The 57,671-nt window shown below is 66.2% G+C and carries 44 protein-coding genes, 1 tRNA gene and 2 rRNA genes (1 of these 47 running past the window's edge); 34 read left to right on the forward strand and 13 right to left on the reverse strand.

The genetic code is table 11. The features are described 5' to 3' along the window. Positions 1 to 78 (forward strand): 5S ribosomal RNA (gene rrf / locus MF6396_RS29625); the annotation flags it as partial. Positions 79 to 188: 110 nt separating this feature from the next. Continuing rightward, a 5S ribosomal RNA gene (gene rrf / locus MF6396_RS24055) occupies positions 189 to 304 on the forward strand. A gap of 140 nt (positions 305 to 444) precedes the next feature. On the opposite strand, the gene MF6396_RS24060 is transcribed toward rrf (MF6396_RS24055), so the two are convergent. The 5 genes from MF6396_RS24060 to MF6396_RS24080 all read right to left on the reverse strand — a co-directional run bounded on the left by MF6396_RS24060 (position 445) and on the right by MF6396_RS24080 (position 6,547). Next, positions 445 to 1,623 (reverse strand): PepSY-associated TM helix domain-containing protein, encoded by a 1,179-nt coding sequence (locus MF6396_RS24060; RefSeq protein ID WP_043861335.1) that lies wholly within the window; start codon positions 1,621 to 1,623, stop codon positions 445 to 447. 86 nt (positions 1,624 to 1,709) lie between these two features. Continuing rightward, entirely contained in the window at positions 1,710 to 4,214 is a 2,505-nt protein-coding gene (locus MF6396_RS24065; protein ID WP_078481724.1) for a TonB-dependent siderophore receptor, read from the reverse strand. Between the two features lie 92 nt (positions 4,215 to 4,306). Then, the gene (locus MF6396_RS24070) at positions 4,307 to 5,275 is read right to left on the reverse strand and encodes a FecR domain-containing protein (RefSeq protein WP_078481725.1); all 969 of its coding nucleotides are present in this window, start codon (positions 5,273 to 5,275) and stop codon (positions 4,307 to 4,309) included. Then, positions 5,265 to 5,762, reverse strand: a complete 498-nt coding sequence (locus MF6396_RS24075) for a sigma-70 family RNA polymerase sigma factor (protein WP_054915945.1) — start codon at positions 5,760 to 5,762, stop codon at positions 5,265 to 5,267. Before MF6396_RS24075 ends, MF6396_RS24070 begins: the two co-directional genes overlap by 11 nt. A 95-nt stretch (positions 5,763 to 5,857) precedes the next feature. After that, positions 5,858 to 6,547 (reverse strand): GntR family transcriptional regulator, encoded by a 690-nt coding sequence (locus MF6396_RS24080; RefSeq protein WP_043861332.1) that lies wholly within the window; start codon positions 6,545 to 6,547, stop codon positions 5,858 to 5,860. 211 nt (positions 6,548 to 6,758) lie between these two features. On the opposite strand from MF6396_RS24080, the gene lapG reads away from it, so the two are divergent. Together lapG and lapD are read left to right on the forward strand one after the other, a co-directional pair. Then, positions 6,759 to 7,451 (forward strand): cysteine protease LapG, encoded by a 693-nt coding sequence (gene lapG, locus MF6396_RS24085; RefSeq protein WP_043861331.1) that lies wholly within the window; start codon positions 6,759 to 6,761, stop codon positions 7,449 to 7,451. A gap of 9 nt (positions 7,452 to 7,460) precedes the next feature. Further along, positions 7,461 to 9,398 carry a cyclic di-GMP receptor LapD gene (gene lapD, locus MF6396_RS24090; protein ID WP_078481726.1) on the forward strand — a complete coding sequence of 646 codons (1,938 nt, stop codon included), beginning with the start codon at positions 7,461 to 7,463 and terminating at the stop codon, positions 9,396 to 9,398. 76 nt (positions 9,399 to 9,474) lie between these two features. Here the strand turns inward: lapD and MF6396_RS24095 are convergent, their stop codons facing one another. Further along, positions 9,475 to 9,786, reverse strand: a complete 312-nt coding sequence (locus MF6396_RS24095; protein WP_043861329.1) for a hypothetical protein — start codon at positions 9,784 to 9,786, stop codon at positions 9,475 to 9,477. Between the two features lie 168 nt (positions 9,787 to 9,954). On the opposite strand from MF6396_RS24095, the gene MF6396_RS24100 reads away from it, so the two are divergent. The 12 genes from MF6396_RS24100 (at position 9,955) to MF6396_RS24155 (ending at position 20,894) form a co-directional block, all read left to right on the forward strand. Continuing rightward, a complete protein-coding gene (locus MF6396_RS24100) occupies positions 9,955 to 10,854 on the forward strand; it encodes a TauD/TfdA dioxygenase family protein (protein WP_078481727.1) in 900 nt (299 codons plus the stop codon). A 20-nt stretch (positions 10,855 to 10,874) separates the two neighbouring features. Further along, positions 10,875 to 11,894 (forward strand): ABC transporter substrate-binding protein, encoded by a 1,020-nt coding sequence (locus MF6396_RS24105; RefSeq protein WP_078481728.1) that lies wholly within the window; start codon positions 10,875 to 10,877, stop codon positions 11,892 to 11,894. Between the two features lie 4 nt (positions 11,895 to 11,898). Then, positions 11,899 to 12,762, forward strand: a complete 864-nt coding sequence (locus MF6396_RS24110; protein ID WP_043861326.1) for an ABC transporter ATP-binding protein — start codon at positions 11,899 to 11,901, stop codon at positions 12,760 to 12,762. Between the two features lie 15 nt (positions 12,763 to 12,777). Beyond that, complete coding sequence (locus tag MF6396_RS24115; RefSeq protein WP_054915880.1) at positions 12,778 to 13,647, forward strand: ABC transporter permease; 870 nt, start codon at positions 12,778 to 12,780, stop codon at positions 13,645 to 13,647. Between the two features lie 90 nt (positions 13,648 to 13,737). Further along, a complete protein-coding gene (locus tag MF6396_RS24120; protein WP_043861324.1) occupies positions 13,738 to 14,550 on the forward strand; it encodes a tetratricopeptide repeat protein in 813 nt (270 codons plus the stop codon). Positions 14,551 to 14,647: 97 nt separating this feature from the next. Further along, on the forward strand, positions 14,648 to 15,100 hold the full coding sequence (locus MF6396_RS24125) for a MarR family winged helix-turn-helix transcriptional regulator (RefSeq protein WP_043861339.1): 453 nt from the start codon (positions 14,648 to 14,650) through the stop codon (positions 15,098 to 15,100). Continuing rightward, positions 15,097 to 17,187: an FUSC family protein gene (locus MF6396_RS24130; RefSeq protein WP_078481729.1), complete on the forward strand. Its 2,091-nt coding sequence runs from the start codon at positions 15,097 to 15,099 to the stop codon at positions 17,185 to 17,187. Before MF6396_RS24125 ends, MF6396_RS24130 begins: the two co-directional genes overlap by 4 nt. Then, positions 17,184 to 17,396: a DUF1656 domain-containing protein gene (locus MF6396_RS24135; RefSeq protein WP_043861322.1), complete on the forward strand. Its 213-nt coding sequence runs from the start codon at positions 17,184 to 17,186 to the stop codon at positions 17,394 to 17,396. Before MF6396_RS24130 ends, MF6396_RS24135 begins: the two co-directional genes overlap by 4 nt. Continuing rightward, positions 17,393 to 18,268 (forward strand): efflux RND transporter periplasmic adaptor subunit, encoded by an 876-nt coding sequence (locus MF6396_RS24140; RefSeq protein ID WP_054915882.1) that lies wholly within the window; start codon positions 17,393 to 17,395, stop codon positions 18,266 to 18,268. Before MF6396_RS24135 ends, MF6396_RS24140 begins: the two co-directional genes overlap by 4 nt. After that, positions 18,265 to 19,665: an efflux transporter outer membrane subunit gene (locus tag MF6396_RS24145; RefSeq protein WP_043861320.1), complete on the forward strand. Its 1,401-nt coding sequence runs from the start codon at positions 18,265 to 18,267 to the stop codon at positions 19,663 to 19,665. The genes MF6396_RS24140 and MF6396_RS24145 overlap by 4 nt, the downstream gene beginning before the upstream one ends. Before the next feature lie 278 nt (positions 19,666 to 19,943). Then, positions 19,944 to 20,186 carry a DUF2789 domain-containing protein gene (locus MF6396_RS24150; protein ID WP_078481730.1) on the forward strand — a complete coding sequence of 81 codons (243 nt, stop codon included), beginning with the start codon at positions 19,944 to 19,946 and terminating at the stop codon, positions 20,184 to 20,186. Positions 20,187 to 20,255: 69 nt separating this feature from the next. Then, complete coding sequence (locus tag MF6396_RS24155) at positions 20,256 to 20,894, forward strand: hypothetical protein (RefSeq protein ID WP_054915884.1); 639 nt, start codon at positions 20,256 to 20,258, stop codon at positions 20,892 to 20,894. Positions 20,895 to 20,897: 3 nt separating this feature from the next. On the opposite strand, the gene MF6396_RS24160 is transcribed toward MF6396_RS24155, so the two are convergent. Both MF6396_RS24160 and MF6396_RS24165 read right to left on the reverse strand, forming a co-directional pair. Beyond that, positions 20,898 to 21,338, reverse strand: a complete 441-nt coding sequence (locus MF6396_RS24160; protein WP_043861317.1) for a CBS domain-containing protein — start codon at positions 21,336 to 21,338, stop codon at positions 20,898 to 20,900. A gap of 104 nt (positions 21,339 to 21,442) precedes the next feature. After that, positions 21,443 to 22,069 carry a LysE family translocator gene (locus MF6396_RS24165; RefSeq protein WP_043861316.1) on the reverse strand — a complete coding sequence of 209 codons (627 nt, stop codon included), beginning with the start codon at positions 22,067 to 22,069 and terminating at the stop codon, positions 21,443 to 21,445. A gap of 124 nt (positions 22,070 to 22,193) precedes the next feature. Here MF6396_RS24165 and MF6396_RS24170 point away from each other — a divergent pair, with 124 nt between their 5' ends. The 8 genes from MF6396_RS24170 to MF6396_RS24205 all read left to right on the forward strand — a co-directional run bounded on the left by MF6396_RS24170 (position 22,194) and on the right by MF6396_RS24205 (position 39,727). After that, entirely contained in the window at positions 22,194 to 23,612 is a 1,419-nt protein-coding gene (locus tag MF6396_RS24170; RefSeq protein WP_078481731.1) for an aminotransferase-like domain-containing protein, read from the forward strand. 58 nt (positions 23,613 to 23,670) lie between these two features. Continuing rightward, entirely contained in the window at positions 23,671 to 25,668 is a 1,998-nt protein-coding gene (locus MF6396_RS24175; protein WP_078481732.1) for a TonB-dependent receptor family protein, read from the forward strand. A gap of 365 nt (positions 25,669 to 26,033) precedes the next feature. Then, positions 26,034 to 27,806 carry a ShlB/FhaC/HecB family hemolysin secretion/activation protein gene (locus tag MF6396_RS24180; protein ID WP_054915887.1) on the forward strand — a complete coding sequence of 591 codons (1,773 nt, stop codon included), beginning with the start codon at positions 26,034 to 26,036 and terminating at the stop codon, positions 27,804 to 27,806. Positions 27,807 to 27,814: 8 nt separating this feature from the next. After that, positions 27,815 to 28,333, forward strand: a complete 519-nt coding sequence (locus tag MF6396_RS24185; RefSeq protein WP_058541704.1) for a toxin-activating lysine-acyltransferase — start codon at positions 27,815 to 27,817, stop codon at positions 28,331 to 28,333. A gap of 40 nt (positions 28,334 to 28,373) precedes the next feature. Next, complete coding sequence (locus MF6396_RS24190; protein WP_078481733.1) at positions 28,374 to 37,454, forward strand: hemagglutinin repeat-containing protein; 9,081 nt, start codon at positions 28,374 to 28,376, stop codon at positions 37,452 to 37,454. Then, positions 37,454 to 38,068 carry a GAD-like domain-containing protein gene (locus tag MF6396_RS24195; protein WP_043861310.1) on the forward strand — a complete coding sequence of 205 codons (615 nt, stop codon included), beginning with the start codon at positions 37,454 to 37,456 and terminating at the stop codon, positions 38,066 to 38,068. Before MF6396_RS24190 ends, MF6396_RS24195 begins: the two co-directional genes overlap by 1 nt. 4 nt (positions 38,069 to 38,072) lie before the next feature. Next, positions 38,073 to 38,690: a hypothetical protein gene (locus MF6396_RS24200; RefSeq protein ID WP_043861309.1), complete on the forward strand. Its 618-nt coding sequence runs from the start codon at positions 38,073 to 38,075 to the stop codon at positions 38,688 to 38,690. A gap of 131 nt (positions 38,691 to 38,821) precedes the next feature. After that, positions 38,822 to 39,727, forward strand: coding sequence for a hypothetical protein (locus MF6396_RS24205; RefSeq protein ID WP_078481734.1), 906 nt, complete (start codon positions 38,822 to 38,824; stop codon positions 39,725 to 39,727). Positions 39,728 to 39,796: 69 nt separating this feature from the next. Here MF6396_RS24205 and MF6396_RS24210 read toward each other — a convergent pair. Then, a tRNA-Arg gene (locus MF6396_RS24210) sits at positions 39,797 to 39,873 on the reverse strand. Between the two features lie 262 nt (positions 39,874 to 40,135). On the opposite strand from MF6396_RS24210, the gene gabD reads away from it, so the two are divergent. The 3 genes from gabD to MF6396_RS24225 all read left to right on the forward strand — a co-directional run bounded on the left by gabD (position 40,136) and on the right by MF6396_RS24225 (position 44,380). Then, positions 40,136 to 41,578: an NADP-dependent succinate-semialdehyde dehydrogenase gene (gabD, locus tag MF6396_RS24215; RefSeq protein ID WP_043861307.1), complete on the forward strand. Its 1,443-nt coding sequence runs from the start codon at positions 40,136 to 40,138 to the stop codon at positions 41,576 to 41,578. A 182-nt stretch (positions 41,579 to 41,760) separates the two neighbouring features. Beyond that, entirely contained in the window at positions 41,761 to 43,041 is a 1,281-nt protein-coding gene (gene gabT / locus MF6396_RS24220) for a 4-aminobutyrate--2-oxoglutarate transaminase (RefSeq protein WP_043861306.1), read from the forward strand. 136 nt (positions 43,042 to 43,177) lie between these two features. Then, a complete protein-coding gene (locus MF6396_RS24225; RefSeq protein ID WP_043861305.1) occupies positions 43,178 to 44,380 on the forward strand; it encodes a response regulator in 1,203 nt (400 codons plus the stop codon). Positions 44,381 to 44,476: 96 nt separating this feature from the next. On the opposite strand, the gene MF6396_RS24230 is transcribed toward MF6396_RS24225, so the two are convergent. Together MF6396_RS24230 and desA are read right to left on the reverse strand one after the other, a co-directional pair. Beyond that, positions 44,477 to 45,466, reverse strand: a complete 990-nt coding sequence (locus tag MF6396_RS24230; protein ID WP_058541701.1) for a sensor domain-containing diguanylate cyclase — start codon at positions 45,464 to 45,466, stop codon at positions 44,477 to 44,479. A 150-nt stretch (positions 45,467 to 45,616) separates the two neighbouring features. Then, a complete protein-coding gene (gene desA, locus MF6396_RS24235) occupies positions 45,617 to 46,801 on the reverse strand; it encodes a delta-9 fatty acid desaturase DesA (RefSeq protein ID WP_043861303.1) in 1,185 nt (394 codons plus the stop codon). Positions 46,802 to 46,951: 150 nt separating this feature from the next. On the opposite strand from desA, the gene dibA reads away from it, so the two are divergent. From dibA to MF6396_RS24265, 6 genes are all read left to right on the forward strand, one after another. After that, positions 46,952 to 48,847, forward strand: coding sequence for a phosphodiesterase DibA (dibA, locus tag MF6396_RS24240; RefSeq protein ID WP_043861302.1), 1,896 nt, complete (start codon positions 46,952 to 46,954; stop codon positions 48,845 to 48,847). Between the two features lie 236 nt (positions 48,848 to 49,083). Continuing rightward, a complete protein-coding gene (gene oscA, locus MF6396_RS24245; protein WP_007941032.1) occupies positions 49,084 to 49,266 on the forward strand; it encodes a sulfur starvation response protein OscA in 183 nt (60 codons plus the stop codon). 46 nt (positions 49,267 to 49,312) lie between these two features. After that, the gene (locus MF6396_RS24250) at positions 49,313 to 50,320 is read left to right on the forward strand and encodes a sulfate ABC transporter substrate-binding protein (protein ID WP_043861301.1); all 1,008 of its coding nucleotides are present in this window, start codon (positions 49,313 to 49,315) and stop codon (positions 50,318 to 50,320) included. Between the two features lie 87 nt (positions 50,321 to 50,407). Beyond that, entirely contained in the window at positions 50,408 to 51,226 is an 819-nt protein-coding gene (cysT, locus tag MF6396_RS24255; RefSeq protein ID WP_043859898.1) for a sulfate ABC transporter permease subunit CysT, read from the forward strand. Between the two features lie 14 nt (positions 51,227 to 51,240). Then, positions 51,241 to 52,113, forward strand: a complete 873-nt coding sequence (gene cysW / locus MF6396_RS24260; RefSeq protein WP_043859899.1) for a sulfate ABC transporter permease subunit CysW — start codon at positions 51,241 to 51,243, stop codon at positions 52,111 to 52,113. A 3-nt stretch (positions 52,114 to 52,116) separates the two neighbouring features. Next, complete coding sequence (locus MF6396_RS24265) at positions 52,117 to 53,106, forward strand: sulfate/molybdate ABC transporter ATP-binding protein (RefSeq protein ID WP_078481735.1); 990 nt, start codon at positions 52,117 to 52,119, stop codon at positions 53,104 to 53,106. Between the two features lie 67 nt (positions 53,107 to 53,173). Here MF6396_RS24265 and MF6396_RS24270 read toward each other — a convergent pair whose 3' ends face one another. Then, positions 53,174 to 54,772 (reverse strand): alkaline phosphatase family protein, encoded by a 1,599-nt coding sequence (locus MF6396_RS24270; protein ID WP_043859901.1) that lies wholly within the window; start codon positions 54,770 to 54,772, stop codon positions 53,174 to 53,176. Positions 54,773 to 54,872: 100 nt separating this feature from the next. Further along, the gene (locus tag MF6396_RS24275) at positions 54,873 to 55,817 is read right to left on the reverse strand and encodes a LysR family transcriptional regulator (RefSeq protein ID WP_078481736.1); all 945 of its coding nucleotides are present in this window, start codon (positions 55,815 to 55,817) and stop codon (positions 54,873 to 54,875) included. Positions 55,818 to 55,961: 144 nt separating this feature from the next. On the opposite strand from MF6396_RS24275, the gene MF6396_RS24280 reads away from it, so the two are divergent. Continuing rightward, positions 55,962 to 57,671, forward strand: the 5' portion of a protein-coding gene (locus MF6396_RS24280) for a TonB-dependent receptor (protein ID WP_078481737.1). It continues 624 nt past the right edge of the window; the window shows 1,710 of its 2,334 coding nt (coding positions 1-1,710); the start codon lies at positions 55,962 to 55,964; its stop codon lies off the right edge, out of view.

The following is a 57,671-nucleotide window of genomic DNA, read 5'->3' on the forward strand; positions in this document are numbered from 1 at the left end:
CCCGAACTCAGTAGTGAAACGATGCATCGCCGATGGTAGTGTGGGGTTTCCCCATGTGAGAGTAGGTCATCGTCAAGATTAAATTCCGAAACCCCTATCTGCATCTGCAGGTAGGGGTTTTGTCTTTAGAGTAGAAGCATCAAGAATTCGCCGGCACGTCGCAATGTACGGGCCAGCACACAGAATTTCTTGACGACCATAGAGCATTGGAACCACCTGATCCCATCCCGAACTCAGCAGTGAAACGATGCATCGCCGATGGTAGTGTGGGGTTTCCCCATGTGAGAGTAGGTCATCGTCAAGATTCAATTCCAGAACCCCTGTCTGCGTTGCAGACAGGGGTTTTGTCTTTTCAGGGGCTAGGGTAGCGGGTTGTTCCTGCCACCCTCTGCACCGGCCAGGCCGGCCCCTGCACACAATGGGCTGCAGGAGCCGACCTTCAGTCTATGCAGTGCGCCGAGCCCGGCTACTGCGCCGCGCCAGCAACTTGCGCCACCAGATATACACCCCTGTCACCGACAGCACCGCAATCACTACCCCCAGCACCGCGATCATCACCTGGCCTGTAGTGCCGAGGATCCTGCCGCCATGTATGGGTAGTTGCAGCCGGTAGAAGCGTTCCCCCAGGGTGCCCTGGCCAGCGATCTCCTGCCCCAGCAGGCGCCCGTCGGTGCCATGGAAGAACAACCACGACTTGCCCTGGGCATCGGTGTCGTGCTGTCCGAAACCGGCGCCATAGAAGTTGTACTCGAAGCTGTAGTACAACTCGCCGATCGGCGCCGTCAGCCCCAGCCGCTGGCCCTCCTGCTGCGCCAGCTGATGGGCTTGATGCCATGTCAGCTGGGTCTGCCCCAGTTCTTCTCTGGGCAGCCTGCCACGGGCCTCATAGACGCTTGGTTCCACCGGCGAGAACAGCGACACCGCAGGCTTGAACACCTGGCTGGGCAGGTTCATCGCCACACTGCTGACGGCCACCGGCAACAGCAGCAGCCACAGCCACAAGCCCCCAGCCCTGTGGATATCCATGTTCAGTCGATACGCATGCCCGCCCTTGATCTTCCAGGCCGTGCTCCATTTGCGCCAGAACGGACGACCACGGGGCAGGGTCAGCAGCAGGGCGATGAAGCAGTCGAGCACCCACAGGATCGCCACCACGCCCATCAGCCACAGCCCCCAGTTGCCCGGCAGGGTCAGGTTGTAGTGCAGCTCGAGGACGAACGGCATGAAGTTCTCCCGCGAGAAACAGCACTCGCCCCAGTAACGCTGGCCCAGCGTCTGGCCGCTGACCGGGTCGAGGTAGAACACCGTGTTCTTCTCGGCATACGGCTTGTCGGTGGCCGGGTCGTTGCGCGGCACCATCGCCAGCAACGCCGAGTGCCCGGGCTCGTCGGGGTATTCCATGTACCACACCTGCAGGCGCGGGTGTTCGGCCTGCACCTTGTCCACCAGGTTGCCGGGGTCCTGGCGGGGGCCTTGCGCCGGGGCTTCATAGAACGAAGGGTTCAGCCATTCGTCGATCTCGTGGTTGAACGCCAGCACGCTCCCGGTGAGCCCTGCCAGGGCAAGGAACAGCGCGGTGGCCAGGCCGATATAGCGGTGCAGCAATACGTAGAGGTGGCGCATACAAAGGGATTCCAGATCAGGTCGCCAGATGCGACAAAGCCAGCGCCTGGAATCAGGCACTGGCTTTGCGGCTCACGGGGGTGTGGTCAGAACTGATAGCTGACCGTGGCGCTGACATTGCGCTCTTCACCCATGTAGCAGTAGTTCAGGCTCGCGCACGAGGCGATGTAGCTCTCGTTGGTGAGGTTGTTGGCATTGAGCCGCACATCCACGCCCTTGAGCCCGACCTTGCCCAGGTCGTAGCCCACCGACGCATCGAACAGGGTGTACGACGGTACCTTCATGGTGTTTTCCGCATCCACCCAGCTGTAGCCCACGTAACGCACGCCACCGCCTACGCGCACACCGTCCAGCACCCCCTGGCGGAAGTTGTAGTCCGCCCACAGCGAGGCCATGTGCTTTGGCGCCTGGGTTGGCGAGTTGCCCTTGTTGTCGAGTGTGCTGCCAGCCAGGGTGCTCGGCATCGTCTTGCTGTACTCGATGTCGGTGAAGGTGTAGCTGCCCAGCACCTTGAGGTTTTCGCTCAACTGCATGTGCGCTTCCAGCTCCAGGCCTTGGGAGCGTACCTGCCCGACCGGGTAGTAGAAGTCGTCCTGCGGCTGTTTGGTGGCCAGGTTCTCCTGCTCGATGCGGAACACCGAGGCGGTGAACAGGTTGTCGGTGCCCGGCGGCTGGTACTTGATACCGGCCTCCCACTGGGTGCCTTCGGTCGGTGCCAGCGGGTTGCCGGCGGCATCGGCGTAGGAGTTGGGGTTGAACGACTCCGAATAGCTCAGGTAAGGCGCAATACCGTTGTCGAACAGGTACAGCACGCCCGCGCGGCCGGTGAGCTTGGTGCGGTCATCGCTGATCTTGGTGCCCAGTGGGCGGGTAGGCTCGGCGATACGATTCTCATCCGAGGTCTTCACCCAGTCCTGCCGCAGCCCCAGCGAGAAGCGCCACTTGTCCAGCTCGATCAGGTCCTGGGCGTAGATGCCGGTCTGCTGCAGGCGCCGGGTGTAGCTGGTCGGTGCGTAATAGGTGATCTGCGAATTGCCGTACTGCGGGTTGAACGCATCGATCGACGCCAGGCCGCCGCTGTTCCAGTCCACCACGGTCTTGCGTCGCTGGTAGTCCAGGCCCACCAGCGTGGTGTGCTTGGCCGCGCCGGTGAAGTACTCGGCCTGCAGCATGTTGTCGATGATGTAGGAGTGCAGTTTCTCGTCGGCACCGGTGTAGTAGCGGTTCAGCTTGTTGCTGGTGGGCGACTCGTAGCCCCAGGCGTACACCTGGTCCATCTTCACCGTCGAGTCCAGGTAGCGGAAGTTCTGGCGTGCGGTGAACACGTCGTTGAAGCGATGCTCGAACTGGTAGCCGAACGACTGCTGATTGCGCTCGTAGCTGTCGATGCCCGGCTCGCCCTCGAAGAAGTGTTCCGAGATACGCTGGCCGTTGCGTTTGTGCAGCGCGCCATCGGCGGGCACGCCGGCGTGGTAGCCGCCTTCCGGATCGTTCTGCAGGTAGGCCTGCAAGGTCAGCGAGGTGTCCTCGGTGAAGTCGATGCTCAGGGTCGGCGCCAGCGCATAGCGCTTTTCTTCGTTGTGATCGAACTGGGTGTCGGACTGATGCGTCAGGCCGGTCAGGCGGTAGGCGATACGCTTGTCGTCGTCCAGCGGGCCGCTGAAGTCGAAGCCCACCCCACGCTGGCCCTGGGTGCCGACGGTAGCCTGCACCTGGCGGAAGGTCTCGTACAGTGGCTTTTTGGTGGTCAGTGCCACCAGGCCACCTGGCGAACTGCGGCCATACAGCACCGACGACGGACCTTTGAGAATATCCACGCGCTCGAGGAAGTACGGGTCGATCTGCATGGTGCTGAAGGTGCCGCTGTCACCCATCGACTTCAGGCCGTCGATGTAGATGTTGTCCACCGAGCCATCGTTGAAGCCGCGCATGGCCACATAGTCATAGCGGTGGGTCGCGCCATACGGGTTGGTCAGCACGCCCGGGGTGTAGCGCATGGTCTGCGAGACCGTCTGCGCGCCCTGGTCGTCCATCTGCTGGCGGGTTACCACAGACACCGACTGCGAGGTCTCCAGCAGCGCGGTACTGGTCTTGGTCGCGATCTGGCTGTGGGTGGCGTTGTAGCCCTCCATGCTGCCCAGCGCGTTGCCCAGGGCAAAGCCACGCACGTCGGTGGTAGGCAATGCCATTGCGGCGTCCTGCGGGGCCGCATGCAGCACATAACTGGTGCCATCCTGGCTCACCGCCTCCAGCCCCGTGCCATTGAGCAACTGGCGCAGCGCCTGGTCGGTGGCGTAGCTGCCCTGCAGGCCGGGCGATTGCGCGCCCTGGGTCATCTGCGGGGTGCTCGACAGCGTGATGCCGGCCTGGCGTGCGAACTGGTTCAGCACCTCGTCCAGCGAGCCGGCGGGGATGTTGTACTGCTGGCTGGCGCTGCCCGCAGGTTCGGCTATCACTACCATCGGCACGCTGGCCAGGCCCAGCGCGGTACCGAACAGTGCGGCGCGCACCGCCTTGCCCAGGCGTGAATCTAAGAGAGGTTGAAACTCATTACTGTCAGTGAGCCGCGGCTGGGCCAGGGTATCGCGCATGAAGAGCATCCGTAGGGTCGGTAAGGGCAGAAGGGAGTCGCTTACTGTCCTAGCCGGACGTGCCGACAAAACCCGCCAAAAAAATCAGCGCATCACGCCTGGCGTTCCAGGCGTACCCACCAGCGCGTGCGATAGCTGACATGCACCGGCAGGGTCTGCGGCAGCAGGTGCAGCAGCTTGTCGGTGTCTTCCAGGCGGAACACCCCGGACAGGCGCAGGTTGGCGATATCGTCGGAGCAGCTCAGGTAGCCGTGGCGGTAGCGCGCCACCTCGTCGATGAAGTCCCCCAGGCGCATGTTGCGCGTGACGATCAGGCCATCGGCCCAGGCACCGGGGTCCATGTTCTGCTGCGCCACGGGTGTGGCGCCCTGGGCATTCACCAGAAAGGCTTCGCCAGCAGCCACCCATTGCAGCCCGGCGGGGCCGGGGTGATGGATCGCCACCTTGCCCTGGCTGACCGTGACGCGGGTGCAGTCGCGCTCCTGGCGCACCACGAAGCGCCCATCGAAGCCTTCGAGCAGCGCATCGCGGCTCTGCACCAGCAACGGCCGCCCAGCCGGGCCGAGCGGGTGTTCGGCGCAGGTCAGCATCAACTCCCCGTGCTTGAGGCGCACCAGGCGTTGGCGGCTGTCGAAGGCCAGGTCCGCCGCGGTATGGGTATTGAGATTGAGCAGGCTGCCATCGGGCAGGCGGACGCTGCGCCGCTCGCCGGTGGCCGTGGCGAAATCCGAGGTCCACGGGTCGAGCAGGCCAATGTCCTTGCTGACCCAGACCGCTGAGCCAAGCATCACCACGCCGCCCAGCAGCTTCAGGGCCTGGCGCCGGTGCAGCCGCTGCTGGCTGTTCTCCAGGGTCTGCAGGGCGACGACACCGGCGCCCGGCACCGCACGCAGGTTCATTTCCTGCTGCAGGCTGTGCACCCGCTGCCAGGCCAGTTCGTGCTCGTGGCTGGCGCTTCGCCACTGCTCGCACTGGGCCTGCAACTGCGGGCTGGCGCCGTTCTCGCGCACCCGCAGCATCCAGTGAATGGCCTGCTTGACCACGCGCGGGCTAGGGTTCATAGCGCAGCAGGTAGCAGTGATAGAGGGCGTCGGCCACATACCGCTCCACCGAGCGCAGCGAGATACCCATCTGCTCGGCGATCTGCTTGTGGCTCAACCCTTCGCACTGGGCCAGCAGGAACGCGGTGCGCACCTTGGGCCTGAGGCCGTCGAGCAGGCACGCAATGCGTTCCAGCAGCTCCAGCAGCAGCTCGCGGGTTTCCGCTGATGGCACCTCGGCCTCGGGCAGCTGCGCCAGGGCTTCGAGGTAGGCACGCTGCAGCTCTTCGCGGCGCCAGTGATCGATCACCAGGCCCCGTGCGATGGTACGCAGGAATGCGCGTGGTGCATTCAGCTCCAGTTGTTCGCGCCGCTGCAGCAGGCGCACGAAGGTGTCCTGGGCCAGGTCCGCGGCATCGGCCGCATTGCCCAGGCGGCAGCGCAGCCAGGTGTTCAGCCAGCTGTGGTGTTGCTGATAGAGCCTGTGCACAGAGTCGTGGGAGGACATGAAGGCGCGCTGCAACCAAGGTCATAAATGATAATTAGTCTCATTGTTATGGGGCCTTGCGCAATTTGCAACCACTGACCGACCCGGCGGCGCGTTCAGCCCTGCGGCTGGCTGGCCAGGTACTGCCTGATGGCCTGCATGCCCTTGTCCAGGTGCTGGGTCAGAAGCTGTACAGCTTCGTCCACCTGGCCGGCCTGGGCTGCGTCCACCAGCGCGATGTGATCGTCCTGGGTCAGCTTGCCCAGCCCCATCGACGACAGATGAAACCGCAGGAAGCGCGCCTCTTCGCTCAACTCGTTGTCGATCAGGCGCAGCAACTTCTGATTGGGCGCCTTGCGGTACAGGGCCATGTGCAACAGGCGGTTGAGCTGGCCCATCTCGGCGTGCCGGGTCTCGTTCTGCAGTTGCTCGATGTAGCCCCGGGCCAGGGCGATGTCCTCGGCGTCCAGCAGCGGGATCGACTGGCGCAGCGCCTCGCTCTCCAGGATCACCCGTAGCCCGTAGGAGTCCATTGCATCTTCGCTGATCAGCGGGGCCACCACCGCGCCCTTGTGCGCCACCACCTGCAGCAGCGACTGCGCCTCCAGCTGACGCAGGGCCTCGCGCACCGGCATGCGGCTGACCCCGAACAGCGTCGCCAGCTCCTGTTGGCGCAACGCCATGCCGGGTGCCAGGCGCCCGTCGAGGATGGCGCTGCGCAGGCGCTCTTCGATCACGCTGCGCGCCAGGTGAGCAGGCACCTGCTCGTCACCCAGAATGCTCAGGAGTTTGATTTTTTCGGCCACGCTGACTGCCCTGCTAGCAAAGATTGGATCCAATGACCCTAGTGATGACGGTTGCGCCTGTCAAATTCAGGCCGGCGCGGGCCTGCGGGCGTTCGCGGCGGCTATCCTGAATGAAGTCGCAGCGCTTTGGAAGCTTGCCGCCGTGCGCCATTGTCTTTTGCCCGCCCAGCCTGCACCATCGCGATTCCACGATCTGCATGGACCGCCGGCCTTGGCGATACGTTGGGCTTTGCCTCTGACCCCGCGCCGGGCTGGCCTGGCGCTGTTGCTCGGCTGCGTATTGCTGGGCAACCTGCGCGCGGACTGGGACTTTTCCCAGATCAGCCGCAAGGCCCAGGCCCTGTACGGCCCCCTTGGTGCCGGCCAGCAGCGTATCGATGCCTGGCAGCAGTTGCTTGCCACCCAGCGCCAGGGCAGCGAAGCCGAGCGCCTGCAGGTGGTCAACCAGTTCTTCAATCGCCAGTTGCGCTACGTCGAAGACCCCGAACTGTGGCAGCAGGCCGACTACTGGTCCACCCCGATCCAGTCACTGATCAAGGGCGCCGGCGACTGCGAAGACTACGCCATCGCCAAGTATTTCAGCCTGCGCCGCCTGGGTATCCCCAGCGAGAAACTGCGCATTACCTACGTCAAGGCGCTGCGCCAGAATCGCGCGCACATGGTCCTGACCTACTATTCCACTCCAGAGGCGATGCCGCTGGTGCTCGACAGCCTGATCGACACCATCGAGCCGGCCAGCCAGCGCACCGACCTGCTGCCGGTGTATGCCTTCAATGGCGAGGGCCTGTGGCTGACCGGGGCGGGTGGCAATCGCAAGGTCGGCGACAGCAAGCGCCTGTCGCGCTGGCAGGATCTGTTGAAGAAGATGCAGGCCGAGGGGTTTCCCACCGAGCCGGCTTACTGAGGATTGCGGATGTCACTGTTCAAGCAATTGTTGCTCGCCATCTGCCTGTTTCTGGTGGTCGCCTTCAGCGGCAGCTTCATGGTCGGCCTGGAAAGCTCGCGCAGCCAGTACGTCAATCAGCTGCGCGCGCATGCGCAGGACGCCGCCACCGCGCTGGCGCTGTCGCTCACGCCGAACATCGACGACCCGGCAATGGTCGAGCTGATGGTCAGCTCCATCTTCGACAGCGGCTACTACGCCAGCATCCGCGTGATCGACCTGGGCCCCAATGCCCTGCTGGTGGAGCGTCACGCCGAGCCGGACAGCAGCGGTGTGCCGGCCTGGTTCATCCGCCTGATCAACCTGGAGCCGGCCGGCGGCGATGCCATCGTCAGCCGCGGCTGGCAGCAGGCGGCGCGGGTCGAGGTGGTCAGCCACCCGATGTTCGCCCTGGCCAAGCTGTGGCGCAGCGCGCTCGGCAGCCTGGCCTGGCTGCTGGCCTGCGGGGTGGTCAGTGCACTGCTGGGGGCGCTGCTGCTGCGCCGTCAGCTGCGACCGCTGGACTACCGGGTGGCGCAGTCCCAGGCCATTGCGCGTCGCGAGTTCCTCAGTGCGCCGCGCCTGCCGCGCACCCCGGAGCTGCGCCGGGTGGTGCAGGCCATGAACCAGATGGTCGAGAAACTCAAGGCGCTGTTTCTCGAGGAGGCCCAGCGCAGTGAAGCCCTGCGCGCCGAGGCCTGGCAGGACAGCCTGACCGGCCTGGGCAACCGGCGCTTCTTCGAGATGCAGCTGTCTGCCCGGCTCAGCGCCCAGGACGAAAGCCCCGGCTACCTGATGCTGGTGCACGTGCAGGACCTGGCCGGGCTCAACCTGCGCCTGGGCGGCCAGCGCACCGATGCCCTGCTGCAGGCTCTTGCGCAGCAGGTGCAGCGGGTGTGCGCGCACTATCCCAAAACCCTCGACCTGATCGCCCGTAGCCGTGGCGGCGAGTTCGCCGTGCTGGCACCGGGGCTGGTGCATGACGAGGCCGTGCACCTGGCCCAGGAACTGGAGCAGACCCTGCACAGCCTGTACGACACCGGCGCTTCCGACCGTAACCCGGTGGCCTGGATCGGCCTGGCCCCCTACAGCCCGGGCGACGCCCCGCAGGCCCTGCTCGAGCGCTGCGACGAAGCCCTGGCCCAGGCGCAGAGCCAGCAGCTGCCGACGTGGGTCTGCCTGCCCGCGCACGCCCCGGCGCTGCTGGACCACGACTGGCATGCCCTGCTGCAGCACGCCCTCGACCAGCGCCGCTTCGAGCTGTTCTTCCAGCCGGTGGTGGCGACGCACGAGCTGGGCCGCGTATTGCAGTACAAGGTGCTGTCGCGCCTGCCCGACGGGCATGGGCAAACCCTCCCCGCCGGGCGCTTCCTGCCCTGGCTCGAGCGTTTCGGCTGGTCGATCCGGCATGACCTGCTGATGCTCGAACAGGTGCTGGCCCACCTGCAGCGCCATGACCAGGCGCTGGCGCTGAACCTGTCGGCGGCCACTCTGGCCGACCCCCAGGCGTTGCAGGCGGTGTACGGGCTGCTGGGGCGTCATGCGGCGCTGGGCCCGCGCCTGACCCTGGAGATCGGCGAAGAGCAGTTGCCCGACCAGGCCGCGCTCGAGCAGCTGGCACGGCAACTGGGCGCGCTGGGCTTCAAGCTGAGCCTGCAGCACTTTGGCGGGCGCTTCAGCATGATCGGCAACCTGGCGCCCCTGGGCCTGGCGTACCTCAAGGTCGACGGCAGCTTCATCCGCGCCATCGATCAGGAGCCGCCCAAGCGCCTGTTCATCGAGGCGATCCAGCGAGCAGCGCACAGCATCGACCTGCCATTGATTGCCGAGCGGGTGGAAACCGAAGGTGAACTGGAGGTGCTGCGCGAAATGGGGATTTTCGGGGTGCAGGGGCGCTTGATCGGCGAGCCCCGGCCCTGGGCGCCGTAGTGGCTTCTTCGCCGGCCACGCCGGCGCCTGCAGGCGGCGGTGAACCCCGCAGGCGCCGGCCTGGCGGGCGAAGCTGCTAGATCAACGGCCGCTCCTCATCGATCAGCTTGTTCAAACCCCCCATGGTCTGGCGCGCGCTCGAACGGCTGAGCAGCTTGGCCTGTGCGCTCGCCGGCAGGTCGGTGATGCTGATCACGCCCTTGCTGGTCAGTACCTCGATCAAGTCCTCCAGCACCCGGATCATGTCCAGGTCGCTCTGCTGCAGCTTCTTGGCAAACCAGGCCTGGGCCTCCGGCGAATCGTTGGGCAGCGCTTCGTTCTCCTCGGCAAAGGGCGTCGACTCCAACCGCACGATCTGCCCACGGGTGTCGCGTTGCACATAGAACATGGCCTTTCCCCCTGATGACATCTGCTTGATGGCCTCAGCAGCATAGGCCACGCGAGGCGGACAACCCTCTCTATGCTTATTCTCTAAAGGTATTTAAATTATTTTTCTTATGCATTTATATTTATTTCCACGCGCAGTTACCGACCCGACACGTGGGAGTGAAAAGATATGTCAGCGGCCCCTGGCGCCTTGTCGTACACCGACAGCGCCCAACCCCAAGCCTTCGATATTCGTCCGTTTGCCGGTGCCGTGGGCGCCGAGATCATCGGCCTGGACCTGAGCCGTCCGGTCAACGCTGGCGATTTTGCGCGCATCCACCGCGCGCACCTGGACCACCACGTGGTGGTGTTCCGCGACCAGCGCATCACCCCCCAGCAGCAGATCGACTTCAGCCGCCGCTTCGGCGTGTTGCAGATCCACGTGCTCAAGCAGTTCCTGCTCGGCGGCCACCCCGAGATCCTGATCGTCTCCAACATCATCGAGAACGGCCAGAACATCGGCCTGGGCGATGCCGGCAAGTTCTGGCACTCGGACCTCTCCTACAAGGAACTGCCCAGCCTGGGCTCGATGCTGCATGCCCAGGAGCTGCCCAGCGAGGGCGGCGATACCCTGTTCGCCGACATGCACAAGGCATGGGACCAGTTGCCCGCCCACCTGCGTGCCGCCGTCGAAGGCCGCAGCGCCGCGCACTCCTACACCGCGCGCTACAGCGAAACCAAATTCGAAGGCAACTGGCGCCCCACGCTCACCGCCGAACAACTGGCCCAGGTGCAGGAAGTGATCCACCCGGTGGTGCGTACCCACCCGGAAAACGGGCGCAAGGCGCTGTTCGTCAGCGAGGGCTTCACCACCCGCATCGTCGGCCTGCCCGAGGACGAAAGCCGCCATATCCTGGCCGAGCTGTACGCCCACAGCGTGCTCGAACACAACATCTACCGCCACCAGTGGCAACCCCACGACCTGGTGTTCTGGGACAACCGCTCGCTGATCCACCTGGCCGCCGGCTGCCCCGCGCACCTGCGTCGCAAGCTGTACCGCACCACCATCCAGGGCGACGCCCCGTTCTGACCCGTCTTCAGGAGTACCGCATGCGCAACTCAATCAGCCGCCTGGCGGCCAGCATCGGCCTGGGCGTCAGCCTGCTCGCCGGCAGCCTCGTCGCCCCCGCCACGGCCCAGGCCGAAGGTGAAATCCGCATCGCCGAACAGTTCGGCATCGTCTACCTGCTGCTCAACGTGGTGCGCGACCAGCACCTGATCGAGAAGCACGGCAAGGCCCAGGGCATCGACATCAAGGTCGACTGGACCCAGCTCTCGGGCGGCGCCGCGATCAACGACGCGCTGCTGTCCGGCTCGGTGGACATCGCCGGTGCCGGCGTCGGCCCGCTGCTGACCATCTGGGACCGCACCTACGGCCGCCAGAACGTCAAGGCCGTGGCCTCGCTGGGCAACTTCCCGTACTACCTGGTCAGCAGCAACCCCAACGTCAAGACCATCGCCGACTTCACCGAAAAGGACCGCATCGCCCTGCCGGCGGTTGGCGTCTCGGTGCAGTCGCGCTTCCTGCAGTACGCCGCCGCCCAGCAGTGGGGCGACAAGGACTACGCGCGCCTGGACAAGTACACCCTGGCGGTCCCGCACCCCGACGCCACCGCCGCGCTGCTGGCCGGCGGCACCGAGCTCAATGCGCACTTCTCCAACCCGCCGTTCCAGGACCAGGCGCTGGCCAACAAGAATGTGCACGTGGTGCTCGACACCTACGACCTGCTCGGCCCCAACTCGCCCACCGTGCTGTTCGCCACCGAAAAATTCCGCAACGACAACCCCAAAACCTACCAGGCCTTCGTCGACGCCCTGGCCGAGGCGGCCGACTTCGCCCAGCACGACAAGGGCGCGGCGGCCGATACCTACATTCGCGTGACCAAGGCCAAGATCGACCGCGAGGCGCTGCTCAAGATCATCGACAACCCGCAATACGAATTCAGCGTCACGCCGAAGAACACCTACAAGCTGGCCGACTTCATGTACCGCATCGGCGCGATCAAGCACAAACCCGAATCGTGGAAGGACTACTTCTTCCAGGACGCCAAGCCACTGCAGGGGAGCTGAGCGCATGACCGCCCGCTTGCCAGGCCACACGGCCAGCAACCTGAGCCCCGTGAGCGCACCGGCGCTGCTGCAGGTGGACAACCTCAGCCTCGAGTACCGCACCGCCCAGCGCGTGGTGCGGGCCACCCACCAGGTCAGCTTCGAAGTGGACAAGGCCGACCGTTTCGTCCTGCTCGGCCCCTCAGGTTGCGGCAAGTCGACCTTGCTCAAGGCCGTGGCCGGCTTCATCGAGCCCCGTGAGGGCGCGATCCGCCTGCAGGGCCAGCCGGTGCACGGGCCGGGCCCGGACCGCATCGTGGTGTTCCAGGAGTTCGACCAGCTGCCGCCGTGGAAAACCGTCAGGCAGAACGTGATGTTCCCGCTGCTGGCCTCCGGCACGCTCAAGCGCGCCGAGGCCGAACAGCGCGCCCTGCATTACCTGGACAAGGTCGGCCTGGCGGCATTTGCCGATGCGTACCCGCACACCCTCTCCGGCGGCATGAAGGCGCGCGTGGCCATCGCCCGGGCGCTGGCCATGCAGCCCAAGATCCTGCTCATGGACGAACCCTTTGCCGCCCTCGACGCGTTGACCCGGCGCAAGATGCAGGAAGAACTGCTGCTGTTGTGGGAGGAGGTGCGCTTCACTCTGCTGTTCGTCACCCACTCCATCGAGGAGGCGCTGGTGGTGGGCAACCGCATCCTGCTGTTGTCGCCGCACCCGGGGCGCGTGCGCGCCGAGATCCACAGTCACCAGTACGACCTGCACAGCCTGGGCGCTGCCGACTTCCAGGCCAGCGCGCGGCGCATCCATCGTCTGCTGTTCGACGATGATGCCGCCGCCGAGCAGGACGCCGCCCTGGATTTCACCGACATCCGCATCGCCTACTGACCGGGAGCCCCACCGATGACCACCTCTGCACCGGCTCCGCGTCAGGAGTACGAAGTCACCCTTGAACCCCTGCTCAGCGTACCGCTGGAACGCGAGCTGCCCCTGGGCCAGCGCCTGTGGCAACAGGGCTGGCTGCGCAAGAGCCTGATCCTGATCCTGCTGGCGCTGGCCTGGGAAGCCGTGGCGCGCTATCAGGGCAACGACCTGTTGCTGCCCAGCTTCCTGCAAACCGCCGCGGCGCTGTACGACGGCCTGCTCAGCGGCGAACTGCCGGCCAAGGTCGGGGTGTCGCTGGTGGTGCTGCTCAAGGGCTACCTGCTGGGCATCGTGCTGGCCTTCGGGCTCACCAGCCTGGCCGTGTCGACCCAGATCGGCCGCGACCTGCTCAGCAGCCTGACCTCGATGTTCAACCCGCTGCCGGCCATTGCCCTGCTGCCGCTGGCGCTGCTGTGGTTCGGCCTGGGCGACAACAGCCTGATCTTCGTGCTGGTGCACTCGGTGCTGTGGGCGCTGGCGCTCAACACCTATGCCGGCTTCATGGGTGTGTCCGAAACCCTGCGCATGGCCGGGCGCAACTACGGGCTGCGCGGCTTGCGTCTGGTGGTGCACATCCTGATTCCGGCGGCGCTGCCGTCGATCCTGTCGGGGCTCAAGATCGGCTGGGCGTTCGCCTGGCGCACCCTGATCGCCGCCGAACTGGTGTTCGGTGCCACCAGCGGCAAGGGCGGGCTGGGCTGGTACATCTTCCAGAACCGCAACGAGCTGTACACCGACAAGGTGTTCGCCGGCCTGGCCGTGGTGATCCTCATCGGCCTGCTGGTCGAGAGCCTGGTGTTCAATACCCTCGAGCGCGTCACAGTACGGCGCTGGGGCATGCAGCGCTGAGCGCATCGGGGCGACAAAAGTGCGTGTCCTTGTCTAGGCTTGCCTCACAGGGTGGCATGGGCCACCCACCGGTCAGTCAGGGATGAACCGTTGTCTGCTGCCAGCACCATCTACCCACTGCTCGCGCGGCTGTTGCCCAGGGCGATCGCCCCCGATCCGGGCGGGCAGACCCAGCGCCACACGGCCGGCATCGGCATGCCGGCCCAGCGTGCGGTGCTCGGCAGGGGCTTCTGCCTGGTCAACCGCCTGGACGAAGCCGTCGACCTGCAGGCGGTGTATGCCGACCTGCGCCAGCAGGCGCTGGATGGCAGCGTGGTGGCGCTCAACGACCTCGGCTGGGTATGGCTCAACGGCAAGTACTGGCGTGCCGAACCGGCCCTGGCCGGGCGCCTGCTGCGCATGGCGGCGCTGCAGGGCAGTGCGGTGGCCTGGTACAACCTGGGCCAGCAGCACTATTTCGGCAAGGGCGTGACCATCGCCTACGCCAGCGCCGCCGAGTGCTACCGGCAGGCCTTCGAGCGCGGCCTGGACGAAGCCGCCGCGGCGCTGGGCGACCTCTACGAAGAAGAGATCTGCGATACCCACCTGCAAACCTGGCAGGTCGATCCGCAGCGCGCCTACGACTGGTTCATGCAGGGCGCCCAGCGCGGCGATGGGCGCTGCCGGTTCGAGATCGGCTACCGCCTCCTGCATGGCCAGCAGGTGCGGGCCGATGCCAGGCTCGCCGTGTACTGGCTGGAGCTGGCGGCCGCAGCGGGGGTGATGCCGGCGGCCGAGGAACTGGCCATGCATTTCAGTGTGGCCGGCAACCCCATGCGCTATCTGTTCTGGCGTGACCGGGCGATCAGCCTGGGCAGCCCGCGGGCGCTGACCCTGAAACACGAAGACCAGTACCGGCGCTGACCTCGGCCGACGGATGCCGCATTGCCGCTATTGACGCCCGGGGCGTTGATCGAAGAACATTGATAGTTAGCAAACTATGAATCTCGACACCTTGCCCATGAATCTTGATGCACTGCAACTGAACATCAGCAGCGGCATGGTCGCGGCCAGCCGTCACTGGCGGCGCATCTGCCAGGCCACGCTGGTCGGCTACGGCATCTCCGAAGCCTGCGCGGTACCACTGCTGATGATCGTGCGCCTGGGCGATGGCGTGCACCAGGTGGCGGTAGCCCAGGCCGCAGGGCTTGAAAGCCCGTCGCTGGTACGCCTGCTCGACCAGCTGTGCAGCGCCGGTTTCGTATGCCGCAGCGAAGCCCCCGGTGACCGCCGCGCCAAGGCCCTTAGCCTGACCCCGCGCGGGCGCGAGCTGGCCGAGGCGATCGAGGCCGAGCTGGTGCGCCTGCGCCGCCAGGTGCTGCACGACATCCCGCCCGCCGACCTCGAAGCGGCGCTGCGTGTGGTGCGCGCCTTCGAAGACGCCGCGCAGCGCTCGCCGGGCGTGCCTTCATGAAGGACTTCTTCAGCTCCATGCCGCCGGCGCGGGACTGGTTCTACGGCGTGCGCACCTTCGCCGCGTCGATGATCGCCCTGTACATCGCCCTGCTCATGCAACTGCCGCGCCCCTACTGGGCGATGGCCACGGTCTACATCGTCTCCAGCCCGTTCGTCGGGCCCACCAGTTCCAAGGCCCTGTACCGCGCCCTGGGTACACTGCTGGGCGCGGCGGGGGCGGTGTTCCTGGTACCGCTGCTGGTACAGACCCCGGTGCTGCTCACCTGCGCCATCGCCCTGTGGACCGGCACCCTGCTGTTTCTCTCGCTGCACCTGCGCACCGCCAACAGCTACGCGCTGATGCTGGCCGGCTACACCCTGCCGATGATCGCCCTGCCGGTGGTGGACAACCCGCTGGCGGTGTTCGACATCGCCTCCTCGCGGGCCCAGGAAATCTGCCTGGGCATCGTCTGCGCGGCGGTGGTCGGGGCGATCTTCTGGCCGCGCCGGCTCACCCCGGTGGTGGTCGGCGCCACCGGCAACTGGTTCGCCGAGGCGATCCGCTACTGCGACACCTTTCTTGCCCGCCAGGCCACGCCCGAAACCGTGGGCGGGCTGCGCGCCTCGATGGTCACCACCTTCAACTCGCTGGAGATGATGATCGGCCAGCTGTCCCACGAGGGCGCGCGGCCGCAGACGGTCAAGAATGCCCGCGAGCTGCGCGGGCGCATGATCCACCTGTTCCCGGTGATCGACGCCCTCGACGACGCGCTGCTGGCCCTCGAAGGCCGCGCCCCGGCCCAGGCGGCGCAAGTGCAAGGCTTGCTGGAGCAGGCCCGCAGCTGGTTGCAGGCCAGCGCCGAAGACGCCTCGGTGGCGCGCTGGACGGCGCTGCGCGAGCAGCTCGAACGCCTGCAACCGAGTGTCGCCGCCCTCGACGAGCGCCCCGGCCTGCTGCTGTCCAATGCCCTCTACCGGCTGGGCGAATGGATCGACCTGTGGCAGGACTGCTGCAGCCTGCAGCACGCCATCCGCGACGAAGACCTGTCGCCCTGGCGCGCGGTGTACCGGCACTGGCGCCTGGGCCGCCTGACGCCGTTCTTCGACCGTGGGCTGATGCTCTACTCGGTGTTCTCCACCTTCACCGCGATCCTCGCCGCCACCGCGCTGTGGATACTGCTCGGCTGGCCCGACGGCGCCAGCGCCGTGATCCTCGCGGCGGTGGCGTGCAGTTTCTTCGCGGCCATGGACGATCCCGCGCCGCAGATCTACCGGTTCTTCTTCTGGACCACCCTGTCGGTGGTGTTCGCCAGCCTCTACCTGTTCCTGGTGCTGCCCAACCTGCATGACTTCCCGATGCTGGTACTGGCGTTCGCCGTGCCGTTCATCTGCGTCGGCACCCTCACGGTGCAGCCGCGCTTCTACCTGGGCACCTTGCTCACCATCGTCAACACCGCCTCGTTCATCAGCATCCAGGGCGCCTACGACGCGGACTTCCTGACCTTTGCCAACGCCAACCTGGCCGGCCCGGTGGGGCTGCTGTTCGCCTTCGTCTGGACCCTGGTGGTGCGCCCGTTCGGCGTGGAGCTGGCGGCCAAGCGCCTGACCCGCTTCAGCTGGCACGACATCGTCGGCATGACCCGCCCGGCCAGCCTGGCCGAACACCGGCGCCTCGGCGTGCAGATGCTTGACCGCCTGATGCAGCACCTGCCGCGCCTGACCCAGACCGGCCAGGACACCAACAGCGCGCTGCGCGACCTGCGCGTGGGGCTCAACCTGCTCGACCTGCTGGCCTACATGCCACGGGCCACGCCGCCGGCACAGGCGGCGCTGGCGCAGGTGATCGCTGAGGTGGGTGCGCACTTTCAGGCGTGCCTCAAGGCCCGCCGCCGCCTGCATGCGCCGGCCGACCTGCTGCGCAGCATGGAGCGTGCGCGGCATGCCCTGAACCTTGAGGCCATGGCCGACTGCGGGGAAACCCGCGTGCACCTGCTGCATGCCCTGAGCGGCCTGCGCCTGGCGCTGCTGCCGGGGGTGGAGGTGGTGCTGGAACCGTCCGACGATCAACCGCAACTGCCCTACGGCATCGATGGAGCCCCCCTGTGATCGGTGAACTGGATATCAGCGGGGTATTTCTGCCCACGCTGCTGGTGATGATGGTGTTCACCTATGTGCTGTTCCTGGGGGTGCACGCGGTACTCACGCGCCTGCACTTCTACCGCCTGGTCTGGCACCGGGCGCTGTTCAACGTTGCTCTCTACGCCGTGCTGCTGGGCACGGTCGACCACTTTTGCCGAAGCCTGATGCTGCCATGAAAAAACCCTTACTGACCCTGGGCCGCGTGGTCCTGACCCTGCTGGTGGTATCGCTGGCAACCGTGCTGGTGTGGCAGATGGTGCTGTACTACATGTTCGCCCCCTGGACCCGCGACGGCCACATCCGCGCCGACGTGATCCAGATCGCCCCCGATGTGTCCGGGCTGATCCAGCAGGTGTCGGTACGCGACAACCAGGTGGTCAAGCGCGGCGACGTGCTGTTCAGCATCGACCAGGACCGCTTCCACCTGGCCCTGCGCCAGGCCCAGGCGACCCTGGCCGAACGCCGTGAAACCCTGGCCCAGGCGCAGCGCGAGGCGCGCCGCAACCGTGGCCTGGGCAACCTGGTGGCGCAGGAGCAGCTCGAAGAAAGCCAGTCGCGCCAGGCCCGCGCGCAATCGGCCCTGGCCGAGGCGCAGGTGGCGGTGGACGCGGCGCAGCTGAACCTCGACCGTTCGGTGGTACGCAGCCCGGTCGACGGCTACCTCAACGACCGCGCCCCGCGCGCCCACGAGTTCGTCAGCGCCGGGCGCCCGGTGCTGTCGGTGGTCGACAGCAACTCCTACCACGTCGATGGCTATTTCGAAGAGACCAAGCTGGGCGGCATCCATATCGGCCAGGCCGTGGATATCCGCGTGATGGGCGACGACGCGCGCCTGCGCGGTCGCGTGCAGAGCATCGCCGCAGGCATCGAGGACCGTGACCGCAGCAGTGGCGCCAACCTGCTGCCCAACGTCAACCCGGCCTTCAGCTGGGTGCGCCTGGCGCAGCGCATACCGGTGCGCATCGCATTCGACGAGGTGCCGGAAAACTTTCGCATGATCGCCGGGCGTACTGCCACGGTGTCGATCATCGAGGATGCCGCCCGATGAAACGCTTTGCGCTGCTGGGCGCAGGGTTGCTGCTGTCGGCCTGCCAGATGGTCGGGCCCGACTACAGCGTGCCCAAGGAGGCGGCGGTCAATCGCGGCGACCTGCAGGGCGCGCTGCGCAGCGACGCCGACAGCGTGGTCTCGGCGCCGGTGCCCGCCAACTGGTGGCACCTCTACCAGGACCCGCGCCTCGACGCGCTGGTCAACCAGGCGCTGGCCGCCAACACCGAACTGCGCGTGGCCGCGGCGAACATCGCGCGGGCGCGGGCACAGGTCGAGGAGGCCGAGGCCCAGGGCGGGTTCAATGGCGGGGTCAAGCTGGGTGCGCAGCGCCTGCAGGAGTCCGGCGAAGCCTTTCTGCAACCCGACAAGGTGCCGGTGGCCAACATCGGCGAGGCGATCCTCAGCGCCTCGTACCAGTTCGACCTGTGGGGCACGCTCAAGCGCGGCGTCGAGGCCGCTCAGGCCCACGCCGACGCCACCCAGGCTGCCGCCGACACCGCCCGCATCACCCTGGTGGCGGATGTGGTGCGGGCCTACACCCAGGTGTGCGCGGCCAACGAGGAATACCACATCGCACGGGCCTCGCTGGACCTGCAGGAGCAGAGCGTGACCCTCACCCAGCGCCTGCGCGATGCCGGGCGCGGTGACGAAACCCAGGTGACGCGCACCGAGACCCAGTTCAAGTCGCTGCGCGCCGAACTGCCGCGTTACCAGGCCATGCGCGAGGCGGGCCTGTACACCTTGTCGATGCTGCTGGCCAAGCCGGTCGAGCAACTGCCGGCGGGTACCGCGCACTGCGCCGAGCTGCCGCACATCGCGCAACGTGTTCCGGTGGGCGATGGCGCCGCGCTGCTCAAGCGCCGCCCCGACATCCGCCAGGCCGAACGCAGCCTGGCGGCGGCCACTGCCGGCATCGGCGTGGCCACCGGGCAGCTGTACCCGGACATCAGCATCGGCGCGCAGGTGGGCACCATCGGCATCCTCGAGAACCTGGGCAAGCCGGCGACCAACCGCTGGGGCTTTGGTCCGCTGCTGACCTGGACCGTGCCCACCAATGGTTCGCGGGCACGCATTCGCCAGGCCGAGGCCTCGACCCAGGCGGCGCTGGCGCATTTCGACGGGGTGGTGCTCAACGCCATCCGCGAGACCCAGACCAGCCTGGCGCAGTACAGCGCGCTGCTTGACCGGCGCGACGCGCTGGCCGAGGCCGAGCGCTCGGCGCAACTGGCGGCCGACCAGACCCACCGGTTCTTCAAGGCCGGGCGTGAATCGTTCCTGGCCGACCTGCAGGCCACGCGCACCTACACCGACATGCGTGCGCAGCTGGCGGCGGCCAATACCCAGGTCGCGATGGGGCAGATCGGCTTGTTCCTGGCGCTGGGCGGCGGCTGGTAGCAACCGCTATCTTGCAGGGCCATTCTGGCCCGCTCCCACATGGGCAGCGGTGATCCTTGTGGGAGCGGGCTTGACCCGCGATTGGGCCGCAAAGCGGCCCCCACCCACCCTCGAGCGACGCCATCGGCATCGGAACGTCTGCATGTACCGCAACTGCAGCGACTAAACTCCAGCGGTCGGGACCGGCGGTGAAATTAAACGCCAACCCGACTGACCTCGAACGACCTGTGCGCTGTCTACCCCATTCAACCCGGCCTGACGCCCAGAAGGAGTGACCCATGGAAGCACCTACCCACAGCTTTAGCGCCCTGTTCAAGCAGCTTGGCCTGCCCGATGATCCCAAAGGCATCGACCAGTTCATCACCAGCCACTCGCCGCTCAAGGGCGACATCAAGCTGGTGGATGCGCCGTTCTGGACGCCGGCACAGCGCGAATTCCTCAAGGAGGCGATTATGGAGGATGCCGACTGGGCCGTTCAGTTCGACCAGCTCAACGAGGCGCTGCGCAATCCCCGCAAATAAGCGCTGAGCGGCACCTGTACCTGCAGTTGGCGTTGCTATGCTCAGAAAAACAATAAGGGGATGGCGCCAATGAAAGATCCCTACGCACCCGGCTTCTGGGCGGCCGTGACCGCCCTGGGCCTGCTGAGCACCGGCTACTTCTACGGCGTTCGCCAGCTCTACCAGCTGGTGGAGGCCATGCACTTCATGTACGCGGCCGCCGCCGTGATTGCGGCGCTGGCCCTCACGGCCCTGGCCTGGAGCAGCTGGCAGCAGCTCAAGGTGCGCAAGCGCCAGCTCGAGCAGGGCCGCACCCTGGTGGCCATCTGGAACACCAAGGTTGCCCTGCGCCGGGTCGAAACCGTATTCGACCGCTACTTCTGGGGCAGCTACTGGCAGCCGGGGCGCACTTTTCAGGAAGTGATGGGCGAGCTTGAAGGCACCCCGCTCGAACAGAGCCTCGAAGCCCTCAAACGCCAGTGCCAGCAGCTCGACCAGCAGACCCGCGGGCGCCACCGCTACTGGCTGAACAACGCCCGCGAACTTTCCAGCGTGGCCACGGCCATGGCCCGCGAACGCTACCAGCTCGACCTGTGCGACTCGCAGCAGAGTGCCGGGCGCGGCAGCGCCGTGCTCAACCGCGACCTCGAAGTGCTGGTGTACACCTGGTCGGCGCGCCTGCGCAGCTTCGACCACCAGCTCGACGAGCTGGAGGGCGAATACCGCTGAGGTTCATTCGCCGCGGATGTACTGCTCCAGCTGCAGGATCAGGTTGGCCTGTTCGGCAATCGCCGCCTTGACCAGGTCGCCAATCGACAGCAGACCGATCAGCTGGCCGTTCTCCACCACCGGCAGATGGCGCAGGTGGCTGTTGGTCATCAGGTTCATGCACACCTCCACGCTCTGGTGCGGGTCTACCGTGACCACCGGTGCGCTCATGATGTCGCGTACCGGCGTGCCCACCGACGAACGTCCCTTGAGCACCATCTTGCGGGCGTAGTCACGCTCGCTGATGATCCCGACCACCTGGCCGTCATCGACCACCGGCAAGGCGCCGACGTTCTTCTCGCCCATCACCATCAGTGCCTCGAGCACCGTCTGGTGCGACCTGATGGTGTGTACCGCATGGTGTTTTTCTTCTTTGGTATTGAGCAGCTCTTTCACGGTTTTCATGTGCAGCCTCGGCGGTGGATAAGCGGCGATGCCTATCCCCTAAGAATCGTGCACGGATGCCCACTCGGCAAGGTTGAAAACGCCATGGGGCCGATTGAAAAACGTCATGCTCCGTCGAAACCGCGCATCAGCATCAACGCCACGCCTGTCAGCAGCACCGCCGTGGCCCGTTGCAGCAGGCGCCGACGCGCCGGCTGCTGCAGCACATGACGGATGCGCTGGCCGAAATAGCAGTACAGGCAGCCGCTGGCAAACTGCAGCAGCAGGAAGGTCAGGCCGAGCACGGCGATGTCGCGGGTGTGGCTGGCAAACTGCGGGAACACCGCGCTGAACATCAGGATGCTCTTGGGGTTGGACAGCCCGGTCAGCAGGCCCCTTGCGAACAGCGCCCGGAAACCCTCCAGCGCCGGCCCGCCGCTATCGCCCAGCGCCAGCCCGGTACTGGTCCACTGCCGCCAGGCCAGGTACAGCACATACGCGACCCCCAGGGCCTGGATCAGCTGGCGCACCAGCGGGTAGCCCTGGATCAGCGCCGAAAAGCCCAGTGCAAACACCAGAATCGACAGCAGGTAGGCCACGCTGGCGCCCAGTTGCGCCGGCAGCGACTGGCGCAGGCCGGCCTTGAGGCCCAGGCTCAGCAACAGCAGGGTCATCGGCCCTGGGCTGAAGGTCATGCTGGCGCAGAACACCACGAAGTAACCGAAAGAGGAGGGCGTCAGGCCGAGGCTCATGGGGCAGTGCTCACAGTGCAAAGGCCGCAGTCTAGAGCGCGGGCCACGCTGCGGGCAGGCCAAGCAGCGGGCAATCGCGCCCGACTTTACTGGTAGGATTACCGGTAAACCTGTGGAGACCTGCATGCTGCCCGTCATCGAGTTCTGCCCCGGAACACCCAAGGTCCAGCAGATCGCCGAAGCCTGGGCGCGTGCCATCGAGGCCGGCGAGCTGCCGGCGGGCAGTCGCCTGCCGCCGGTGCGCGAACTGACCGCGCAACTGGGCGTGAGCAAGTTCACCGTGATCGAAGCGCTGGACCGCCTGCGTGCCCGCAACCTGATCACCTCCAGCCAGGGCCGCGGGCACTTTGTTGCCAGCCGTCACGCGCCGAGGGTGCCGGGGGGCGACACGGACTGGCTGCCGCAGGACCTGGCCAGCGTGCTGCGCCGCTCGCTGCTGGCCGATGACAACAGCCTGCGCCCCGGCAGCGGGCACCTGCCGCCCGACTGGCTGGAGCCCGGCAACCTGCGCCAGGCATTGCGCACCGTGGCCCGCTCCACGCGCCTGCGCATTGGCGGCTACGGTACGCCGGCCGGTTACCTGGCGCTGCGCCAGACCCTGCAGACGCGCTTGCTCGGCCAGGGCATCGCCGCGCCGCTGGAGCAGATCGTCACCACCAGCAACACCGTGCAGGCGCTGGACATGCTGCTGCGGGTGATGCTGCGCCCGGGCGATTGCGTGGTGCTCGACAGCCCGTGCTATTTCAACTTCCACGCCAACCTGGCCCTGCACGGCGCGCGCATCGTCACCGTGCAGCGCACCGCCGAGGGCCTCGACCTGGCGCGTTTCGAACAGCTGCTGGCGCAGCACCGGCCCAGGCTGTACCTGACCACCAGCGTGCTGCACAACCCCACCGGGCACTCGTTCACTGCGGGCCAGGCGTTCGCGCTGTTGCAGCTGGCGCGCCAGTACGACTGCCATGTCATCGAGGATGACCTCTACGCCGACCTGCACCCGCAGGCGCCGGCCCGCCTGGCGGCGCTGGCGGGCCTGGAGCAGGTGACGTACCTGTCCGGGTTCTCCAAGACCCTCAGCGCCAACGCCCGGGTCAGCTATGTGGTGGCCGCGCCGCAACTGGCCGCCAGCCTCACCCACATGAAGCTGATGAGCGGCGGCATTACCTCCGAACTGCTGGAGCAGGTGGTCGACCAGCTGCTCACCGATGGCAGTTACGACAAGCACCGCAAGCGCCTGCAACTGCGCCTGCAGGAGGCGGCCGGGCGCGTCGAGCAGCGTCTGCGGGCGCTGGGCTGCGAGCCGCTGCAGGGTTATGCCGGCGGTCTGTTTATCTGGGTGCGGCTGCCCCTCGGTTGCGACGCCCAGGCCCTGGCCCGTGCAGGCCTGGCGCGGGATGTGCTGTTGGGGCCGGGCAGCCTGTTCGGCCCCGAGCCCGGCCTGTTGCAGTGCATGCGCTTCAACGTCGCCTGCAGCGACGACCCGCAGCTATGGTCGGAGCTGGCGGTACTATTGGACAGTTTTGCCGACCCGGCATCTGCGTTATAACGAACCCCCAAAAACGTCGGCACAGTGTGTAGCCGGCGGCCACCTTCAAGGAGTCACCATGTTGCCAAGGCGGCCCACCGTCCTCACCTTCCTGTTGCTTGGCGCGGGCTCCGCGAGCGCCGACAGTGTCGACCTGGCGCCGCTGGAAGTCACCTCCACCCGCGTGACCTCCGAATGGTTGCAGACCCCGGCCGCCGTCAGCTCGGTGAGCGTCGCCGACAAGCCCGGCGAACAGATGCTGACCCTCGACAGCCTGCTGATGGCGGTGCCCGGTGCGGTGCCGCAAAGCCGCTACAACATGGCCCAGGGCATGCGCCTGTCGATTCGCGGCTTTGGTGCCCGCTCCAGCTTCGGCATGCGCGGCATCCGCGTACTGGTCGACGGCGTGCCGTTGACCATGCCCGACGGCCAGACCGAGATGGACGGTGTCGACCTGAGCCTGGTGGAAAACATCGAAGTGATCCGCGGCTCGGCTTCCACCCTGTACGGCAACGGTGCCGGCGGCGTACTGGCGATCACCACCCGCGAGCCCTCGCTGGAGCCGCGCACCCTCGTGGACGTGGGTGGCGGTGCCGACGGCTATCGCCGCGTGCGTGCCGAAACCAGTGGCACCTCCGGCAACCTTGGCGGGTTGCTGGCGCTCAACGTCACCAACATGGACGGCTACCGCGATCACGCCGCCTCCGAAGCGCGCAACCTCACCGGCAAGCTGCGCTGGCAGGCCGATGCCGGCGTGCTGGGGGTAACCTTCCAGGCCCTCGACAACCGCTCCGAAGACCCTGGCGCCCTGACCCTCGCGCAGGTGCGCGACAAGCGCAGCCAGGCGCGCCCGCAGAGCCTGCTGTTCGACTCCGACGAACAGATGAACCAGCAACGCCTGGCGGTCAACTGGACCAGCCAGCTGAGCGACACCGACAGCTACCAGCTGCGTACCTGGCTGGGCCGGCGTGACTTCGGCAACCGCCTGCCGCTGCGCGCGGGCGGGCAGACCACCTACGAACGCCTGTTTGCCGGTGTCGGCGGGCAGTACACGCACCTGGCCAACTGGTTCGGCCTGGGTCATCAGCTCACCACCGGCATCGACATCGAGCAGCAGCGCGACGACCGCGAGCGGCACAACAACGAAGTCGGTGGTCACACCGGCAACCTCACCCTGCGCCAACGCGAAAAGGCCGGTGGCTATGGGCTGTACGTGCAGGACAGCATCGACCTCACCGAGCGTCTGCAACTGACCCTGGGCGGACGCTATGACGCCACGCGCCAGTCGGTCGACGACCGCTTCCCGAGCGACGGCGACGCCTCCGATGCGCAGCGTTTCGAAGACTTCAACTACAGTGCCGGCCTGAGCTACCGCCTTACCGAGCACACCATGGCGTATGCGCGGGTGGCCACCTCGTTCGAGACCCCCACCCTCAACGAACTGAGCAACCCGACCGCAGGCGGCTTCAACACCGGGCTGCAACCGGCGCGGGCGCTGACCCGCGAGCTGGGTGTGAAGGGCGAGTGGGACGACCTGCGCCTGGAGGCGGTGGTGTACAGCATCCTGCTCAAGGACGAACTGGTGGCGCAGAGCACCGACCGCGGCAACACCTACAGCAACGCCGGCAAATCGCGGCGTGACGGCTTCGAGTTGAGTGGCGAATACCGGCCTGTGGATAACTGGCGCCTGTCGATGGCCTACAGCTACAACGACTACCACTACACCCGTTTCGAGGGCTATGACGACAACCGTCTGCCGGGCATTCCCCGGCAGACCTTGTTCACCGAGGTGGGCTACGAGTCGGATGCGTTCTATGCACGGGTCAACATGAACGCCTATGGCCCGCAGTATGCGGACAACGCCAATGAGGCGCGGGTGGCGGGCAATGCCTTGTTCAACCTGCGCGTGGGCACGGTACTCAAGCTTCAGGGCCAGGAGCTGGAACCGTACGTGGGTGTGGATAACCTGACTGACCGGCGTTACTACGACAACCTGCGCATCAACGACACAGGCGCCCGTTACTACGAGCCGGGCCCAGGTCGGACCTTGTACGCGGGCATCCGCGCGAGCTTCTGAAGGCCTGACGCCGAGCGAACAAGGCTGGCACCGCCGATCCTGCAGGCCATGGCGCGTTGCAATCGATGCAGGAGCCGGCCTTGCCGGCGAAGCGCCGCGCGGGCGGCGCTCGATCTGGTGATCGCCGCAGAAGCAGCGGCTGGCACCTTGTGAGGTCACATCGTTGCCAGCCCTGCAAAATCTTGAACCCCATCACGTTTCCCACACCCCGTTGCAACTTTCTCGCGATATCCCCGTCAGAGCGGTGCGGAAGAGGTTGTAGGACAAATCACCGTCCCTCCCAGCAGGCTTGAACATTCAGCCGCGCACAACGCTCCGCCCCCCGATAACACTCCCCCAAGAATTCCGGCCCACAAGGATGTGCCATGCTGCCGATCGCCCATTGCCGGGCGTTGACGACACGTGTTGCCCACTGCTTCGTCAGCACCTCGCGCCCCACTCCCGCTGCCGCACTGCTGCTGGCCCTCGCTGCCTGGGCCGCCGGTGCCGGCACCGCCGCACACGCCGCCGACCCGAATGCCGAGCTGCTGCGCCAGCGCGACCGCGAGCGGGTGCAGCGCGAGCAGCTCGAAGCACGCCCCGACGTGCGCCTCGAAGCACCGCTGGCCGATGAAGGCGACGGCCGCCTGCCCGCCAACGAAACCCCGTGCTTCCCTATCCGCCAACTGCGCCTGGTGGGCGATGCGGCCGAGCGCTTCCAGTGGGCGCTGCGCGCCGCCAACCCCAAGGATGACCCGGCCACCGGGCGCTGCCTGGGCAGCGCGGGCATCAACCTGACCATGAAGCGCATCCAGAACGCGATCATCGAAAAAGGCTACGTCACCACCCGCGTGCTGGCCCAGGCCCAGGACCTCAACAGCGGCGAACTGACCCTGACCCTGATTCCCGGGCGTATCCGCGACATCCGCTTCGCCGAAGGCACCAGCTCGCGCGCCAATGCCTGGAACGCGCTGCCGGCGCACTCGGGCGACCTGCTCAACCTGCGCGACATCGAACAGGCCCTGGAGAACTTCAAGCGCGTACCCACCGCCGAAGCCGACATCCAGATCGCCCCGGCCCAGGCCCGCGACGCCGGCCCCGGCGAGAGCGACATCGTGATCGCCTGGCGCCAGGCCTTCCCGGCGCGGCTCAGCCTGTCTGTGGATAACTCCGGTAGCAAGACCACCGGCAAGTACCAGGGCAACCTGGCGTTGTCGCTGGACAACATCCTCTCGCTCAACGACCTGTTCTACGCCAGCGCCACCCACGACCTGGGCGGCGGCGAGTCGGGCAATCGCGGCTCCAAGGGCAACACGCTGCACTACTCGCTGCCGTTCGGCTACTGGCTGCTGGGCTTCACCACCAGCGAGTACGACTACCACCAGCAGGTGGCCGGCGAGAACGAGACCTACCAGTACCGCGGCGAAACTCGCAACAACGAGCTGCGCCTGTCGCGCCTGCTGTACCGCGATGCGGTGCGCAAGACCACGGCCTGGGGCAGCCTGTGGACGCGTACCTCGGAAAACTTCATCGACGACACTGAAATCCAGCTGCAGCGCCGGCGCATGGCCGGCTGGGAAGCGGGCCTGAGCCACCGCGAATTCATCGGCGCCTCCACCCTCGACCTGAGCGCGGGCTACCGCCGCGGCACCGGTGCCCATGGCGCACTGCAGGCGCCAGAAGAACTCACCGGCGAAGGCACCTCGCGCTCCAAGATCATCAGTGCCGATGCCCAGCTGCAGGTGCCCTTCATCGCCTACAACCAGCGTATGCGCTACATCGGTGGCTGGCGCGCGCAGTGGAACCGCTCGGCGCTGGTGCCGCAGGACCGCTTCTCCATCGGCGGGCGCTACACCGTGCGCGGCTTCGACGGCGAGAACATCCTCTCGGCCGAACGCGGCTGGACCCTGCGCAACGAGATCGGCCTGGCCCTGGGCGATACCGGCCAGGAGCTGTACACCGGCGTCGACTACGGCGAAGTCAGCGGCCACTCCAGCGAGTACCTGGTGGGCAAGCGCCTGGCCGGTGCCGTGGTGGGGGTGCGCGGCGGCTACAAGGCGCTGTCGTATGACTGGTCCTGGGGTACGCCGCTGAAGAAGCCCGACGGTTTCGAAACGGCCAACATCACCAGTGCCTTCACTGTCTCTTTGTCGTTCTGAGGCCCGCCATGCGTATCGATCGCTTCGACATCATCGCCCCCGGGCTCTTCGACGAGCCCTGGAACGAGGCCACCGTGCTGGGCTCGGCCACCTGGCTGTGGATGCACTCCACAGCTCACCGCGACGCACCGCTGCACAGCCTGGCCACCCTGTTGCTGCCGGCGCTCAAGCACCGCCAGTTCGTGCTCGGCAGCGAGGCCGGCAAGCCGGTGTTCTACCTGTCCTGGCTCAACCTCGACGACGCCGCCGAGCAGCGCTACATCCAGCGCTCGCCTGTCGAGATGGCCGATGCCGACTGGAACAGCGGCGAACGCCTGTGGATAAACGACTTCGTCGCCCCGTTCGGGCATGCGGCAACGCTGGCGCGCCTGGTGCAGCGCCAGCTGTTCCCCAACCGCTGCATGCGCGCCCTCGACCACCAGGGCGAAGTGCGCGGCCTGCGGGTCAAGACGCACCTGGGGATCGGCGTGATTCCCGAACAGGCCAAGGCCTGGTTTGCCGCTCACCCGCTGGAACTCACAGCGTAACCCTGACTTCTGGCGGTCTGGCACCGCAAATGGAATTGCAATGAACAAGCATCTCTACCGTATCGTTTTCAACAAGGCTCGCGGGCTGCTGATGGTGGTTGCCGAGAACGTCGCCAGCCAGGGCAAGGCGCCGGGCACCACCACCGGGCCCGTGGCCGGCTCGGCCGGCACACTGGCCGAACTGGGCCGCCTGCGTTTCGCAATGATGCTCGCCCTCGGCCTGGTGGCGCTGGACGCTGCACCTTCCTGGGCTGCCGGGGTGGTCGCCGATGGGCGTGCGCCAGCAGCCCAGCGCCCGAACGTGGGCCAGAGTGCCAACGGCACGCCGCAGGTGAACATCACCGCCCCCAGCGCCGCCGGCGTGTCGCGCAATACCTACAGCCAGTTCGACGTGGACAAGCGCGGGGTCATCCTCAACAACGGCGTCAAGGCCAGCCAGACCCAGCTGGGTGGCTGGATCCAGGGCAACGGCAACCTGAGCAAGGGCAGTGCGCGGGTGATCCTCAACGAGGTCAACGCGAGCAACCCCAGCCAGTTGCGCGGCTATGTGGAAGTGGCCGGGCAACGCGCCCAGGTGGTGATCGCCAACCCGGCCGGCGTCACCTGCGACGGCTGCGGCTTCATCAACGCCAACCGTGCCACCCTGACCACCGGCCAGGCGCAGCTTGAGAACGGCCGCATCACCGGCTACCAGGTCAAGGGCGGTACCCTCAGCATCCAGGGCAAGGGCCTGGACAGCGCCGACGCCGACTACACCGACCTGATCGCGCAGAGCGTGCAGGTCAACGCCGGCATCTGGGCCAAGGACCTGAAAGTCACCGCCGGGCGCAACCAGGTCAACGCCGACAACACCCGCGCAACCCGGCTGGCAGGCAGCGACGAGGAGGCCCCCGCAGTCGCCATCGACGTGGCCAAGCTCGGCGGCATGTACGCCGGCAAGATCATGCTGGTGGGCACCGAGGGCGGTGTGGGCGTGCGCAACGCCGGCACGATCGGTGCCGGCGCCGGCGAAGTGGTGATCAGCGCCGACGGCAAGCTGCTCAATAGCGGCACCCTCAGCAGTGCCGGCGCCACCCGCGTCGCCGCCGAGGGCGGGGTCGACAACAGCGGCACGGTCTATGCCAAGGGCGACCTGCAGCTGAGCAGCGCCGGCGACCTGAACAACAGCGGCACCCTGGCCAGCCAGGCCAATGTCGAACTCAAGGCGACCGGCGCGCAGTCGACCATCACCAGCAGCAAGGGCTCGGCACTGGCTGCCGGGCTGGACGAGAGCGGCAAGCTGGGCAAGGCTGGCAACCTGACCCTCACCGCGCAGCGCGTGCAGGCCCACGGCGAACACCTGGCCGGCGGCGACCTGCAGGTCAGTGCAGGCGACGTCGACCTGAGCGCCAGCCGTAACGTGGCCGGCAACATCACCCTCACCGGCGGCGACATCAACCTCGCCAACGCCAGCGTCGATGCCAGCAAGACCCTCAGTGCCACCGCCCGCCAGACCCTGCGCAGCGACGCCGCCAAGGTGGTGGCGGGCAACCTGCAAGTACGCGCCGGCGAGCTGTCGAACGTGGGCGGCGAGCTGACCCAGAGCGGCAAGGGCAGCACCTCGATCAAGGTCGACGGCACCCTCGACAACCGCAGTGGCCGCATCGCCAGCAACGCGACCCATGCCACGCTCAGCGCCGCCACCGTGGTCAACACCCAGGGCCGCGTCGAGCATGCCGGCGCCGGCACCCTGCAGTTGTCTGCCACGACGCTCGACAGCGCGCAGGGCACGCTGGTCAGCACCGGCACCCTGCAGCTCAAGGCCGGCCAGGTACAGCTCGACGCCGGCGTGGCTCAGGGCAAGGACGTATCGATCGAGGCCGACACCCTGTCCAACCGCGGCGGCAAGGTCCTGGCCACCCAGGGAGGCAGCCTTGCGGTCACCACCCAGGGCCTGCTCGATAACACCGGCGGCACCCTTGCGGCCAGCGGCAACGGCGTGTTCAACGCCGGCACGCTGGACAACCGCAGCGGCACCGTGAGCGCCGGCGGCACACTGCTTGCGGGCGCTGGCGAGCTGTTCAACACCGCCGGCACCTTCGCCGCGATCCGCCAGATGACGCTGACTGCGGCGCACCTGAACAACAGCGGCGGTACGGTCGGCTCGGTACAGGGCGCCCTGCTGCTGACTGCACGCGACAGCCAGCTGGGCAACGTGGGCGGGCGCCTGGAAGCGGCGGGCGACATCGTGGTGAACGCTCAGGGTATCGACAACAGTGGCGGCGTGATCAGCGGCCTGGCACTCAACCTGAACAGCAATGGCCAACTGCTGCAGAACGCCCAGGGCACCCTGGATGCGCGCAGCACCCTGGACGTGCGCAGCGGGCGCCTGGAAAACGCCGGCGGGCTGATCCAGTCCCAGGGCAGGCTGTACATCGATACCGGCGAACAGGCACTGGTCAACCTCGACGATGGCAGCGGCAAGGGCATCATCAGCCAGGGTGCGCTGGAGATTCACAGCGCGCACCTGAGCAACGCCGGCGGTTACATTTCGGCCAAGGGCGCGATGCAACTGCTGGCCGCCGACGTGACCAACGCCGGCGGGCGCATCGTCGGCGCCGACAGTGTGCAGGTGCAGGGCCTGCGGCTGAACAACCAGGCCGGGCAGATCCAGGCGCTGGGCGCCATCGACGTGGCCTCGGCCGAACGGGTGGACAACCAGGGCGGCCTGATCCGCTCCGCCGGTTTGCTGCATGTGTCGACCGGCACCCTCGCCAACAACGCCACCCAGGCCGACAACCAGGGCCTGCAAGGGCACGCCCTGCGCCTTGAGTCCGACGTGCTGGGCAACCAGGCCGGTGTGATTCGCGCCGACACCACGCTGGACATCGGCGTCAGCCAACTGCTGGACAACGCGGGCGGGCTGATCAGCTCCAGCCAGCACCTGAACATTACCGACCGTGACCCCGCTGCGCGCCGCCAGAGCATCAGCAACCTCGACGGGCGCCTGCTGGCCGGCCAGTCGCTGAGCCTGAACGCCGCCTACTACAGTGGCAACGGTCAGGCCGTGAGCCTGGGCGACCTGACCCTGCGCCTGCTCGCAGGCCTTGAACTCAGTGGCCTGCTGCAGGCCAACGGCACCCTCGACGTGCAGACCGGCGGTGCGCTGAACAACAGCGGCAAGCTGCTGGCCGGCCGCTCCATGCTGCTCGACGCCAGTACCCTGGACAACCGCGCCGAGGGTGAAATCAGTGCCGACCAGGTGCGCATCACTGCCCACCAGAGCCTGACCAACCGTGGCCTGATCGACGGCCAGAAGGTACGCCTGCAAACCGGCGTGCTGTACAACCTGGGCACCGGTCGCATCTACGGCGACCAGTTGGGCATCGCTGCCGGCACCCTGGTCAACGCCAACGAGGGCGACCGCTCCGGTGCCATCGCCGCCCGTGCGCGCCTGGACATCGGCGCCACGCAGATCGACAACAGCGAAGCGGCGCTGATCTTCAGTGCCGGCGACATGGCCATCGGCGCCACGCTGGATGACGCCGACCACGCCAGCGGCCGCGCCGCGCTGCTGACCAACGCCAGCGCCACCATCGAGTCGCTGGGGCACATGGCGCTGGACGTGCAGACCCTGCGCAACCTCAACAACCACTTCAGCACCCGCGACGTGGAAATCAGCCGCCAGAGCTTCCAGGAATTCCAGCTGGCCGGCTCGCCCAACCGCTACCAGGCCGACCAGGTCACGTTCCGCCACAACGAAGTGCAGTACCTGATCACCCCCGAGGGCCAGAAGGACAACTGGAACCGCTACGACGTGACCCGCGTGGTGCGCGAAACCCAGATCGCCACCTCGGCGCCGGGGCAGATCCTGGCCGGCGGCAACCTGGTCATCAACGCCGGCGAAGTGCTCAACGACAAGAGCCGGATCATCGCCGGCGGCCTGCTGCAGGGCGCCATCGGCAGCCTGGTGAACACCGAGTTCAAGGGCCAGCAGGTCACCACCGACAGCGGCACGGTGACCAACTTCTACCGTATCCAGCGCAAGGGCCGCGACCGCCAGGGCGCCCGCGTGGCCGGTTATGTGCCCGCGCCGCTGATCCAGGAAATCTCGCTGCAGCCCACCGTATGGCAGGAGCTGGCCGCCGTCACCGGCAGCGGCACCCAGCTCGGCGGCCATGCCAGCCAGCTGAGCGACCAGCAGGCCGCCGGCGCCGGCGCGGTGGACAGCGCCACCGCCAATGCCTACCAGGTGGCGCCGATCATCGAGGTGGCGGCGCAGGCCGGGCTCGATGCCGAAGGCGTCGGCGAGCAGATCCGCACCGGCGGCCCGGTGCTGACCCTGCCGAGCAACAGCCTGTTCGACAGCAACCCGCAGGCGGTGCGCAATTATCTGGTGGAGACCGACCCGCGCTTTGCCGGCTACCGCAACTGGCTGTCGTCCGACTACATGCTGCAACAGTTGCACCTGGACCCGGGGCAGACCCTGCAACGCCTGGGCGACGGCTTCTACGAACAGAAGCTGATTCGCGAACAGGTCGCCCAGCTCACTGGCCGGCGCTTCATCGACGGCTATGCCAACGACGAGGAACAGTACCGCGCGCTGCTCGACAACGCGGTCACCGTGGCCAACACCTGGCAACTGGTGCCGGGTGTGGCGCTGAGCGCCGAGCAGATGGCCCAGCTGACCAGCGACATCGTGTGGCTGGTGGAAAAACAGGTGACCGTGGCCGGCGGCGAAACCCGCAGGGTGCTGGTGCCGCAGGTGTACGTGCGGGTGCAGCAGGGCGACCTCAACGGCGCGGGTGCGTTGATGGCCGGCCAGCAGCTCAAGCTCGACGTGAACGACACCCTGAGCAACAGCGGCAGCCTCGGCGGGCGCAGCATCCTGACGCTCACCGCGCAGAATGTGGAGAACCTCGGCGGGCGTATCCAGGCCGACAAGGTGTCGGTGCAGGCACGCGAGAACCTCGACAACCTCGGCGGCCTGATCGGCGCCGTGGACAGCCTGGCGATCAGCGCCGGCAACGACCTCAACGTCATCTCCAGCACCCATGACAGCAGCAGCGAGCAGGGCACGCGCAGCAACCTGTCGCGGGTGGCCGGGCTGTTCGTCAGCGGCGCCGGCGGCACGCTCACGGCCTCGGCCGGCAACGACATCAACCTGGCCGGCGCCCAGGTGGTCAACGCCGGTGCCAACGGCAGCACGCAACTGGTGGCCGGCAACAACCTGAACCTGACCACCGTCACCGAGTCGCACCAGCAGTCGATCACCTGGAACAGCAGCAACTGGCGCAAGGACGCCAGCCGCACCGAGGTGGGCAGCAATGTGCAGGGCACCGGCGACGTCAGCCTCAAGGCCGGTCAGGACATCAACCTGCGCGCCAGCCAGGCCAGCAGCGAGCAGGGCATGGTGATGGCCGACGCCGGCCGCGACGTGAACCTGATGGCCGGGCAGAACTACCAGTTCGCCGACGAGGCGCACAAGGTCACCGGCGGCAACGGCATGTTCTCCAAGACCACCAGAACCACCCGTGACACGCTCAGCGAAACCACCGCCCAGGGCTCGACCCTCAGCGGCGAGCACACCTACGTGCAGGGCGGGCGCGACATCAACCTGCAGGGCGCCAACGTGGTGTCCAGCCAGCAGACCATCCTGGTGGCGGGCAACGACGTCAACATCGCGGCGGCCAGCGATAGCCGCAGCGAGCGCCACGACAAGACCGAGAAGACCAGCGGCCTGTTCAGCGGTGGTGGCATCGCCGTGACCGTCGGCACCCAGGAGCAGCGGGTCAAGGACATGACCACCAGCACCACCGCGGTGGCCAGCACCGTCGGCTCCACCGAAGGCGACGTGCTGATCGAGGCCGGCAAAAGCTATCGCCAGGTCGGCAGCCAGGTCATGGCGCCCAAGGGCGACGTGGATATCCGTGCCGAGAAGATCGCCATCGTCGAGGCGCGCAACACCAGCGAGCGTGAGCGCCAGACCCTGTTCAAGCAGACCGGCGTGTCGCTGACCCTGACCAACCCGGTGATCAGCGCCATCCAGACCACCCAGCAGATGAAGCAGGCCTCGGACAAGACCGAAGACGGGCGCATGAAGGCGCTGGCCGCGGCCACCGCGGCACTGGCGGCCAACAACGCGGCCACCGCGGTGGCCACCGATCCGGGTTCGGCGGGGGGGATCAACCTGAGCCTGTCGCTGGGCACCAAGAAGAACCAGAGCACCACCGAGCAGCACAGCGATACCGCTGCCGGCTCGACCATCGTCGCTGGCAACGACGTGCGCCTGATCGCCACCGGCGCCGACGAGGACAGCACCCTCACCGTGCGCGGCAGCCAGATCAAGGCCGGCAACAATGCCAGCCTGCTGGCCGACGGCGACATCAACCTGCTGGCCGCCACCAACACCAGCACCCAGCAGACCGACAGCACCGGCAGCAGTGCCAGCGTCGGTATCGGCCTGTCGCTGGGCGGCACACGCAACGGCTTCACCCTCGACCTCGGGGTGTCGGGCAATCGCGGCGAAGCCGATGGCGAGGACCTCACCCACACCAACACCCATATCGATGCCGGCAACCAGCTGGTCATGGTTTCGGGCGGCGACACCAACCTCAAGGGCGCGGTGGTCAGCGGCAAGCAGGTGGTGATGGACGTGGGCGGCAACCTCAACATCGAGAGCCTGCAGGACACCAGCACCTACACCGTGGACGAGAAGAGCCTGGGCGTGGGTATCAGCCTGTGCATTCCGCCGTTCTGCTATGGCATGAGCTCGGTCAGTGGTGCCAGCGGCAGCTTCGGCGCCACCGACATCGACTCCAAGTACGCCAGCGTCACCGAGCAGTCGGGGATCAAGGCCGGCGACGGCGGCTTCGATATCTACGTGGCCGGCAACACCGACCTGGTGGGCGCAGTGATCGCCAGCAGCGACAAGGCCGTGCAGGACGGCAGCAACCGCCTGGTCACCGCCAGCCTGACCAGCCGCGACATCAGGAACGAGGCCGAGTACAAGGGCAGCAGCCTGAGCCTTGGCGGCGGTTACCGCGAGGTCGGCAAGGACCAGCAGGGCAACGCCACCAGCGGCGCCACGCAAACCCCTGGCACCGACCTTGCCAAAAACGAGAACGACATCGGTGTGAGCATGCCGATCGCCATCAGTGCCAGCGATAGCGCCAGCCGCGTGACCCGCAGCGGTATCAGTGGTGGCAGTATCGTCATCACCGATGCGGCCGAGCAGCACAAACGCACCGGCAAGAGCGTGGACGAGGCCATAGCCAGCCTCAACCGCGACGTGTCCAGCGACCGCGATGGCAGCAATGCGCTGAAGCCGATCTTCAACGAGGAGCAGATTCGCGCCGGGTTCGAGATCGTCGGCGCGTTCGCCAACGAGGCGGGCACCCTGCTCAACAACAAGGCCAAGGAAGTCGACGCCAAGCGCAACCAGGCCAAGGAGGCCGAAGCCAAGGCCGCCAACCCGGAACTGGGCGACGGCGAGCGTACTGCCTTGCTGCTGGCGGCCAGCGACCTGCGCCATCAGGCCGACGGCATTGCCGAAAACTGGGGCGCCGGCGGCACCTACCGGCAGATCACCACCGCGCTGGTGGGTGCGGCCAGCGGCAACATCAGCGCCGGCAACACGGCGTTCATGCAGGGCCTGGTGGTCAACTACGTGCAGCAGCAGGGCGCGGGCTATATCGGCGAGCTGGTGGCCAACGGCAGCCTTATCGAAGGCTCGCCGGTACACGCGGCGCTGCACGGCATCCTCGCCTGCGCGGGCGCGGCGGCCAGCAGCCAGAGTTGTGGCAGCGGTGCGGCCGGGGCGGCGGCATCGAGCGTGCTCACCGGGTTGTTCTCCGAAGCCAGCCCCAACGAGTCCGAGGCGCAACGTGAAGCCAAGCGCAACCTGATCACCAGCCTGGTCACCGGGCTGGCCGCCAGCACCGGCCTGGATGCCGCCACCGCCAACACCGCCGCTGGCGCCGCCACCGACAACAACTGGCTGGCCACCCAGCAACTGGTGCAGGCCAAGAAGGAGCTCAAGGAAGCCGAGGGCCTGGCGGACGAGCTCAAGGTCATTGCCAAGTGGGGCTTCATCAGCAAGAAGCAGGACCTGCTGACCCAGGTTGGCGTGGGGCGTGGCCTGGTCGAGGCCGGCATCAACGATATCGAGGGGCTGGCGCAGTTCATCGCGCACCCTATCGATGGCCTCAAGGGCATCAAGGAACTGATTTCCAACCAGGAGGCGCGCGACAAGCTGGGCGCCGATGTGGTGGATGAACTCAACGCCAAGATCGACCGCGTGACCCTGGCGCTGGAGGTAGGCGGTGACGAGCACGCCATGCAACTGGGGCGTGACCTGGGCGAGATCGTGTGGCAGGCCGGCAGCATTGCCACCGGCGTAGGCGGCGCGGCCAAGGCCGGCGTGACGCTGGCCAAGACCGGCATCAAGATGGGCCGGGCGGGTCTGGAAAAAATGGCCGCCAAGGCCGAAGTGCTGGTCAAGGAAGCGCCGGTGGCCAAGGTCGAGCTGCCCCCTGCCGGCAAGCCGGCGGCGGGTGCGGGCACCGTGGCCACCGTCGAGCGCCTGGACGAACTGCCCGTGAAGCAGTTCAACCCCTATGACAACCCGCGCTACAAGGAGATGACGCCCACCGAGCAGCAGGCGTACCTCAAGGAATACAACAAGCAGTTGCAGGCCCAGCAGGACGCCATCAACAACATGACGGCCGACGAGTTCAAGTTCGCCCGCGAGGCGTTCGACAGCACCGGGCGCAACCCCGACGCGGTGGCGCTGCAGCGCAAGTTCGGCCGCGAATTCGAGCGCAGCGTGGCCGAGAACATCCAGAAGGGCCTGGTCAACAACGGCGTCGACCCCAAGGTCGCGGCGCAGATGGCCAAGGCACGGGCCAAGGAAATCAAGTCGAACCTGGCCGCACTGCACGAGCCCGACATGGTAGCTGGCGGGTGGGTAAAACCCGACCCTGTTAGAATGGGCAATTCGAACGTCAACTCGTCGATCGGCGCCAGCTGGTCGAGCCGGTTGCCGCTGCTGGACGAAACCGTGCGCAAGGCGGTGGAGGCGGGCAACGGCAGTGCCAAATTGAACATCAGGTTAGAGCTAGCCAGGGGAGCCAGTCAGTGATGAAGGACGCATTTCTCGAGATGTTTATCGAGGCCATGGGCGAGCCTGCCCATCAGCGGCCCGTGCCGGCCGAAAGCATCGCGCAGTACCGTGGCCGCCTGCCGGACAAACTGCTGGAGTATTGGCAGGAGCAGGGGTGGGGCAGCTATGCCGACGGCCTGTTCTGGCTGGTCAACCCGCACGACTACCAGCACCTGCTGGACATGTGGCTGCAAGGCACCGAGTTCGAAAAGCTGGACACCTACCATGTGATCGGCCGCACGGCCTTTGGCGACCTCTATGCATGGGGCGAAACCTATGGCCGCAAGCTGATCGTGCTGTGTGCGTACAACCGCGTGTACGCCATGAGCAGCGAAAAGAACGTGCCCTGCAGCAACCCGGACCTGGAGCTGCAGTCGTTCCTGTCGATGGTCGAGCGCGAGGACTTCGACATGGAGGACGCCGATGGCGAGTTCCTGTTCGAGCGTGCGCTGCAGGCCCTGGGCCCGCTGGGCGAGCAGGAGCTGTACGGCTTCGAGCCCGCGCTGGTGATGGGCGGCAAGGCGGTGCTGGGCAACCTGCGTAAGCTGCAGCTGGATGTGCACCTGACGATTCTTCGCCAGTTCGGTCGCTGAGCGCATGACCCTGCTCGATGACTGGATAGCGTGCCGCGAAGGTCGCGTCGTGCTCGACAGCTCGCACTTTCTCGGCTTGTTCAAGGAGCATGGCAGCGACGCGGAGCTGGCGCAGATCTTTGCCGGCTTTGCCCAGGCCGATGCCTTGCAGGCGCGGGCGCAGCAGGTGCTGGCGGCAGGTTCGCTGGACAGCAGCCTGTACCTGTTGCCGCAGCGCGGCTGCGATGAAGGCCGGCTCAAGGCCGCGGCGCTGGCCTGGTGGAACGAACAGGCACGGTACTGCCTGTCCACCCAGGGGCCGTGGCCGGAGCAGGCCCACTGGCAGCCTGTGGTCGAGGTGGTAAGCCGCGAGGTGGCGTTGAAGGCGTTGCAGAGCGATGCGCCGAATGCCTGGGTGTTCGAGCATTTCGCCGACACGGTCATCGAGGACGTGCGTGACAGCCAACTGCCGATGTACGCGCTGCTCGAAGCGTTGTACGGGATTGCCGCTGACTATTACCTGGCGTGGTACATCGCGGCGCCGCTGCTGGCGCTGGAGGTGGATTTTGCGCGTTATTTCGAGCTGTGGCGGCTGGGGGGCATGAGCGTGGTGCTGCAGGACCGGCTGTTGGTGGCCGGTTGACAGGTATCAGCAGAGCCGGCATCGACGGCGAACAGGCCCGCACCGCCTGCCAAAACCTCCGGCACTGCCTGTAGACTCTCCAGCGCCCCGCACCTGTGCGGTTGATCGATCAAGCGTTGAGAGGATAGAGAATGAGTCTCTGGGATGACCTGAAAAAGAAAGCCGTCGACGCCAACCCCGAACTTGCCGCCAAGGCGGCCCAGGCGCTGACCAAGGCCAGGGAGCTGGCCGTGGAGGCCGGCCAGAAGGCCGCGCCGGTGCTCAAGGAGGCCAGCGAAAAGGCCGCCGCCTACGCCCAGGAGAAAACCCCGATCCTCAAGGCCCAGGCGCTCAAGGCCATCGACGACGCCAAGGTGCGCCGCGTCGAGCTCAAGGAGCGCGCCAGGCACGACAAGGCCGCGCGCGAGGAAATGGTGCGCACCATGTATGACATCAGCCTGTCGCCCGACGACCCCAACTTCATCGACGAGCCGTTCAACCACTACGATCGCCAGTTGCATTTCTTCGTGGTCACCGGCGAGATTCTCGACACTCAGAAGCGCAACCAGACCCACCTCAGCGCCAGCCACTCGCACCATTCCGGCGGCGGCTACATGATCGACGGCTACGGCTCCATCGGCGGCAGTTCGTCGTCGATGCACGTGAGCAGCCACAACATCCAGGAGCATGAGTTCTGGGTGAAGCTGCGCGATGGCAGGGAAGCGTGTTTCCAGTTCGCCGACAGCGCCGTGCGCATCCGCACCGGGCAGACAGTGAGCATGCTGTTCGCGCGCCCTGCCGACACCCAGACCGGGCAGATGGTGGCGCTGTACAACCACAGCTCGCAGGAAAACCATGTGATCGCCGGGCCGGCCGCGATCAACCAGATATTCAACCTGTATACCGTCGAGCCCGGGCTGTTCAACGGCAATGAGGTGACCACCCGGCGCAACCGCCTGCTGCAGGAGCTGGATCGGCGGCTGGGGCAGTTGGCCAGGTATTCGGCATTGCATGGCAACAGCCAGGGGCAGCTGATAGAGGGCGAGCGCACGGTCTGAGCCCGGCCTGCCCCTTTTGCGCGCCCATGAAAAAAGGCCCGGGTTTTCACCTGGGCCTTTTGTCGTAGATGGCGCACTCGGCGGGATTCGAACCCACGACCCCTGCCTTCGGAGGGCAGTACTCTATCCAGCTGAGCTACGAGTGCAACGCGGGCGCCATGATACCCATCTGCACCCTTGCCGTCCATCGCCAGTAATGTTGTGTTCGATTCCGAACACTCGCTGGCGCAAAAGTGACGTTGATCTGAAATTTCAGGGTCTGCTAGGCTTTTTGTTCTTTTTTTCGAACACCCTATTGTCCTTTGTTCCCGTTGATCCTAGGATTCGTTTGAGATTTCAAACGCTCTCCTTTTTCTACAAATCAATAATTCGCCCTGTGTTCGCACGGTGCAGTTAAGGAAGCCCGACATGCAGCTCAAAGACGCCCAGTTGTTCCGCCAGCAAGCCTTCGTCAACGGAGAGTGGCTGGACGCGGACAACGGTCAGACGATCCAGGTGACCAACCCGGCCACCGGTGAAGTGCTCGGCACCGTGCCTAAAATGGGCGCCGCCGAAACCCGTCGCGCCATCGAGGCCGCCGACAAGGCTCTGCCGGCCTGGCGCGCACTGACCGCCAAGGAGCGTGCTGGCAAGCTGCGCCGCTGGTTCGAACTGATGATCGAGCACCAGGACGACCTGGCCCGCCTGATGACCTCCGAACAGGGCAAGCCACTGGCCGAAGCCAAGGGCGAAATCGCCTATGCCGCCTCGTTCATCGAGTGGTTCGCCGAAGAAGCCAAGCGTGTCTATGGCGACACCATCCCGGGCCACCAGCCCGACAAGCGCCTGATCGTGATCAAGCAGCCGATCGGCGTTACCGCGGCCATCACCCCGTGGAACTTCCCGGCTGCGATGATCACCCGCAAGGCCGGCCCGGCCCTGGCCGCTGGCTGCACCATGGTGCTCAAGCCCGCTTCGCAGACCCCGTACTCGGCCCTGGCCCTGGTCGAGCTGGCCACCCGTGCCGGCATCCCGGCTGGCGTGCTGAGCGTGGTCACCGGCAGCGCCGGCGACATCGGCAGCGAACTGACCGGCAACCCGATCGTACGCAAGCTGTCCTTCACCGGCTCGACCGAAATCGGTCGCCAGCTGATGGCCGAATGCGCCAAGGACATCAAGAAGGTTTCCCTGGAGCTGGGTGGCAACGCTCCGTTCATCGTGTTCGACGACGCCGACCTGGACAAGGCCGTCGAGGGCGCGATCATCTCCAAGTACCGCAATAACGGCCAGACCTGCGTCTGCGCCAACCGTATCTACGTGCAGGACGGCGTCTACGACGTGTTCGCCGAGAAGCTCAAGGCGGCAGTCGCCAAGCTCAAGATCGGCAACGGCCTGGAAGACGGCACCACCACCGGCCCGCTGATCGACGGCAAGGCCGTGGCCAAGGTGCAGGAGCACATCGCTGACGCGGTGAGCAAGGGCGCCAAGGTACTGAGCGGCGGCAAGCTGATCGAAGGCAACTTCTTCGAGCCGACCATCCTCGTCGACGTGCCGAAAAGCGCTGCCGTGGCCAAGGAAGAAACCTTCGGCCCACTGGCTCCGCTGTTCCGTTTCAAGGACGAGGCCGAAGTCATCGCCATGTCCAACGACACCGAATTCGGCCTGGCCTCGTACTTCTATGCCCGCGACATGAGCCGTGTGTTCCGTGTCGCCGAAGCCCTGGAATACGGCATGGTCGGCATCAACACCGGCCTGATCTCCAACGAGGTCGCGCCGTTCGGTGGTATCAAGGCCTCGGGCCTGGGCCGCGAAGGCTCCAAGTACGGCATCGAGGACTACCTCGAAATCAAATACCTGTGCATCAGCGTCTGATCGCAGCGTAAGGCTTTACCTCTGCCAGCGGGGCGCGAGAGCGCCGTCCCGCTGGCCTTTTTTACACCGTGACATCCGGCCGCCTGGGCCCCTGCAGCAGTCGATCAACGCATGCTGCTGCAGTCGAATACCGGCCGCCCCGATCGAATCGCGCCACCTGCGTGTGGCGAAATGAGGACATTATGAGCAAGACCAACGAATCCCTGATGCAACGCCGTGTAGCCGCCGTCCCACGTGGCGTCGGCCAGATCCACCCGATCTTCGCCGAGTCGGCCAGGAACGCCACCGTGACTGACGTCGAAGGCCGCGAGTTCATCGACTTCGCCGGCGGTATCGCGGTACTCAACACCGGTCACGTGCATCCGAAAATCATCGCTGCCGTTGAAGCTCAACTGCACAAGCTGACCCACACCTGCTTCCAGGTACTGGCCTACGAGCCGTATGTCGAAGTGTGCGAAAAGATCAACGCGCTGATCCCGGGTGATTTCGCCAAGAAAACCCTGCTGGTCACCACCGGTTCCGAAGCCGTTGAAAACGCCATCAAGATCGCCCGTGCCGCCACCGGCCGTGCCGGCGTGATCGCCTTCACCGGCGCCTACCACGGTCGCACCATGATGACCCTGGGCCTGACCGGCAAGGTCGTACCGTACTCGGCCGGCATGGGCCTGATGCCAGGCGGCATCTTCCGCGCCATCTACCCGAACGAACTGCACGGTGTGAGCATCGACGACTCGATCGCTTCGATCGAACGCATCTTCAAGAACGACGCCGAAGCCAAGGATATCGCTGCGATCATCCTTGAGCCGGTCCAGGGCGAAGGCGGTTTCTACGTCGCGCCTAAAGAGTTCATGAAGCGTCTGCGCGCCCTGTGCGACCAGCACGGCATCCTGCTGATCGCCGACGAAGTACAGACCGGCGCTGGCCGTACCGGTACCTTCTTCGCCATGGAACAGATGGGCGTCGCGCCTGACCTGACCACCTTCGCCAAATCCATCGCTGGCGGCTTCCCGCTGGCCGGTGTGTGCGGCAAGGCCGAGTACATGGACGCCATCGCTCCAGGCGGCCTGGGCGGCACCTACGCCGGTAGCCCGATCGCCTGCGCCGCGGCCCTGGCCGTGATGGAAGTGTTCGAAGAAGAAAAACTGCTGGACCGCAGCAAGGCAGTCGGCGAGCGTCTGGTTACTGGCCTGCGCAAGATCCAGGACAAGCACCCGATCATCGGTGACGTGCGTGCCCTGGGCTCGATGATCGCGGTCGAGGTGTTCGACAAGGCCGGTTCCCACACCCCTAACCCGACTGCCGTTGCAGCCGTCGTGGCCAAGGCGCGTGACAAGGGCCTTATCCTGCTGTCGTGCGGTACCTACGGCAACGTGCTGCGCATCCTGGTTCCGCTGACCTCGCCTGACGAGCAGCTGGACAAGGGCCTGGCCATCATCGAAGAGTGCTTCGCCGAACTGGCGTAAGTGTGACGCGATAGGAAAAAACCCGCCTCGGCGGGTTTTTTTTCGCCCAAAGCCCGACAAGGGCGCTAAGGTTTGCACAGGAGCTACCTTGGAAGACGCCCTGGATGGCGTGCATCGAGATGTCAGGAGAAGCCCGATGACCGTTTCAAACCCACCCACCGCACCCTGTGTGCTGATTGCCGAAGGCGACCCGTGGGTGCGTGACATGCTCAAGGACATGCTGCTCAGCGTGCGCTGCGATGCCCGCCTGCACGTCTGTGCCAATGGCCACGAGGCGCTGTCCGCGCTGGCCAGCCAACCCGATCTGATCATCGCCGCCCGCGAGCTGCCCGGCATCGACGGCCTGGACCTGCTGCGCAGCGTGCGTGCCAAGCGCCGCAGCTTGCCGTTCATCCTGATCAGCAGCCGCAGCGATGTGGCCAGCGTGCGCGAGGCGCTGCCGCTGGCGCCCACGGCGTACCTGAGCAAGCCGCTCAATGCCGAGCTGCTGCGCCAGCGCCTGGAGGAGCAACTGCTTGGTGCCGGCGAGGCGGTGGCCTGCCCGGTGCCGGCATTGCGCCCGGGCATCACCTTGTCGCGGTTTCTCGAAGACCACCGCAGCACCGCCGATGGCGGGCCGTTGCTGGCTGATGTGAAGCAGGCGATCAAGCACGCGCTCAACCCCGAGGGGCTCAACCTCAAGGCACTGGAAGAAGAGATCCGCAACGACCCACAGATCACCGCGGTGCTGATCGCTGCGGCCAACAGCGCGGCGCTGCATCGTGACGGTGCGGTGCAGACCCTGCTGCAGGCGTTGAACAAGCTGGGCACCACCCAGAGCATGAACCTGATCATGGGCCTGGCACTCAAGCGCAGCGCCAGGCTCAGCGACCCGTTGCTGTCACGCCATGCCGAGCATTTCTGGGGCCTGTCGCTGCACACGGCCGAGTATGCCGCCAGCCTGGCGCGGTCGATGGAGCTGGACCAGGAGCGTTGCTACTGTGCCGGCTTGCTGCATTGCCTGGGCGACCTGGCGTTGCTGCGCTGCCTGCAGGAGTGGAGCCTGGCCGGGGGCGAGCTGGACGAGGATGCGGTGCAGTTGTCGTTGAACGAGTATGGCGCTGCGTACGGCTCGGCGCTGCGTACCCGCTGGCGCTTGCCGCTGGAGCTGCGCGAACTGATTGCCTCGGTGTATCAGTTGGGGGGCGGGGTGTACTCGCGGGAGAACCTGATCTTGAACCTGGCCGGGCAGCTGGCGCGGCTGCCGGCCGAGCAGGGCCTGGAGCAGTTGGCCGAGAGCAAGACGGCGCGCTTGCTGAGGGTGGGATTGGCGCAACTGGAGCTGCTGCGCAAGGCCTGAGACCGCTTCGCCGGCAAGGCCGGCTCCTACAGACGCCACCGCCGCTCGTAGGAGCCGGCCTTGCCGGCGAAGCGGCCCGCCCGGGCAACCAAGCTCTCAGCCCCTGACAATCTGGTTCTTGCCCTGCCGCTTGGCCTGATACATCGCCGCATCCGCCCGTGCGAACAGGCTGTCGAGCACTTCATCCTCCTCATCGATGCCGGTCAGCCCCTGGCTCACCGTCACCCCGAACACCTGTTCGTCCTGGCTGAAGCTAAGGCGCTGGATCTCGCGCTGCAGACGCTGCGCCACCTGCAGCGCCAGCTCCGGCGTGCACCCGGGAAACACCGCCGCGAACTCTTCGCCGCCAATGCGCCCGAACAGGTCGCCACGGCGCAGCACCGCCTTGCCGCTGTCGGCGATGCGTTGCAGCACCTGATCACCCGTCTGGTGCCCGTAGGTGTCGTTGACCTGCTTGAAGTCATCGATGTCCAGCAGCAGGAACGCCATCGGCGCCTGCTCCTGGCGTGCCTTTTCGAAGGTGTGGTGCGCGCATTCGAAAAAGTGCCGGCGGTTGCTGCTCTGGGTCAGCACGTCGGTGGTAGCCAGGCGCTGCAACTCGCCTTCGAGCTGCTTCTTTTCGGTGATGTCCTCGGCCATGCCGACCACGATCACGCCCTGTGCGCTGTCGGCCTGCTGGTTGATGAAGCACTTGTCGCTGAGCCAGCGCACCTGCCCGTCGGCGGCGATGATGCGGTACTCGCGGTCTTCCACCGCGCCCTTGACCAGCACCTCGGCCAGGCTGCGTTCGGCGTACTCCAGGTCGTCGGGGTAGATGCTGTCGCGCCACTCGTTGTGATCGGCCAGCAGCAGACCGGCCGAGCGCCCGAAAATCCGCTCGTAGGCCGGGCTCACGTACAGCACGCGCCGGGTTTCCCAGTCCATGGCCCAGAGCACCGCGTTGACACTGTCCAGCAGCGAGCTGAACAGCTGCTCGCGCTCGCTCAGGCGCGCGACTTCACCCTGGGCATGCAGCAGGGCCAGCAAGGTGTGCGCGGGATGCGACGGTGGGCTGAACGACGGGGACGGCGGGTTCTTGTTGACCATGTGCACGAAGCGTCTCGAAAAGCGGAATCGAAAGGCGAAGGGCGTGCGGCCTGACACGGCCCGCCACGCGGGCGATATGCCAGTCAGAGTGAAAATCGAAGGGAGAGTTCCTCAGGCGCGCCCCAGGACGGGGCGCACCGATCAACGGCGTCAGGCCAGGGCAGGGCGCAGCGAGTAGGTCTTGAGCTGTGCGGCGAAGTCGCGCAGCGACTGGATACCGCTGGCCTCGGCCTCGTGCACCCAGTCCTTCATCGCGGCCAGCATGTCGTGGCCGTTGGCGCTGGTGCGTGCCCAGATCTGCTGCAGGGCCAGGCGCTTCTCGTAGATGGTCTTGAGTGCCTGGCTGTGCGCCAGCATCGACTCGATGCGCTGGTGGTGGCGGTCTTCGAGCAGGCTCGGCTCACGCGAAAGCAGGCGCTTGGCGCGGCGGAACTGGTGGCGCACCGAGTCGTCCACGCGCATCAGCTCCTGCTTGACCAGCGGCGCGATCACCAGCTTGCGGTACTGCGCCATGATCTGGAAGCGGTTGTTGAGGATCGCCATGGCGGTGTCCATGTCGAGCTGGCCCTTGCCCTCGACGCGGTGCGCGATGGGTGCCACGCGCTGCACCTTGGCCAGGCGCAGCCAGGTGAACAGCTTGATCCACGCCCAGCCCATGTCGAACTCCCAGCGCCTGACCGAAAGCTTGGCCGAGTTGGGGTAGGTGTGGTGGTTGTTGTGCAGCTCTTCGCCGCCGATGATGATGCCCCACGGCACCAGGTTGGTGGCGGCATCGCGGCATTCGAAGTTGCGGTAGCCCACCGCGTGGCCCAGGCCGTTGACCACGCCGGCGGCCCAGAACGGAATCCACATCATCTGCACTGCCCAGATGGTGATGCCGATGGTGCCGAACAGCAGCACGTCGATCAGCGCCATCAGCGCGATGCCGCCCAGCTTGTAGCGCGAGTACAGGTTGCGTTCGATCCAGTCCTCGGGGCAGTTCTTGCCGTAGATGCGCAGGGTCTCGGGGTTCTGCGCCTCTTCGCGGTACAGCTCGGCACCCTTGCGCAGCACCGTGGACAGGCCCTTGATGACCGGGCTGTGCGGGTCGTCGACGGTTTCGCACTTGGCGTGGTGCTTGCGGTGGATGGCGGTCCATTCGCGGGTGTTCTGCGCCGTGGTCAGCCACAGCCAGAAGCGGAAGAAGTGCTTGAGCCCGGCATTGAGCTCCAGGGAGCGGTGCGCGGAATAGCGGTGCAGATAAACCGTGACCGCGACGATCGTCACGTGGGTCATCAGCAGGGTGACGGCCAGCAGTTGCCAGGCTGACAGGTCGAGAAAACCGTTGTACCACATAGGCGGGTGGGCCCTCGTAAAGCGAAAGAAACAGCGCAAAGTATTATCCCTACCCTACTAAATAAAACCAGTCGGCGTTTTAGATAGGAGGTCACGGGATATTTCTACCCCTATAATGGCCATCATTTTGCCCTGGGTTCCAGCGACTCTATGTCTGTATCCGTTCGAGACGCCCTGCGTATGTCCGCGCTGTATCTGGTGCTGTCGGTCATGTGGTTGGTGCTGTCTGATCAAATACTGAGCAATCTTTTCGATGATCCCGCCCAGCTGGCACGCTGGGAGCTGATCAACGCCTACGCGTGGATGGGCTGCAGCGCTGCGCTGATCTTTGTGTCGCGCTGGCGCCTGCTCAATTTCATCGGCGTGGGCGCGCGCCTGCGCCGCGAGGACCGCGAGCGCCTGCGCATGGCCGCAGCGGTGTTCGACAGCACCCTCGAAGGGGTGCTGGTGAGCGACCGCGACGGCCTGATCGTGCACGTCAACCGGGCGTTCATGCAGATCACCGGCTACCAGAAGGACGAGGTGCTGGGCCAGCGCCCGAGCAAGTTCAAGTCGGGCCGCCACGACACCGCGTTCTACCAGCAGATATTCGCCACCCTGGCCGAGAAGGGCGAATGGAGCGGCGAAATCTGGAACCGGCGCAAGAACGGCGAGATCTACCCGCAGTGGCAGACCATCTGCGCCATTCACGACGACAGCGGCCAGCTGACCCACTACGTGGCGGTGTTCAGCGACATCAGCGCGATCAAGCACACCGAGCGCGAGCTGGCGCACCTGGTGCACCACGACCCGCTCACCGACCTGCCCAACCGCCTGCTGTTCAACGACCGGGTCAAGCAGACCCTGGCTGCGGCCCAGGCCAACAAGCGCGGCTGTGCCCTGTTGCTGCTGGACCTGGACCACTTCCAGAGCATCAACGACAGCCTCGGCCACAACACCGGCGACCAGTTGCTCAAGGCCGTGAGCGAACGCCTGCTGGCCCAGCTGGGCACCGGCATGACCCTGGCGCGGCTGGGCGGCGACGAGTTTGCCGTGCTGTCCGAGAACTGCGCCCAGGTCGGCCAGGCCGCTGCCCTGGCGCAAGGCATCATCGATTGCCTCAAGGAGCCGTTCGAGCTCGACCACCATCGCCTGTTCACCAGCGTCAGCATCGGCATCAGCCTGTTCCCCAGCGATGCGCTGAGCGCCGAGCAATTGCTGCGCAACGCCGACTCGGCGCTGTTCAAGGCCAAGGGCAATGGCCGCTCGGGGTACGCCCTGTACACCGAGGAGCTGACCGCCCATGCCCAGCAGCGGGTCGAGACGGCCGGCGAGTTGCGCCGTGCCCTGGAGCAGCAGGAGCTGCGGGTGTACTACCAGCCGGTGCACGACCTGCTCACCGGCGCCATGATCGGCGTCGAGGCACTGGTGCGCTGGCAGCACCCCGAGCGCGGGCTGGTGCCGCCGGGCGAGTTCATTCCGATTGCCGAACGCACCGGGCTGATTGCCGAGATCGACACCTGGGTGATGCGCCAGGCCTGCCAGCAGATGGTGCAGTGGCAGGCCGAGGGCAAGGCCCTGAGGTTTGTCGCGGTCAACGTGTCCAGCCGCCTGTTCGGCAAGCGCAGCCTGTACCAGCTGGTGGCCCAGGTGCTGCACGACACCGGGCTGGACCCGGCGCGGCTGGAGGTCGAGGTGACCGAAAGCGCGGTGATGGAAGACCCCGAGGTGGCGCTGGAGCAGTTGCACCGCCTGCGCGAGCTGGGCCTGCAACTGGCCATCGACGATTTCGGTACCGGTTACTCCTCGCTGCTGCGGCTCAAGCGCCTGCCGGTGCAGAAGCTCAAAATCGACCAGGGCTTCGTGGCGGGCCTGCCCCATGACGATGATGACGTCGCCATCGTGCGGGTGATCATCGCCCTGGCGCGCAGCATGGGCATGCAGATCCAGGCCGAGGGCATCGAAGAGGCCGAGCAGGCGCGCTTCCTGCTGGAGCAGCAGTGCGACATGGGCCAGGGCTACTGGTACGGTCGACCGGTGCCTGCGCAGCAACTGCGCTGGTCCTGAGGGCCCTTTCGCGGGGCAAGCCCGCTCCCACAGGGGCCGGTGGAGAACCTTGTGGGAGCGGGCTTGACCCGCGATGGGCTGCAAAGCAGCCCGCCTCTACACTTTTTAGTTATATAAAAATTCTTAAATAGTATTTTTAAGAATATTCCACCCTCTCTAAGATTGCCCTCAAGCCAGGCGCAGTCGTCCCCTTCAGATGCAGCTGCACGGCACCCCTTATTTCCAGGAGCACGAGCATGAGCGCATCTCTGCGTAGCGTTGACGGACAGGACGAAGCCACCATTCTGCGCGAGATCCAGAGCGCATTGCGCGACCTGCGTTTCGGCGCGGTGGAAATCACCGTGCACAACGCCCAGGTCGTGCAGATCGAACGCAAGGAAAAATTCCGCCTGCAGAATCCAGGCAACAAGCCCAGCTGATTCAGCCCTCTAATTAGAAAAAAATACGCCAATCGGGAGCTTCACCATGTCCATCCGCCGTTATGCCCTGGCCGCACTGGCCAGTGCCGTGTTTGCCGGTTCCGCCATCGCCAAGGACTACGAGCTGTTGAACGTGTCCTATGACCCCACCCGCGAGCTGTATCAGCAGTACAACGCCGAATTCATCAAGCACTGGCAGCAGGCGCACCCGGACGACAAGGTCAAGATCCAGCAGTCCCACGGTGGCTCGGGCAAGCAGGGCCGTGCGGTGATCGACGGCCTGCGCGCCGACGTGGTGACCCTGGCCCTGGCCGGCGACATCGACGAAATCGCCAAGCTCGGCAAGACCCTGCCGGAGAACTGGCAGACCCGCCTGCCCGACGCCAGCACCCCGTACACCTCGACCATCGTGTTCCTGGTGCGCAAGGGCAACCCCAAGGGCATCAAGGACTGGGGCGACCTGATCAAGAAGGACGTGTCGGTGATCACGCCCAACCCGAAAACCTCCGGTGGCGCGCGCTGGAACTTCCTCGCCGCCTGGGCCTACGGCCTGAAGGCCGGCGGCAGCGAAGCCAAGGCCCAGGAATACGTGCAGGAGCTGTTCAAGCACGTGCCGGTACTGGACACCGGCGCCCGCGGCTCGACCATCACCTTCGTCAACAACGGTCAGGGCGACGTGCTGCTGGCCTGGGAAAACGAAGCCTTCCTGGCCCTTAAGGAAGACGGTGGCGCCGACAAGTTCGACATCGTCGTGCCGTCGCTGTCGATCCTGGCCGAGCCGCCGGTGGCGGTGGTGGACAAGAACGCCGAGAAAAAGGGCAATACCGCGATCGCCACCGAATACCTCAAGTACCTGTACAGCCCGGCCGGCCAGAAGATCGCCGCCGAGAACTTCTACCGCCCGCGTGACGAGAAGGTCGCTGCCGAATACGCCAAGCAGTTCCCTAAACTCGAACTGGTGACTATCGACAAAGACTTCGGTGGCTGGAAAACTGCGCAGCCCAAGTTCTTCAACGATGGTGGTGTGTTCGACCAGATCTACACGGCGCAGTGATGCGTGGCCGTTAGGATAATCGCCATTCAGTAGCCAGCATGGGCCCGGGATTCGTCTCGGGCTTCGTGCGTTAAACCAGGGACTTCTATGTCGCGTCGTATCTCCCCCGTCATACCCGGCTTCGGGCTGACGCTGGGCTACACCTTGGTGTACCTCAGCCTGATAGTGCTCATACCGCTGGCGGCCATGTTCATCCATGCCGCCCAGCTCACCTGGGACCAGTTCTGGACCATCGTCACCGCACCCCGGGTGCTGGCCGCGCTCAAGCTCAGCTTCAGCACCGCGTTCTATGCGGCGCTGATCAACGGCGTGATCGGCACGCTGCTGGCCTGGGTGCTGGTGCGCTACACCTTCCCAGGGCGCAAGGTCATCGATGCGATGATCGACCTGCCGTTCGCCCTGCCCACCGCGGTGGCCGGCATCGCCCTGACCGCGCTGTATGCGCCGTCCGGTCTGGTGGGCCAGTTCGCCACCGACCTGGGCTTCAAGATCGCCTACACGCCGCTGGGCATCACCCTGGCGCTGACCTTCGTGACCCTGCCGTTCGTGGTGCGCACGGTGCAGCCGGTGCTGGCCGACATCCCGCGCGAGGTCGAAGAGGCCGCCGCGTGCCTGGGGGCCAAGCCGCTGCAGGTGTTCCGCTACGTGCTGGCGCCGGCGCTGCTGCCGGCCTGGCTGACCGGCTTCGCGCTGGCCTTCGCACGGGGTGTGGGCGAGTACGGTTCGGTGATCTTCATCGCCGGCAACATGCCGATGAAGACCGAGATCCTGCCGTTGCTGATCATGGTCAAGCTCGACCAGTACGACTACACCGGCGCCACTGCCATCGGCGTGATGATGCTGGTGGTTTCCTTCATCCTGCTGCTGCTGATCAACCTGTTGCAGCGGCGCATCGAAACCCCGTGAAGGAGGCCTGACCCATGTCTGCATCATCTGTTGGTGTGGCCGCTTCGGCCAACGCTGCCCGCCGTGGCAGCGCGATTTCACGGCGCGTGCTGATCGGCCTCGGCTGGCTGATCTTCGCGCTGTTTCTGCTGCTGCCGCTGTTCATCGTGGTGTCCCAGGGCCTGAAGATGGGCCTGGGCACCTTCTTCGAGGCGATCTTCGAGCCCGACGCGCTGTCGGCGCTCAAGCTCACCCTGATCGCGGTGGCCATCTCGGTGCCGCTGAACCTGGTGTTCGGGGTCAGCGCGGCGTGGTGCGTGAGCAAGTACAGCTTCCCCGGCAAGAGCATCCTGGTGACCCTGATCGACCTGCCGTTCTCGGTGTCGCCGGTGATCGCCGGTCTTGTCTACGTGCTGATGTTCGGTGCCCAGGGCTTCTTCGGCCCGTGGCTGCAGGACCATGACATCCAAATCGTGTTCGCCCTGCCCGGCATCGTGCTGGCGACCATCTTCGTCACCGTGCCGTTCGTGGCGCGCGAGCTGATCCCGCTGATGCAGGAGCAGGGCACCCAGGAAGAGGAGGCCGCACGCCTGCTCGGGGCCAACGGCTGGCAGATGTTCTGGCACGTCACCGTACCCAACATCAAATGGGGCCTGATCTATGGCGTGGTGCTGTGCACGGCGCGCGCGATGGGCGAGTTCGGTGCGGTGTCGGTGGTGTCCGGGCATATTCGCGGGGTGACCAACACCTTGCCGCTGCATGTCGAGATCCTCTACAACGAATACAACCATGTCGCGGCCTTCAGCGTGGCCAGCCTGCTGCTGATCCTGGCGCTCTTCATCCTGCTGCTCAAGCAGTGGAGCGAGTCCCGCATTAACCGCCTGCGCCACAGCGCCGCGGAGGAATAATTCATGTCGATCGAAGTTCGTAACGTCAGCAAGCGCTTCAACGCTTTCCAGGCCCTGGACAGCATCAACCTGGATATCCACAGCGGCGAGCTGGTAGCGCTGCTGGGCCCGTCCGGCTGCGGCAAGACCACCCTGCTGCGCATCATCGCCGGGCTCGAGACGCCGGACCAGGGCAGCATCGTGTTCCATGGCGAGGACGTGTCGGGGCACGACGTGCGTGATCGCAACGTCGGCTTCGTGTTCCAGCACTACGCGCTGTTTCGCCACATGAGCGTGTTCGACAACGTCGCCTTCGGCCTGCGCATGAAGCCCAAGGGCGAGCGCCCGAACGAGACGCGCATTGCCGAGAAGGTCCACGAGCTGCTGAACATGGTGCAGCTGGACTGGCTCAGCGACCGCTACCCCGAGCAACTGTCCGGTGGCCAGCGCCAGCGTATCGCCCTGGCGCGGGCACTGGCGGTAGAGCCCAAGGTGCTGCTGCTGGACGAGCCGTTCGGTGCGCTGGACGCCAAGGTGCGCAAGGAGCTGCGTCGCTGGCTGGCGCGGTTGCACGAAGACATCAACCTGACCTCGGTGTTCGTGACCCACGACCAGGAAGAAGCCATGGAAGTGGCCGACCGTATCGTGGTGATGAACAAGGGCGTGATCGAGCAGATCGGCTCGCCGGGCGAGGTATACGAGAACCCGGCCAGCGACTTCGTCTACCACTTTCTGGGCGACTCCAACCGCCTGCACCTGAGCGAGGACCACCACGTGCTGTTCCGTCCGCACGAAGTGTCGCTGTCGCGACAGGAGGTGGAAGGCCACCACGCAGCTGAAGTGCGTGACATCCGCCCGTTGGGCGCGACCACGCGGGTGACGCTGAAGGTGGAAGGGCAGAGCGAACTGATCGAGGCCGAGGTGGTCAAGGACCACGACAGCCTGACCGGGTTGGCCCGTGGCGAGACGTTGTTCTTCAAGCCGAAGGTGTGGCAGAAGGTCGGCAACCTCTGAGGCCCTGACCGCCCATTCGCCGGCAAGGCCTGCTCCTGTAGGAGCCGGCCTTGCCGGCGAATGGGCCTCACCACACCCCGATCTTCACCACGCTGTCCGCCTGCGGCTCCCCGTAGCGGAACCGCTCCCCCCGCCGCTCGATCTCCGCATGGCTGATCGTGGTGCGGCGCTTGAGCCCGCGCAGCCACTGCAACAGGTACCCCTGATGCACCTCGCGCACGCCGGCATGCGCCGGATCATCGCCCAGGTCATGCCGCTCCTGCGGGTCTTCCTGCAGGTCGAACAGCTGCGCCCTGAAGCCGTCATACGCGATGTACTTGAAGCGCTCGCTGCGCACCATGGTCATGCGGCAACGGTCGATCGGCTGCCCCAGCCGCTCCCGCGCCGGGGTCTGGAACGCATAGTCGTACTCGGCAATCGCGTATTCGCGCCATCCCTGCGCCGTACCGTGCAGCAACGGTACCAGTGACCGCCCCTCCAGCCGATGCTCGGCCCCCGGCAATCCCAGTGCGTCCAGAAACGTCGGCAGCGCATCGATGGTCTCCACCAGCCGAGCATCCACCGTGCCGCGGGTGGCATCTGCCGCCCCACGCGGGTCGCGCACGATCAACGGCACTCCCACCGCCTGCTCCAGCAGAAACTCCTTCTCCCCCAGCCCGTGGTCGCCCAGAAAATCACCGTGGTCGCTGGTGAACACGATCAGCGTGTCGTCCCAGCGCCCGGTGCGTCGAAGCACTTCGAACAGCCGTCCGAGCTGGTCGTCCACCTGCCTGATAAGCCCCATGTAGGTGGGGATCACCTTCAGGCGCACCTCCTCGCGGGAGAAGTTCACGCTCTCCTGATGCTGGCGGAACGCGCCATACACCGGGTGATCGCTGCGCCCGCCAGGCACCGCCGGCAGCACCTGCGCCGCGCCATACAGCGCGTGGTACGGCGCCGGCGCGATGTACGGCCAGTGCGGCTTGATGTACGACAGGTGCAGGCACCACGGCTGCTCGCCCTGTTCGGTGATGAAGTCGATGGCGCGGTCGGTGGTGTACACCGTCTCCGAATGCTGCTCGGGCAGGCGCGTGGGGCGGTCGGCGTGGCGCATGTGCCAGCCGCTGAGCACCTCGCCATCTTCGCCCTGCGCCGCATTGGCCCAGTCGTGCCAGGGGTTGTCGCCGCCATAGCCGTGTTCGCGCAGGTAACGGGTGTATGGCGCGCTCTCGCGCTTGTCGGCGAACTGCGGGTCGTCGGGGTAGATACCGTCATGGCGCACATAGGCTTCGAAACCCACTTCATCGAGCTGCCTGGCCATGTCGGCGTCGATGCCCAGCTGCTGCTGCGCCTGAAGGTTCGGCGTGGCGTGGGTCTTGCCCACCAGCGCGGTGCGGATGCCGGCCGGGCGCAGGTAGTCGCCCAGGGTCAGCTCCTCCAGCGGCAGCGGCACGCTGTTCCAGGCCACCTGGTGGCTGCTCACATAGCGCCCGGTGTATGCCGACATGCGCGACGGCCCGCAGATGGTGCCTTGGGTATAGGCGCGGCTGAAGCGCACCCCGGCGGCGGCCAGGCGGTCGATGTTGGGCGTGTGCAGGTGCGGGTGGCCGTAGCACGACAGGTAATCGCGACGCAGCTGGTCGCACATGATGTACAGCACGTTGCGCACGGGGGCAGGTTGGGTCATGGCGCTCACCGGTTGAAAGTCTGGTGAGTGATTTCGCCCTGCACGCCACGCGACCACAAGCGCATTTGCCGAATACCTTCGATGCGCCCGGCGCAACACCTCAGATGGCCAGGCGCTCCAGGTTGCACAGGTCCTGGTCGGCCTGATCGGTGGCGACGATCTGCGCGATCATTGCCTCGGCCAGCGGCGACAGGCGCTGGCGCGCACGGCTGACGATGCCGTAGCGGGTGTACAGCTCCTCGCAGTCGTCGTGCAGGCCGTCGATGTTCAGGCGCACCAGTTGCTGGGCTGCGCTGTGCAGCGCATCGCTGTTGGCGCTGCAGATGCCGATCGCGTCGGAGTTCAGCACCACCCCCAGCAGGCTGTAGCCGTTCTCGCACTCGACGCTGGCGGTGAAGTCCGGGCGCCCGCTCAGGTCGCTGATCACCTTGCGCAGGTTGGGCGGGCGCAGGGTCACCGCCCGGGGGTAGGCCAGCAGTTGCTCGGCGCTGACGTTCGGCAGTTGCGCCAGCGGGTGCGCGGCGCGGCAGCAGAAGTGCCAGCGGCGCGGGCGCAGGCGCACGGTGTGGTAGGCCGGGTCGGCCTCGAAGCGGCGGGTGTCGGCCACGAAGAACTCGAACTCCTCGGCCAGCAGGCGCTTGTCCAGGTTCTGCCAGTCATCCACCTGAAAGCGCACCCGTGCCCTGGGGTAGCGCCCGATGAACGTGCCGATGGCACGCGGCACCAGCCCGGCGGCCGGCGCCGGGCCGCAGCCAAAGCGCAGCTCGCCGGCCTCCAGGCCGTTGAACTGGCTGATCTCGTTGCTCAACTGATGCGCGCCGCTGACCAGCCGGCGTGCATGTTCGAGCACCACCAGGCCCTGCTTGGTCGGCGCCAGCTCCTTGCTCGACCGGTCCACCAGCAGGCACCCGGCGCTGTGTTCCAGGGCCTGGATGCTACGGCTGAAGGCCGATTGCGAAAGGCTCACCGCGTTCGCCGCCGCCACGAAGCTGCGGTGCTCGGCAAGCGCGATCAGGTGGCGAAGCTGGCGTAGGTCGATATGCATTTTTCACATGAAAAGTATCGGGCAAATGCATTTGCTCTGCCTCGGCTGCACTCCTTATAAAGGCAATCTCTTATGCAGTAAACATATGTGAAATCATAAATAAATAACTTTAAGGAATATCAATTCCTTGCCCAGGAGCCGCCCATGCGCCCGTCTTCCCCCGCCGCACCCTTGTCTTCCCGACGGCTCAAGCGCCTGCCGCTGGCCTTGCTGCTGGCCGGCAGCGCGCATTGGCTGCCGGCCCAGGCGGCCACCGACGCGACGCCCGAGGTCAAGCCCGACAGCCAGCTCAAGGCCGTCACCGTGACTGCGCGCCGACGTGAAGAGAGCGCCCAGGACGTGCCCACGCCGATGAGCGTGCTCGACGGCCAGGCCCTGGAAAGCCAGCGCGTGTACCGCATCCAGGACCTTCAGCAGTTGGTGCCCAGCGTCAACGTGGCCTACATGCATGCGCGCCAGTCCAGCGTGTCGATCCGCGGCCTGGGCAACAACCCGGCCAGCGACGGCCTGGAAGGCAGCGTGGGGCTGTACCTGGACAACGTCTACCTCGGCCGCCCCGGCATGGCGGTGTTCGACCTCATGGACATCGAGCAGCTCGAAGTGCTGCGCGGCCCCCAGGGCACCCTGTTCGGCAAGAACACCACTGCGGGGGTCATCAACATCAGCACCCGTGCGCCCAGCTTCACCCCCGAGCGCAGCATCGAGGCCTCGGTGGGCGAGGACGGCTACTTCCAGACCAAGGGCACGCTTTCCGGCCCGCTCACCGAGACCCTGGCCGGCCGCTTCTCGGCCTACCGCACGCGCAGCGACGGCGACATCAGCAACGAGCACGACGGCCACACCCTCAACGGTGGCGCGCGCCAGGGCTTTCGCGGGCAACTGCTGTACAAGCCCAGCGAGCAGTTCAACCTGCGCTGGATCGGCGACTACAACGAGGAAGACTCCAGCGCCGGCACCCGCGTGCTGTACAGCACCGGGCCGACCATCAACGGCGTCAACCGCTATGAAAACCGTGCGGCGGCGGCCGGCGCCACGCTGGTCGACGGCCGCCACCGCAAGGTCAACCTGGACGACGACCAGAAGGTAACGGTGTTCCAGGGCGGCACCTCGCTGGAGGCCAACTGGACCCTGGACAACGACTTCACCCTGACCTCCATCAGCAGCTACCGCTGGTGGGACTTCACCCCGCGCAACGACGACGGCCTGGATGTGCCGGCAACCTACAACGCCGGGGTGTCGGTGCAAGACAAGCAGTACTCCCAGGAATTTCGCCTGGCCTCGCCCACGGGCGGCTTCTTCGACTACGTACTGGGCGCGTACTACTTCGGCTCCAACCTGGACAACAAGTCCTTCGCCTTCTACGGCCCCCAGGCCGACGTGTGGAACGGCACGCCGACCGGTGCGCTGGCCAACGTCAGCTCGGTGGGCAAGGGGCACATCAAGACCGACAGCTTCGCCCTGTTCGGCCAGGGCACATGGCACCTCACCCCGCGCCTGGACTTCACCGCCGGGATACGCGGCACCTACGAAGAGAAAAGCGCCTGGGTCAACCGCAGCGCCCCGGTGGGCGGCGCTGCGGTCAGCGGGGCGGCGGCAGCGGTACGCCAGGGACGGGCCGGTGCGTATGACTCGGGCGACCTCAACCAGTACAGCACCAGCCCCTCGGGCCTGCTCAACCTCAGTTACCGCTTCACCGACGACCTGCTGGGCTACGCCACGCTGTCCCACGGCGAGAAGTCCGGCGGGGTCAATCTGGCGGTGGGCACCGCACCGGTGGCTGGCGCCGACTCGTTGCTGATCGGCACCGAGCGCGCCAACAACGCCGAACTGGGCTTCAAGAGCACCCTGTGGGAC

It is taken from the genome of Pseudomonas sp. MF6396 (genome assembly GCF_002018915.1).
In the GTDB taxonomy this organism is placed as follows: domain Bacteria; phylum Pseudomonadota; class Gammaproteobacteria; order Pseudomonadales; family Pseudomonadaceae; genus Aquipseudomonas; species Aquipseudomonas palmensis.

What these genes read in the sequence shown, in the direction of transcription:
- MF6396_RS24060 (WP_043861335.1), bottom strand. Translation starts at nt 1,623, where the DNA reads ATGCGCCACCTCTACGTATTGCTGCACCGCTATATCGGCCTGGCCACC.
- MF6396_RS24065 (WP_078481724.1), bottom strand. Translation starts at nt 4,214, where the DNA reads ATGCGCGATACCCTGGCCCAGCCGCGGCTCACTGACAGTAATGAGTTT.
- MF6396_RS24070 (WP_078481725.1), bottom strand. Translation starts at nt 5,275, where the DNA reads ATGAACCCTAGCCCGCGCGTGGTCAAGCAGGCCATTCACTGGATGCTG.
- MF6396_RS24075 (WP_054915945.1), bottom strand. Translation starts at nt 5,762, where the DNA reads ATGTCCTCCCACGACTCTGTGCACAGGCTCTATCAGCAACACCACAGC.
- lapD (WP_078481726.1), top strand. Translation starts at nt 7,461, where the DNA reads ATGTCACTGTTCAAGCAATTGTTGCTCGCCATCTGCCTGTTTCTGGTG.
- MF6396_RS24095 (WP_043861329.1), bottom strand. Translation starts at nt 9,786, where the DNA reads ATGTTCTATGTGCAACGCGACACCCGTGGGCAGATCGTGCGGTTGGAG.
- MF6396_RS24100 (WP_078481727.1), top strand. Translation starts at nt 9,955, where the DNA reads ATGTCAGCGGCCCCTGGCGCCTTGTCGTACACCGACAGCGCCCAACCC.
- MF6396_RS24105 (WP_078481728.1), top strand. Translation starts at nt 10,875, where the DNA reads ATGCGCAACTCAATCAGCCGCCTGGCGGCCAGCATCGGCCTGGGCGTC.
- MF6396_RS24110 (WP_043861326.1), top strand. Translation starts at nt 11,899, where the DNA reads ATGACCGCCCGCTTGCCAGGCCACACGGCCAGCAACCTGAGCCCCGTG.
- MF6396_RS24115 (WP_054915880.1), top strand. Translation starts at nt 12,778, where the DNA reads ATGACCACCTCTGCACCGGCTCCGCGTCAGGAGTACGAAGTCACCCTT.
- MF6396_RS24125 (WP_043861339.1), top strand. Translation starts at nt 14,648, where the DNA reads ATGAATCTTGATGCACTGCAACTGAACATCAGCAGCGGCATGGTCGCG.
- MF6396_RS24130 (WP_078481729.1), top strand. Translation starts at nt 15,097, where the DNA reads ATGAAGGACTTCTTCAGCTCCATGCCGCCGGCGCGGGACTGGTTCTAC.
- MF6396_RS24140 (WP_054915882.1), top strand. Translation starts at nt 17,393, where the DNA reads ATGAAAAAACCCTTACTGACCCTGGGCCGCGTGGTCCTGACCCTGCTG.
- MF6396_RS24145 (WP_043861320.1), top strand. Translation starts at nt 18,265, where the DNA reads ATGAAACGCTTTGCGCTGCTGGGCGCAGGGTTGCTGCTGTCGGCCTGC.
- MF6396_RS24150 (WP_078481730.1), top strand. Translation starts at nt 19,944, where the DNA reads ATGGAAGCACCTACCCACAGCTTTAGCGCCCTGTTCAAGCAGCTTGGC.
- MF6396_RS24155 (WP_054915884.1), top strand. Translation starts at nt 20,256, where the DNA reads ATGAAAGATCCCTACGCACCCGGCTTCTGGGCGGCCGTGACCGCCCTG.
- MF6396_RS24160 (WP_043861317.1), bottom strand. Translation starts at nt 21,338, where the DNA reads ATGAAAACCGTGAAAGAGCTGCTCAATACCAAAGAAGAAAAACACCAT.
- MF6396_RS24165 (WP_043861316.1), bottom strand. Translation starts at nt 22,069, where the DNA reads ATGAGCCTCGGCCTGACGCCCTCCTCTTTCGGTTACTTCGTGGTGTTC.
- MF6396_RS24170 (WP_078481731.1), top strand. Translation starts at nt 22,194, where the DNA reads ATGCTGCCCGTCATCGAGTTCTGCCCCGGAACACCCAAGGTCCAGCAG.
- MF6396_RS24175 (WP_078481732.1), top strand. Translation starts at nt 23,671, where the DNA reads ATGTTGCCAAGGCGGCCCACCGTCCTCACCTTCCTGTTGCTTGGCGCG.
- MF6396_RS24180 (WP_054915887.1), top strand. Translation starts at nt 26,034, where the DNA reads ATGCTGCCGATCGCCCATTGCCGGGCGTTGACGACACGTGTTGCCCAC.
- MF6396_RS24185 (WP_058541704.1), top strand. Translation starts at nt 27,815, where the DNA reads ATGCGTATCGATCGCTTCGACATCATCGCCCCCGGGCTCTTCGACGAG.
- MF6396_RS24190 (WP_078481733.1), top strand. Translation starts at nt 28,374, where the DNA reads ATGAACAAGCATCTCTACCGTATCGTTTTCAACAAGGCTCGCGGGCTG.
- MF6396_RS24195 (WP_043861310.1), top strand. Translation starts at nt 37,454, where the DNA reads ATGAAGGACGCATTTCTCGAGATGTTTATCGAGGCCATGGGCGAGCCT.
- MF6396_RS24200 (WP_043861309.1), top strand. Translation starts at nt 38,073, where the DNA reads ATGACCCTGCTCGATGACTGGATAGCGTGCCGCGAAGGTCGCGTCGTG.
- MF6396_RS24205 (WP_078481734.1), top strand. Translation starts at nt 38,822, where the DNA reads ATGAGTCTCTGGGATGACCTGAAAAAGAAAGCCGTCGACGCCAACCCC.
- gabD (WP_043861307.1), top strand. Translation starts at nt 40,136, where the DNA reads ATGCAGCTCAAAGACGCCCAGTTGTTCCGCCAGCAAGCCTTCGTCAAC.
- gabT (WP_043861306.1), top strand. Translation starts at nt 41,761, where the DNA reads ATGAGCAAGACCAACGAATCCCTGATGCAACGCCGTGTAGCCGCCGTC.
- MF6396_RS24225 (WP_043861305.1), top strand. Translation starts at nt 43,178, where the DNA reads ATGACCGTTTCAAACCCACCCACCGCACCCTGTGTGCTGATTGCCGAA.
- MF6396_RS24230 (WP_058541701.1), bottom strand. Translation starts at nt 45,466, where the DNA reads ATGGTCAACAAGAACCCGCCGTCCCCGTCGTTCAGCCCACCGTCGCAT.
- desA (WP_043861303.1), bottom strand. Translation starts at nt 46,801, where the DNA reads ATGTGGTACAACGGTTTTCTCGACCTGTCAGCCTGGCAACTGCTGGCC.
- dibA (WP_043861302.1), top strand. Translation starts at nt 46,952, where the DNA reads ATGTCTGTATCCGTTCGAGACGCCCTGCGTATGTCCGCGCTGTATCTG.
- oscA (WP_007941032.1), top strand. Translation starts at nt 49,084, where the DNA reads ATGAGCGCATCTCTGCGTAGCGTTGACGGACAGGACGAAGCCACCATT.
- MF6396_RS24250 (WP_043861301.1), top strand. Translation starts at nt 49,313, where the DNA reads ATGTCCATCCGCCGTTATGCCCTGGCCGCACTGGCCAGTGCCGTGTTT.
- cysT (WP_043859898.1), top strand. Translation starts at nt 50,408, where the DNA reads ATGTCGCGTCGTATCTCCCCCGTCATACCCGGCTTCGGGCTGACGCTG.
- cysW (WP_043859899.1), top strand. Translation starts at nt 51,241, where the DNA reads ATGTCTGCATCATCTGTTGGTGTGGCCGCTTCGGCCAACGCTGCCCGC.
- MF6396_RS24265 (WP_078481735.1), top strand. Translation starts at nt 52,117, where the DNA reads ATGTCGATCGAAGTTCGTAACGTCAGCAAGCGCTTCAACGCTTTCCAG.
- MF6396_RS24270 (WP_043859901.1), bottom strand. Translation starts at nt 54,772, where the DNA reads ATGACCCAACCTGCCCCCGTGCGCAACGTGCTGTACATCATGTGCGAC.
- MF6396_RS24275 (WP_078481736.1), bottom strand. Translation starts at nt 55,817, where the DNA reads ATGCATATCGACCTACGCCAGCTTCGCCACCTGATCGCGCTTGCCGAG.